Raw genomic sequence first — 56094 nt, 5'->3', positions numbered from 1 at the left:
GGCCCAGCTCGCCGAGGGGGACCACCTCGAAGCCGGTCACGCGCCGCGACGCCTCGTCCCACACCGGACGGCAGCCCAGCAGCGCCAGGATCTCGGCGATGTCGTCGCCCTGCGTGCGCATCGCCGACGTGCCCCACACCGTCAGGCCGACGGACTTCGGGTACTCGCCCGTGTCCTGGAGGTACCGCTGCACCAGCGAGTCCGCGAGCGACTGGCCGACCTCCCAGCTCAGCCGGGACGGGATGGCCTTGGGGTCGACCGAGTAGAAGTTCCGGCCGGTGGGGAGGACGTTGACCAGGCCGCGGGTGGGGGAGCCGGACGGGCCGGCCGGGACGTAACCGCCGTCCAGGGCCTTGAGGATGTGCCCGATCTCGTCCGTGGTCCGGGCGAGACGCGGCACGACCTCGGTGCACGCGAACTCCAGTACCGCCACGCCGTCCGGGAGTTCGGTGCCGAGCACCTCCCGTACGAGAGCCCGGCTCTCGGCGACGGCCCAGTCCCGCTGCTCCATGCCCTCCGCGACCCGGCGGCACAGCTGTTCCAGCAGGTCGATCGCGTCGGCCGCGGTACGCGACGGGCCCTCGACGAGATCCGTCAGCTCCACCGGCACCTTCACCGGCGCGCCCGGCTCGGCCAGCAACTCCTTCTCCACCAGCCCGAAATGGGCCGCGAAGCAGGCCCTGAGCCCCGGCAGCGCGTTGGCCTGCCCGCCCCACACCTGCGAGGCGCGCAGCACCGCCAGCACCAGGTTCACGCGCGGCTCGCCGACCGGACCGCCACCCAGAATGTGCAGGCCGTCGCGGATCTGCACGTCCTTGATCTCGCACAGATAGCCGTCGATGTGCATGACGAACGAGTCGAAGTCGTCTTCCTCCGGCTGCTCGTCCACGTGCAGGTCGTGGTGGAGCTCGGCCGCCTTCACCAGCGTCCAGATCTGCGCCCGCACGGCCGGTGCCTTCGTCGGGTCCAGGTCGGAGACCAGCGCGTACTCGTCGAGCAGCTGCTCCAGTTTGGCCAGGTCGCCGTAGGTGTCGGCACGGGCCATCGGCGGCACCAGGTGGTCGACGACCGTGGCGTGCCCGCGCCGCTTGGCCTGGGTGCCCTCACCGGGGTCGTTGACGATGAACGGGTAGACCAGCGGCAGTTCCCCGAGTACGGCGTCCGGCGCGCACCCGCCGCTGAGGCCGAGGCCCTTGCCGGGCAGCCACTCCAGGGTGCCGTGCTTGCCCATGTGGACGATCGCGTCGGCGCCGAAGGAGTTGTCGAGCCACCGGTACGCCGCCATGTAGTGGTGGGACGGCGGCATGTCGGGGTCGTGGTAGATCGCGATCGGGTTCTCGCCGAAGCCGCGCGGCGGCTGGATCATGACGACGACGTTCCCGAACTGGAGGGAGGCCAGCACGATGTCCTCGCCGTCGACGTACAGCGAGCCCGGCGGCTCACCCCACGCCTCCGTCATCGCGTCCCCGAGCTGCGGGTCGAGCTTCTCGAACCACGCCCGGTAGTCCGCGAGCGGCACCCGCGCGGGCGCTGCGGCCAGCTGCTCCTCGGTGAGCCATTCGACGTCGTGGCCACCGGCGTTGATGAGCCGGTGGATCAACTCGTCGCCGTCGTCGGGGTGCCCTTCGACCGCGTACCCGGCATCCCGCAGCGCATCCAGCACCCGCACCGCCGAGGCGGGGGTGTCCAGTCCGACGGCGTTGCCGACGCGCGAGTGCTTGGTCGGGTACGCGGTGAAGACCAGCGCGATCTTCTTCTCCGCGTTCGGCTTGTGCCGCAGCCGCGCGTGCCGTACGGCGATTCCGGCGACGCGTCCGGCCCGCTCGGGGTCGGCGACGTACACCGGAACGTCGGCTCCATCGTCATCGACCCGCTCCTTGAAGGAGAAGGGGACCGTGATCAGCCGTCCGTCGAACTCCGGGATCGCGACCTGCATCGCCGCGTCCATGGGGGAGAGGGCGGCGTCGGACTCGTCCCAGGCCTGCCGGGAGGAGGTCAGGCAGAGGCCCTGCAGCACCGGCACGTCGAGGTCGGCGAGCGCCCCGATGTCCCAGGCCTCCTCGTCGCCGCCGGCCGAGGCCTGCGAGGCGTGCGTGCCGCCGGCCGCCAGGACGGTGGCGACCAGCGCGTCGGCCCCGGCGAGGATCTCGTACAGCCCGGGGTCCGCCCCGCGCAGCGAACCGCAGTACACCGGAAGGGCGTTGGCGCCGCGTGCCTCGATCGCGTCGCACAGGGTGTCCACGAAGCCGGTGTTGCCGCTCAGTTCATGGGCCCGGTAGAAGAGCACCCCGACGGTCGGCCGGCCGCTCTCCCGGGTCCGGGTGCCGTGGACGCCGAACTCGGGCATCTTCTGCGGCTCGACGAACCCCTCGCCGGTCAGCAGCACGGTGTCGGACAGGAACCGGGCCAGCTCGGTGAGGTTGGCGGGGCCGCCCTCGACGAGGTACCTGAGGGCCTCGGCGACCACACCCGCCGGCACCGACGACTCGGCCATCAGCTCGGCGTCCGGCACCGTCTCGCCGCCCAGCAGCACGGTCGGGATACCGGCGGCCCGCAGCGCGGCGAGCCCGTCCTCCCAGGCACGCTTGCCGCCGAGCAGCCGTACGACGGCGATGTCCGCGCCCTCGACGAGCGCGGGCAGCTCCGCCGTGACGTCGACGCGCGTCGGATTGCCGATCCGGTAGTCGGCACCGGAGGCGGCCCGGGCCGCCAGCAGATCGGTGTCTGCGGTCGACAACAACAACACAGTGCTCATGCGGGCGCTCCCGGTGGAATGAAAGGCAGTCCTTGCGGCGCGCCCGACTCGATGAGCCGCCAGAGCGCGTCCGTGTCCGCGTGCTGTTCGATCAGGTCGCCGAGCCGGTCGAGCTGCTCCTCGCGCAGCGCGGCGAACGAGGTGTCGGGGGCCGGCACGAACCGGCGGCCCGCGGCGGCCGCCACCTCGCGCAGGAAGGCCCGGCGGAAACCGTCCGACTCCAGGGAACCGTGCCAGTGCGTGCCCCAGGTCTGCCCGACCCGGCAGCCGTCCAAGAAGGGTTCCCCGCCGGTCACTTCGCCGACCCCGTGATGGATCTCGTACCCCTCGACGCGCTCGCCGAGGGCCTCTCCGACGGGCCGGGTGAGCGTCTTCTCCCGGGCGAACCGGACGCGTACGGGCAGCACACCGAGCCCGTCGACGGCCCCCTTGCGGCTCTCGACCTCGTCCTCGATGTGCTCGCCGAGGATCTGGAAGCCGCCGCAGACGCCGAGCACGGGCCGCCCCTCGGCGGCCCGGCGCCGCAGTGCCTCGGCCAGCCCCCGCTCCCGCAGCCACTCCAGGGCCCGGACCGTTCCCCGGGTCCCCGGAACCACCACGAGATCGGCGTCGGCCAGCTCTTCCGGCCGGTCCACGAACCGCACCACCACGCCCGGTTCGGCGGCCAGCGCGTCCACGTCGGTGAAGTTGGACATCAGCGGGATCGCGCAGACGGCGACCCGGAGCACGTCCTCCCCGACGGGCGGGGCCGTGTTCGACTCCCGGACGGTCCCCCGCAGGGAGACCCGGAGCCCGTCCTCCTCGTCGATCCCGAGCCCGTGCCGGAAGGGCAGGACGCCGTAGGTGTGCCGCCCGGTGAGCCCGTGCAGCATGTCCAGCCCGGGTTCGAGCAGCGAGACGTCCCCCCGGAACTTGTTGACGAGGAACCCGGCGACGAGGGCCTGATCCTCCGGCGACAGCAGTGCCACCGTCCCGAAGAAGGAGGCGAAGACGCCCCCGCGGTCGATGTCCCCGACCACGAGCACGGGCAACCCGGCGTTCCGGGCGATCCCCATGTTCACGATGTCGGTCCGCCGCAGGTTGATCTCCGCCGGACTGCCGGCGCCCTCACAGATCACCGCGTCATACGTGCCCCGCAACTCGGCGAGACAGTCGAGCACGGTGCCGAGCAGCCGCTGCTGCCGCCCACCGTGGTACCCGCGCGCGCTCAGCTCACCGACCGGCCTGCCGAGCAGCACGACCTGACTGCTCTGCTCGCCACCGGGCTTGAGCAGCACGGGGTTCATGAGCGCGGTCGGCTCCACCCGGCAGGCCTGCGCCTGCATGGCCTGTGCCCGCCCGATCTCGGCACCTTCGCGCGTGACAAAGGAGTTGAGGGACATGTTCTGTGCCTTGAACGGCGCGACTTTCACACCCTGCCGCACCAGCCACCGGCAGATACCTGCGGTGACGACGCTCTTACCGGCGTCGGAGGTGGTACCGGCTACGAGGAGGCCTCCGTTGTTCATGACGCCCTCCCCGAGAGCGATTTGCGCAGCAGGGCCCCCGCCGCACTCGCCCCCAACGCCAGCCACCCCACCCGCCGCGACAACCGCACCGCCCGATCGATGTCCGCGACTTCCACGGCCCGCCCCTCCCCGTTCAGCACCGGCCGGTGCTCGACCCGCCCGCCATACGACAACGTCCCCCCGAGCCGCACCCCCAACGCCCCGGCGAACGAAGCCTCCACGGGCCCGGCGTTGGGACTCGGATGCTTCGCCGCGTCGGCCCGCCAGGCCCGCACCGCTCCCTTGGTGTCACTCCCGGCCAGGGCGGCCAGTACGGCGGTGAGCCGCGCTCCCGGCCACCCCGCCACGTCGTCCAGCCGCGCCGAAGCCCACCCGTACCGCCGGTACCGGGCCGACTTGTGCCCGACCATGGCGTCCAGGGTGTTGACGGCCCGGAACCCGAGCAGCCCCGGCACCCCGCCGACGGCTCCCCACACCAGCGCGCCGACGACGGCGTCGCTGGTGTTCTCGGCGACGGACTCCACGACCGCCCGTGCGATCCCGTCGGCGTCCAGGGCCTGCGGGTCCCGTCCGCACAGATGCGGCAGCCGCGCACGGGCCGCCTCGACGTCGCCCGCCTCCAGGGCACGCCCGATGACGCGGGCCTCGCGGGCGAGTGAAGTGCCCCCGACGACGGCCCAGGTGGCGGCCGCGGTGAGCGTGACGGACGAGGCGGTGGACGGTCGTACGACCCGTTGGGCAACGGCACCCAGCGCCATGGCGCCACCGGCGCACACGGCGGTGTGCAGCGCGCCCCACCCGCGGTGGTCCCGCCACAGCACCCGCTCCACGGCCCCGGCCGCCCGCCCGAACACGGCGACCGGATGCCCCCGGCGCGGGTCGCCGAGCAGCAGATCACCGAGAAGGCCGGCGGCGGCGCCGTACGCGAAGACGCGATCGGCACCCATCGGCTCAGCCGGCCGCGGGGTCGGGGACGGGCCGGGTACTGAACCTCGGTCGGCAGCCGCGCATGGCGATATGTCCTCACTCAGGGTGTCCGCGCCCTGGTTCGACGAGACCGGCGGTGAGAGTTCCTGGCTCCCGGGGATTGCTACCCCGGTGACAGTGGCGGGACCGCGCCGGATTCACACCGGCTTCCTCCCTTGCCGCCGTACATGGCTCCGGAAGTCCACCACGCCCTGGAAGACCCGTCAACTTGCCGTTGACCTGGGAGGGGAGTGTGTGGGAAGGCCCACACCGGTTGCCCTGCGGGGCCTGTGGGACATGCCGAAGGCTCCTCTCCGAGCGGACGGGAGAGGAGCCTTCTCGATGCCTGTGAGGTGCTGCCGCGTCAGGCCTTCGCCACGATCAGGTGGATACCCCATGCCACGGCGGCCGCGCAGCCGGCGAAGCAGAGGTAGGCGGCGGTCACGGCCAGGGTCGCGGAGTTGCCCTGAGCGGTGGCGCGTTCGCGGGCGGAGAGGCCCTTGATGCCGAGGGTGAACAGGGCCACCAGACCCACCGTGGCCACGAGGCTGACGCCGAAGACGGAGCCGATGGCTGCCCAGTCGATGTTCATGTCGCTTCTTCCTCGGGGTCAGACGGTGGCGGCCGGGTCGGTCGCGGGAGCAGCCGGGGCGGGGGAAGGGGAGGGGATCGTGGCGGTCAGGTCCTCCGCGACCGGGCCCGCGGGGGGCGGGGTCACGGCGGCGATCGCCGTGGTCACCACGCCGGCCGGCTCCACGGCGTCGGTGACGTTGGCGCTGTCCACGACCTCGCGGCGGGAGAGCTTCCAGATCGCGGCGCTGGCGGCCACGAGGAAGACGGCGACGACCGCCGTGCCCCAGTCGCCGAGGTCCGTCACGGACTCGGCTAGGGCGCCGACCAGCGCGGCGGCCGGGAGCGTGAGCACCCAGGCGACCATCATCCGGGTCGCGGTGGACCAGCGGACCGTGCCGCCCTTGCGGCCGAGGCCCGCGCCCATCACCGAACCGGAGACGACGTGCGTGGTGGAGAGGGAGAAGCCGAGGTGGGAGGAGGCCAGGATGGCGGTGGCCGCGCTGGTCTGGGCGGCGAAGCCCTGCTGCGGCTGGAGGTCGGTCAGGCCCTTGCCCATGGTGCGGATGATCCGCCAGCCGCCGATGTAGGTGCCGAGCGCGATCGCGAGGCCGGCGGAGAGGATGACCCAGGTGGGAGGGTTCGAGCCGGGGGCGATGGAGCCGCCCGCGATCAGCGCGAGGGTGATGATGCCCATCGTCTTCTGCGCGTCGTTGGTGCCGTGCGCGAGCGAGACCAGTCCGGCGGAGGCGATCTGGCCGGCGCGGAAGCCCTTGCGGGTGGCGTTGTCGTCGGCGTTCTTGCCGATCCCGTAGGACAGGCGGGTGGCGAGCATCGCCGCGAGGCCCGCGACCACGGGGGCGGCGACCGCCGGGAGCAGGACCTTGGTGACGAGCACGTCGCCGTGGACCGCGCCGAGGCCGGCGGAGGCGACGGTGGCGCCGATCAGACCACCCATCAGGGCGTGCGAGGAACTGGAGGGCAGGCCCACCAGCCAGGTCACGAGGTTCCAGAGGATGGCGCCGACGAGTGCGGCGAAGATGACCTCGGGACGAATGCCGTTCTCGTCGACGAGACCCTTGGAGATCGTGTTGGCGACCTCCACCGAGAGGAAGGCGCCCACCAGGTTGAGCGCGGCGGACATGGTCACCGCGATCTTGGGCTTGAGCGCACCGGTCGAGATGGTCGTGGCCATCGCGTTGGCGGTGTCGTGGAAACCGTTCGTGAAATCAAACGCGAGTGCGGTTACCACCACAATCGCCAAGATCAGCGAGAAGTTTTCCATTTACCCAGGCAATCTTTCGAGGTCATTGGCTGTTGGACCGTAGGCAACCTGGATGAACGGAAGGTGAACTGGGGCGGTCCTGGTGGTGTCTGGAATCAACTTTGCGATGTCCGGGGGCGGGGTGGACCGAGGCCGCCGTCCCGGTGCCGGTCCGGCGGCCCAGTCCCGCCTTGACTAGAGGCCCATGGCGAACGACTTCAGCCGGCCCGCCGACCCGTTGAAGAGATTCTGGTCACCCGGCAGGCTGCCGCTGTTGTCGTACTGCCAGAAGGTCCAGGACGACCATCCGGCCGGCAGTGCTCCCGCGTCCGCCGAGCCGTGGCGGGCGATCCACAGCGCATGGTCGGCGGCGAACGCGCTGCTGCCACCGGTGCAGAGGTTCCACCAGTTGGTGGTCGTGTAGATCACCGGCCGCCGGCCGGTCTCCCGCTGCAGTTCATCGCTGAAGGACCTGATCCACTTGATCATCCTGGAGTGGCTCAGTCCGTAGCACCTGTGCTTCTTGTCGTACGGGTTGTACTCGACGTCGAGCGCGGGCGGCAGCGTCCAGCCGTCCGCCGTCCAGGTGCCGCCGTGGCTGACGAAGTACGCGGCCTGCCGGGCGCCCGACGACTTGTCCGGCAGGGCGAAGTGGTAGGCGCCCCGCACGATTCCCGCCTGGCGCGAACCGTTGTACTGCTGGCCGAAGTAGGGGTTGAGGTAGGTGGTGGACTCGGTTGCCTTGATGTATACGAACCTGGCGCCTTTCGCCTTGGCGCTCGGCCAGTCGACGCTCTTCTGGTGCGAGGAGACGTCGTGCCCCTTCGGCAGGCTCGCCGCGGCCGCCGGTAGCCCGGCGAGCGCGGCCGTGGTCCCCGCGAGGGCGAGCGCCGCCAAGGACGCCGCCAGGACGCGGACGCGGTGGCGGGACGGTGGAATGCGGTCACGGGCCATGTTTCCCCCCGGAATGGCGACGTGTACGAAAAATCGTCCAGAGATTATTGGAAGATCGGCGTATCCTCGGCGATCTTCGGCCAAGCCGTGAAATGGAACGCTTTGGGGCGATTTGCGCTCTACTGGATTCGGGACGCCCGGTCTAAAGTGCCCTGCCGCGCGGGGCGGTTGGGGCGTCGCCTGGCAGGATCGGGCCATGGCTGAGCAGCGGCGGGACGAGCGTGACGGACGGGACGGACGCGCCGGCGCACAGGGTGTGTCGGAGCCGCGAAGGCGGGATGTACGCGCGGAGGAGGCGAGTGCCTGGCGCGAACTCGTCGCCACAGCCCGGCGCACGGTGTCCGACGGACTGGTCGTCGGCACCTCCGGCAACGTCTCGGTCCGCGTCGGCGACACCGTGCTGGTCACGCCGTCGGGCGTGCCGTACGACAGGCTCACCCCGGACGACGTGACGGGCGTGGACCTCTCCGGCCGCCAGGTCCTCGGCACCCTGGTCCCGACCAGCGAACTGCCGATGCACCTCGCGGTATACGGCAGCACCGACGCCGGGGCGGTCGTCCACACCCACGCCGTCCACGCGACGGCCGTCTCGACGCTCGTCCCCGAGCTGCCGGCGATCCACTACATGTCCGCCGCTCTCGGTGGCGCGGTCCGGGTTGCCCCGTATGCGACGTACGGCTCCGACGAGTTGGCCGAGAACATGCTCCGCGCCCTGACCGACCGCTCCGGCTGCCTCCTCCAGAACCACGGCACGATCACCTACGGCACCACCCTGACCCGGGCCTACGACCGCACCGCCCAGCTGGAGTGGATGTGCCGGCTGTGGCTGACGGCGTCCTCGGTGCCCGGTCTGACCCCGAGCCTGCTGTCCCCGGAACAGGTGGCGGAGGCGGGCGAGCGGCTCCGCGGTTATGGGCAGCGACAGGGCTGAGCCCGCTCGGATCGCCCTCGCTCCTTGCCGGCCGCGACGGCGCTGAGCCGCGACGGCGCTGAGCCGCGACGGACCTTTCCGGAGGTGCCGGACCGTCCGCGCCCGCCCGAAAGCCCGCCCCGCTCGCAGAAGCCCCCTCCGCTCCACTGGCCGCCGTCGATGTCCGCGCCGACACTGGACAGGTGCGCCCAGTCAAAGTCACGGCCGCTGCAGTCGGTGCCGTACTCGCCGCCGGTGCGGCCGGCGTGGCCGCGGGGCGGTTCGCCAGTGACGCCGCGCTGAAGGCACCGCCCGGCCGGCCCCTGCCCACCGAACCCCGGCTCACCGTGCACGGCACCGCGGCCGGCCGCATCACCCTCACCCGGGATCTGGCCTCGCTGCGCCCCGGCACCTACGGCCTGGCCGGCGACGGCTCGCACGCGGTCGTCGGAGCCGTCCTGGAGGCCGCCGCGAACACCGCCGACACCGTCGTACGGCGGCTGGAGCGCGTGACCCACGGCACCTTCGAGACCGGCGACAGGGCCTGGCTCACCGCCAATGTCCACATCGGCAACCCGGGCACCGCCCTGGGCCTGGAGTACGCCGACATCGACCTGCCCGGCGAACTCGGCGCGCTGCCCGCCTGGTTCGTGCCCGGCCACCGGGACACCTGGGTGATCGCGGTGCACGGTCTCGGCACCACCCGCGAGCACCCCATGAACGTCATGGCGTTCCTGCACGCCCGGCGCCTGCCGGTGCTCGCCCTCGCCTACCGCGGCGACCTCGGCGCCCCGCGCCCCCCGGACGGCCTGAACCACCTCGGCGAGAGCGAGTGGCGCGACCTGGACGCGGCGATCCGCTACGCCGTCCGCTACGGCGCCCGCCGTGTCGTCCTGTACGGCTGGTCCACCGGCGCCACCATGGCGCTGCGCGCCGCCGCCCACTCGGCACTGCGCGAACGCGTCTCCGGCCTTGTCCTGGACTCCCCGGTGCTCAGCTGGGAGGCCACCCTGCGCGCCCTCGCCCAGGCCCGGCACACCCCCGAGCCCCTGCTGCCGCTCGCGGTGCGCGCCGCCCAGGGCCGCGCCGGCCTGCACGCCGACCACGTCGGCGACCCCGTCGACCCGGACCACCTCACCGTGCCCACCCTGATCGTGCACGGCCCGGACGACACGGTGGCCCCCTGGATGTACTCCCGCCGGCTCGCCGAGCGGCGCCCCGACCGGGTGGCCCTGCACACCGTCCCGAACGCCCCGCACGGCGCGATGTGGAACGCCGACCCGGAGGAGTACGAGGAACGACTGCGCCGGTTCCTCACACCGCTGATGTGACGCGCCCCCGATGTGATGTGCCCCGGCGCGTGCGCTCCCTGGTGTGCGCGCTGCCGGACTGCCGGATGGGCGCGGTCCCACAGACACGCGCCGCCCGATGCGCGCCCCCTGATGCGTGCGCCCTCCGATGCACGCGCCCCCCGGTTGCGCGCCCCTTCGTCCGATGGCACCCCCGATGTGATTCTTCCCGCACCCGCCGGTCCTTCCCCTCTGCGCCCCGGCCCCATCCCGTCCCAAGCCGGAGACCCCGATTCCAGCCGGTTCCGAAGGTTCCGTTTAAGGCCGTACCACTGGCCTGAACATGTCTCCTCGCCTCCCCTCGCACCCCGTGCGTTGGCCAGCCCCGTCGCCCGCCGTGACATTCCGTTTGGGTTTTCGGACCGTCAACCGGAAGACTGCACCCGTGACGTCCCGTATCCCGCGCGACTCAAGGCTTCGACTCGTCCGAACGCGACCCCTGGCCGCCGCCCCCCGAGCGATGAACCAGCGGCCCGCGCGCCGCCCCGCACCCCGCCCGCCCGAGGGCACCCCGGCCCCCGCCGAGCTGGCCAGAATGGCTCGGTTCGGCCTCGCCGGCGCGGCCCGCGTGGCCCACTGGGCCGACACCGCCCTCGGGCCCGGCAGCGACGGCGCCACCGCCGACGGCAAGGCCACCCTCTCCGACGCGTCCGCCGAACGCGCGTCCGAAGACCTGGGCCTGACCGTCGCTCAGGTCCGCGCCGACTGGGACACCGCCCGCCTCGCCGGTCTGGTCGAGGTGCACGGCGACAGCGCACGACCCGGCTGGCGCCTGCGCGCCTGGGACCGCGACGACAGTGCCGTGCTGCGCGGCTGGGTCGCCCTCTTCGACGCCTGGTCGCTCGCTCACCCGGAGCCCGCGGAGTTCGAGGCCGCCGCCGTCGCCGAGGTCGTCTCGGCCATGCCCCAGGTGCTCTCCTTCCTCCAGCTGTCCGCCGGTCCCGTCCCGGTCGAGCAGCTCCTGGACCTGCTGGGGCAGCGGGTCACCGAACTGCGCACCGAGCGCTGCGAGGTCCCCTACGACACGGAGACCGGGACCGCCGGGCCGCTCGCCGCCGTGCGCTCCGCCGACGCCGACCCGGCGGAGCACACCCCGGCCGAGGACCCGGCCCCCGCCGACGAGGCCGAGCTCGCCCCTCTCCTCGACTGGGCCCTGCACGCCCTCGCCTCCGTCGGCGCGCTGACCTACGGCGACGGCCAGGCCACCCTCACCCCGCTGGGCAGCTGGGCGGTCTGGGTCAAGCTGGAGCAGATCTGCGTCGCCGCGCAGAGCCCCGCCGGGAACATCGAGGTCGCCGCCGAGGAGATGCTGCGCGGCTGTGCCCAGCTGCGCCCCAACGCGGCCCGGGCCGAGTACCGCGCCTGGCTCGCCGCCCGCCCCGTCGGCGGTGCCGTCACCGAACTCGTGGACGCCGCCCGTGGCGAGGACGCCCTGCTGCGCGGCCTCGCCTTCGAGGCGCTGCGCGTCGTCGGCGCCCCCGCCGAACCGGACGTCCGCGCGGTCGCCGACGAGCCGACCCTGCGGCCGTACGCCCTGCTGTGGCTGGCCGAGCACGACGGGGTCGACCCCGAGGACGCCCACGAGGTGCTCACCAGGGAAGAGGCGACCTGGCTCTGGGTGGACACGGCCGCCGCGGTCGCCGACCACGGCGAGGCGCCGCTGCTGGTCCGCCACCTGGAGTCGGCGCTGCAGCCCACCGTCCCCGTACTGCTCGACGAGGTGCGCGCGGTCGGTCACCCACGCACCGTGCAGGTCCTGGTCGCGCTCGCCGCCGCCCACCCCGACCCGGCGCTGGCCAAAGCCGTCCGCAGGGCCGCCTTCCAGGTGCACACCGGCGGTTAGGGGCAGGGACGGACCGGACCGGGCCGGCCGGACGGGTCGGGCCGAGGCGGATCAGACCCCTATCTCCGGGGCGTACGTGCCGAAGCTCCAGATGTTGCCCTCGACGTCCCGGGCCATGTAGTCCCGCGAACCGTAGTCCTGGTCCGTCGGGGGCATCAGGATCTCGGCGCCGTGGTCCACGGCGCGCTGGTGGTGTGCGTCGACGTCGTCCACGACGAGGTACACCCCGGTCGGGCCCGCGCTCTCCATCGCCGCGTCGAACCGGCCGCCGCGGCCCTTGGAGCCCAGCATGATCGCGCCGTTGCCCTGCACCAGCTCGGCGTGGAGCACCATGCCGTCCTCGCCCTCGTACACCGACAGTTCGGTGAAGCCGAAGGCCTCCGTCAGCTGCTTGATCGCCGCCTTCGCGTCCGCGTACAGCAGCGACGGATAGATACTCGGCCGCCCGCCACTCGTGCCTGCCATCCCGATCACTCCCTCGTGTACCGGTCCCCCCGAAAGCCGTCGTTCCGGCCTGGTCCCCAGTCTTGCACCCGGCACTGACAACGTCCCCGGTCCGCACCGTCGTTGCAGGTCGGACGCTCAGCGGAAGGTGTTGCAGCGCGCCATGTCCCCGCTCCGGTACCCCTGGTAGAACCACTGCTGCCGCTGCTGCGCCGACCCGTGCGTCCACGTCTCCGGCGTCACCCGCCCCTGGAACCGCTCCTGGATCCGGTCGTCGCCCACGGCCGCCGCCGCGTCCAGCCCGTCCTGGATGTCCGCGGCCGTCAGACTGGTGATCAGCGGCCGGCCGGTCGACTCGTTCTTCGTGGTCGTGGCGTGGTGCGCCCACACCCCGGCGTAGCAGTCGGCCTGCAGCTCCACCCGCACCGAATTGCTGTTCACGCCGGTCAGGTTGGACTGCGACCTGCTCAACGTGCCCATCAGGTCCTGCACATGGTGCCCGTACTCGTGCGCCACGACGTACGCCTGGGCGAACGGCCCGCCGCTCGCCCCGAACTTGGACCGCAGCTCGTCGAAGAAGCCGAGGTCCAGATAGACCTTCCGGTCGCCCGGGCAGTAGAACGGCCCCACCGCCGCGGTCGCCGTCCCGCACGCGGTGCCGACCCGCCCGCTGAAGAAGACCGTGGGGGAGGCCGTGTAGGTGCCGTGGCGCTGCCGGAACTCCTGCGTCCAGAAGTCCTGCACGCTGTTGACCACGGCCACGATCCGGCAGTCCTCCTTGCTGTTCGCGTCCTGTCCGGTACGGCAGCTCTGCTGCACCTGCGCCAGCGAGGAGGAGGCGGGCGCGGGCGAGCTGTCCCCGGAGGAGAGCCCCAGCTGGTCCGGGCCGACACCGAGGAACAGGCCGAGAAGCAGCGCGATCAGGCCGACCAGGCCGCCGCCCACGGTCGCCTTCCCGCCCGGGATCCGGCTGCCCCGCACATCCTGCACCTCGGAGGTGTCCAGGTTCGCGTCGTCGTCGAACTGCATGGGGCACCGCCTTCTGCTCGCACCGTCCCCTGCAACCACCTTGCGCCATCCGTGCCGCCACTTCGCGCCGATGACCGGACGAACGCCCGAACGGGCGACGTCCCGCCCCGCCCCCGCGTCACGCCCGCCCGCCCGTCCAAGGCATGGCTACGCTCTGCGCCTGACTCATGGCACAGGGGCGCCCGCCCGGGCGCCGAAGGGGAGAAGGGGTGGCGGTTCTGCACCACGGGAGGACCGAGCCACCCGACACCGAGGCCTGCCCTGAGCAGTCTGCGAGCGCCCGCCGCGACCAGTCTCCGACAGCCCGCCGCGAGCAGTCCCTGACCGCCCGTCCCGAGCCGTATGCGGTGGTCCTCCCCGAGCAGTCCCTGACCGCCCGCCCCCAGCCGTATGCGACCGCCCACCCCAAGCAGCCCCGGGCCACCGTTCCGGAGCAGTCTTCGGCGGACCTCCCACAGCGGCCTCCGGCCGCCCTCCCGGGAGCACCCCCCGCCCGCAGACCCCTCAAGCGCCCACTCGTCCTCGCCCTTCTCCTCGCGGCCGCGCTCCTCTCCGTCGTCCACCAGATCCGTCCCGTCCCCTACGGCGACCGCCTCACCCCCGGCCCGCCCGCGCACACCGCACGCGCGCGTGGCGACGTCGTCGAGGCCTACGACGGGCGGACCCTGCGCTGGCGCTACGCGCGCGTGGGGCGCCGCCCGCTCAGCGTGCTGCCCGCGCGCGGGCACACGTTCACCGTCTGGGACGACGGACTCGTCACCGACACCGACGGCCGCTCCGTGCGCTGGCACCGCGCCCTGCCCGCGGCGACCGGCTGGCTGCGCACCAGGGGCGGCGCCGGCGTCCTGCGCCCCCTGGGCCGCAGCATCCTCGCGATTGTGACCCCGGCCCGCATCGCCGCGTACCGCACCGCCGACGGCGACCTGCGCTGGGTGCTGCCCGCACGCGCGGGCTGCGCGTTCCGCCCCGAACGTGCCGTACGTCACGGCCCCGCCCTGCTCGTCGCCCAGCCCTGCGCGCACGGCGCCTGGACCGCGCAGCTCGTCGCCGTGGACGACCTGGGCGGAATCGCTCCGCACCGCACACCGCTGGGCAACGAGAGGCCCGGCGTGGGCCGCCCCGAACACCCGCGCACCGAAAAAGCGCTTGCGCCGCCCCGTTAGACTTGGCCCATGGCCATTCTCCTCGCGCATTAGACGGCGGGAACGTCCTCAGCCGCCCACCCGTCACTATCCGTACGCTCTGGAGTCTGTCCGTGATCTCCGCCTCCGGTATCGAGCTGCGCGCCGGTGCGCGCATCCTCATCGAGAACGCCACCTTCCGCGTCGCCAAGGGCGACCGTATCGGCCTGGTCGGCCGCAACGGCGCAGGCAAGACCACCCTCACCAAGGTCCTGGCCGGTGACGGCATCCCCGCCGCGGGCACCGTCACCCGCTCCGGCGAGGTCGGCTACCTTCCGCAGGACCCCCGCACCGGCGACCTCGACGTGCTCGCCCGCGACCGCGTCCTCTCCGCGCGCGGCCTGGACGTACTGATCCGCAAGATGCGCGAGAACGAACAGCGCATCGCCAACGGCCAGGGCGCCACCCGCGAGAAGGCGCTCAGGCAGTACGAGCGCCAGGAGACCGAGTTCCTCACCAAGGGCGGGTACGCCGCCGAGGCCGAGGCCGCCACCATCGCCGCCGCGCTCAACCTGCCCGACCGGGTGCTCGGCCAGCCCCTGCACACGCTCTCCGGCGGTCAGCGCCGCCGTATCGAGCTGGCCCGCATCCTGTTCTCCGACGCGGACACGCTCCTGCTCGACGAGCCGACCAACCACCTCGACGCCGACTCGATCGTCTGGCTGCGCGACTACCTGAAGACCTACCGCGGCGGCTTCATCGTGATCTCCCACGACGTCGACCTGGTCGAGACGGTCGTCAACAAGGTCTTCTACCTGGACGCCAACCGCTCCCAGATCGACGTCTACAACATGGGCTGGAAGCTCTACCAGCAGCAGCGCGAGGCCGACGAGAAGCGCCGCAAGCGCGAGCGTGCCAACGCCGAGAAGAAGGCCGCCGCACTGCACTCGCAGGCCGACAAGATGCGCGCCAAGGCCACCAAGACGGTCGCCGCGCAGAACATGGCCCGCCGCGCCGACAAGCTGCTGTCCGGCCTGGACGCCGTCCGCGTCTCCGACAAGGTCGCCAAGCTGCGCTTCCCGGAACCCTCGCCCTGCGGCAAGACCCCGCTGACCGCAGAGGGCCTGTCGAAGTCGTACGGCTCGCTGGAGATCTTCACCGACGTCGACCTGGCCATCGACAAGGGCTCCCGGGTCGTCATCCTGGGTCTCAACGGCGCCGGCAAGACCACCCTGCTGCGGCTGCTCGGCGGCGTCGAGCAGCCCGACACCGGCGAGGTCATCGAGGGGCACGGCCTCAAGCTCGGCTACTACGCCCAGGAGCACGAGACCCTGGACCCGGAGCGCACGGTCCTGGAGAACATGCGCTCGGCGGCCCCCGACCTGGACCTCGTCGAGGTCCGCAAGACGCTCGGCTCGTTCCTGTTCTCCGGCGACGACGTCGACAAGCCGGCCGGTGTCCTCTCCGGCGGCGAGAAGACCCGTCTCGCCCTCGCCACCCTGGTCGTCTCCTCCGCGAACGTCCTGCTCCTGGACGAGCCGACCAACAACCTCGACCCCGCCAGCCGCGAGGAGATCCTCGGCGCCCTGCGCACCTACAAGGGCGCGGTCGTCCTCGTCACCCACGACGAGGGCGCCGTGGAGGCGCTCCAGCCCGAGCGGATCATCCTGCTGCCCGACGGCGTCGAGGACCTGTGGGGCGCCGACTACGCGGACCTGGTCGCCCTCGCCTGAAATCCGAAGATCCGAAGATCCGATCGCGTCGCCCGCGTTTGATCGAATGCCTGATCCACTGGCTATGGATCATTCGGCCTATCGGTGATCCATCATCTGTGTGAGATCTCCTCGTATCGAGGTGTGTCCTACATCGATTTTGCGGCCGATCCCTTTGTCGACAAGGGATCGGCCGCTTTCCGCTTCTGACCTGGTACTTCGCGGATGAACCCGTTCGGCCCTGTGGACGGCCCTCGGCGGAATCACAGATTCCGTATGTGGGGATGCGCTCCTGTCGTCACAACGATGTCTCACGGACCTTGCCGAATGGGTGGCCATCGCGCCCCGGAGGGGTGATCATGAGGGGACCAGAGCGCACTTCCCATGAGGAGGCACGGGTGGCCGAGACTCTGAAGAAGGGCAGCCGGGTGACCGGCGCCGCGCGCGACAAGCTCGCGGCAGACCTGAAGAAGAAGTACGACTCCGGTGCGAGCATTCGGGCACTGGCCGAGGAAACCGGCCGCTCGTATGGCTTCGTCCACCGGATGCTCAGTGAGTCGGGGGTCACGCTGCGTGGGCGTGGCGGGGCGACGCGGGGCAAGAAAGCCGCGTCCTGACCCCGGGCGGCCCATCGGCTTCGATGGTGGCCACCCGGTCGGTCGGGTGATCGGCCGGGTGGTTACTGTGCAGTCACTTAGCATGCCGTAAGGCAATGCGTGATGACCGCACACATCGGAGGCGCCCCATGGCTTCGCCCGACCAGGACCTCGCTCCTGTTCTCGACAAGGACGGCGTACGGCTCACCGTCGACGACGCGCTCGCCACGGTGACGCTGACCAATCCGGCCAAGCGCAACGCCCAGAGTCCCGCACTCTGGCGGGCGTTGACCGAGGCCGGGCGGTCGCTGCCGGGGTCGGTCCGGGTCGTCGTGCTGCGCGGTGAGGGCCAGTCCTTCTCCGCGGGCCTCGACCGGCAGATGTTCACGCCGGAGGGGATCCCGGGCGAGCCGACCTTCGTCGAGCTCGCGCGCCGTGACGACGCCGGACTCGACGCGGCCATCGCCGAATTCCAGGAGGCGTTCACCTGGTGGCGGCAGAGCGACATCGTGTCGATCGCCGCCGTGCAGGGACACGCCATCGGGGCCGGCTTCCAGCTGGCCCTCGCGTGTGACCTGCGCGTCGTCGCGGACGACGTGCAGTTCGCCATGCGCGAGACCAGCCTCGGACTGGTGCCCGACCTGACCGGCACGTACCCGCTCGTCTCGCTGGTGGGCTACGCCCGCGCGCTGGAGATCTGCGCGACCGGACGGTACGTCCAGGCCGCGGAGGCGGTGGCCTCCGGGCTGGCCAGCGTTGCCGTGCCGGTGGGCGAACTCGACGCGGCTGTACGCGACCTGGCCGGCGCGCTGCTGGCCGCGCCGCGGGACGCCGTCGTGGAGACGAAGGCGTTGCTGCGGGGTGCCGCCGACCGTACCTACGACGAGCAGCGGGCTGCCGAGCGGCAGTCCCAGGCCCGGAGGCTTCGGGACCTTGCAGGGGTAGGCGAGTAGCGCCCCGTCAGGGGCGCGGGGCTGCATTCGATATCCGGCTACCGCCGGGTGGGCGCGACCAGCCCCCACCGGCCCGCACGTCTCGCACGGTCGGCAGTCACTCGACAGCTGTCACCACCAGCGCAACCGTCGGCCGATCCGCCAACGCCTCGCCGACCGCCGCACGGACCCGTCGGGCCACCTCCACGGCCCGCGGGCCGTCGGTCAGCGCCACCTCCACCCGCACATGCCGACGTGGCAGCGCAGCGTCGACGTGGATCTCCCGGCTCAGTGCCCCCGTCACCCGTGCCACCCCCGGCACCGCCAGCGCCGCCGCCGTCACCCGGGCGCCCTCGGGATCCGCCCCCTCCCGGACCGACGGCGGCCGGGGCGCCCGTACCGCCTCTTGGGCCGCGGGCTCCTCCTCCAGCAGGTCGGTCACCCGCAGGTCCACCTCCGTGACCGCCAGCCCGAGCCTTACCGTGGCCGCGGCCAGCGCCCGCCGCAGCCGGGCCGCCGTCGCCGGCAGGGGCTCGGCGGCCGTCGCCGCGAAGTCCGCCGAAAGACGCAGCGCCCCCGGCGGTACCGCACCGGGCGGTGACGGTACGCCCGCCTCCGCCACGTCCGCCGGATCCGCCAGGGCGATCCGCACCGCACCCAGCCGCACCCCCGCCACCTCGGCCGCCGCCCGCCGCAGCACCGCGTCCGCCGCCGTCTCCGCGAGCCACGCCCCGTCCCGCGGGCCGCCCAGCGGAAGCAGCCTGCCGAAGCCCAGGGGGTGTCGTACCGTGTGTGTCCGTCGGTCCGCCGTCATTGCTCCAGCCTGCCGCATCTCCGGGGCACGACAGAACATCCGCACGTACCGTGGTCGCAGGACGACGACGGGAAGGGACGCACGGCGATGACCGAGATGGCGGCGGAGCCCGAGAAGGACCCGACGGTACAGACCCGGAAGACCGTCAGGCGCGGCGGCGGCGACCCGGCGACCCGGGGGCGGACGACGATCGCCGACGGAGTCGTGGAGAAGATCGCCGGACTGGCGGCCCGGGACGTGGTCGGCGTACACGCGATGGGCAGCGGCCTCGCCCGCACCTTCGGCGTCGTGCGCGACCGGGTGCCCGGTGGCTCCAAGTCCGTGAGCCGGGGCGTGAAGGCCGAGGTCGGCGAGGTGCAGACCGCGCTCGACCTGGAGATCGTCGTGGACTACGGCGTGTCGATCGCGGATGTGGCCCGCGCGGTCCGGGAGAACGTGATCGCGGCCGTGGAGCGCATGACAGGGCTCGAAGTGGTCGAGGTCAACATCGCGGTGAGTGATGTGAAGCTTCCGGAGGAAGAGGAAGAAGAGCCGGAGTCCCGGCTCCAGTGACCGCTGAGGGGAGCGCACCATGAGCATGGCCGTTGTCGGCATGATCGCCGGCATGGCGCTGGGCTTCGCCGGGTACTTCGGCGGGTTCGGCGCCTTTCTGCTGGTGGCGGCGCTCGGAGCCATCGGGTTCGTCGTCGGCCGGTTCGCGGAGGGGGACATCGAACTCGGCGACTTCTTCCGCACCCGCGACGACCGGCGTGACCGCCGGCGATGAGCTCCGCGAGCGGTGAGACGCACGGTGCCCCGACGGTCGTGGCGCCCGGCGAGCGCGGCGCCATCCGGATCGCCGACCGGGTCGTGGCGAAGATCGCCGCACAGGCGGCCCGCGAGGCGCTCGGCCCCCTCCCGAAGGACGTCGTACCCCCGCACGCCACCGTGGTCACCCACCATGACACGGCCCGCGTCCGGGTCCACCTCGAACTGGACTACCCCTCCGACATCGGCGCCCGATGCGCGGCCGTGCGTCGGCATGTGGTCGAGCGGGTAGGCGCGTTGGTGGACATGGAGGTACCGGAGGTCGCCGTCCACGTGGAACGGCTGCACCCGGCCCAGACCCAGGGGAGGGCGTGATGAGCACCGAGCAGGCACCGGCCATCGAGAAGCCACCACCACCACCGGCCGCACCCCAGGCCGGCCACGAGTCCCGCTTCTGGTCCCCGCGCCGGATCCCCGCGGCCCTGGTCGCGGTGGTCGTCCTGGTGACCGCGGGCGCCTTCCTGTACGACATCGCGGCCGTACGGGCCCACCACCCCGCCATGCACTGGCGCCGCGCACTGGCCCACCGTCTCGCGGAGCAGCCCCTCGACGGCACCTGGGTCCTGGTGGGCGCGGGCATCGCCGCAGCTCTCGGCCTGTGGCTGCTGATCCTGGCCGTCACGCCCGGCCTGCGGGACCTCCTGCCCATGCGCCGCACCCACCCCGACGTCCGCGCCGGGCTGCGCCGTGACGCGGCCGCCCTGCTGCTGCGCGACCGGGCCATGGAGATCTCGGGCGTGCGCCGGGTGCGGGTACGGCTGAGCCGCTCCCGTGCCCACGTCCTCGCCGTGTCCCACTTCCGCGAACTCGACGAGGTGCGGGGCGACCTGGAGGCGTCCCTGACCGACGCGATCCGCGCGATGGGGCTGGCCCGTCCACCCGCCCTGACCCTCCACGTGATCCGCCCCGGCCGGAAGGGGTGACGCCGTGCTCGGTACCGTCAACCGCGTACTGATCGCCCTCGCGGGCCTCCTGCTCCTCGCCCTCGGCGGCTCGGTCCTGGCCGTCGGCCTCGGCGCCCCGTCCCCGTCCTGGTGGATCCACAACGGCCGCCACGACGTCCTGCTCACCACGGCCGAGCGCACCCACTGGCGTGACGCGGGCTGGTGGTGGCCGACGGTCCTGGCCGCACTGGCCGTCCTGGTCCTGCTCGCCCTCTGGTGGCTGACCGCGCAACTGCGCCGACGCCGCCTGACCGAGGTCCTGGTGGACACGGGAGACGGCGAGAGCGCGTTGCTGCGCGGCAGGGCCCTGGAGACGGTCCTGGCCACGGACGCGGCCCACCAGCAGGGCGTGTCCCACGCCCAGGCGGTCCTACGGGGCACACGTACGGCACCGCAGGTACGGGTGTGGCTCCAACTGGAGCCGGACGTGGCCCCGGGGGAGGCTCTGGACGACTTGACGGCCCAGGCCCTGACACATGCCAGGGACTCGGCGGCCTTGAAAAAACTCCCCGCAGAAGTCCGACTGACGTCAGTCAAACACCGCGCGGAGAGGGTCACTTGAAATCGCCGTCCACGGAGGCGCCCCTTTAGGGGCGCGGGGCTGTGTCGATTTGCGGCTGCCGCCGCGTGGGCGCGACCAGCCCCCACCCACCCGCACTGACAACTCAACCGTCAGAACCCATGCCTCATCCCCCCGTCCACAGGCACCATGACCCCCGTCAGATAGGACGCGGCCGGCGACATCAGGAACGCCGCCACCCGCCCGAACTCCTCCGGCGCCCCGTACCGCCGCAACGGAATCCGGGACTCGTGCTCGGCCCGCGTCGCCTCCGGGTCCGCGGACATGGTGTCCAACTCCCGCACCCGGTCCGTGTCGATCCGGGACGGCAGCAACCCCACCACCCGGATCCCGCGCGGCCCCAGCTCGTCCGCCAGCGACTTGGCGAACCCGGCCAGCCCCGGCCGCAGCCCGTTGGAGATCGTCAGCCCCGGAATCGGCTCGTACACCGACGCGGACAGCACGAACCCGATGACCCCGCCGTCCCCCAACTCGGCCGCGGCCGCGCGGGCGAGCCGTACGGCCCCCAGGAACACCGACTCGAACGCGTTCTGCCACTGCTCGTCCGTGTTGTCCGCGACGAACCCGGCCGCGGGCCCGCCCACGCTCACGAGGATGCCGTCGAACCCTCCGAAACGCTCGCGCGCGACCGCGATCAGCCGCTCCGGCGCCGACGGATCCGCGTTGTCGACGCCCACGCCCACGGCGTTCGGCCCCAGCTCGGCCGCCACATCGGCGGCCCGCTTCTCGTCCCGTCCGGTCACGACGACCTTCGCCCCGTCCGCGACCAGCTCGCGCGCGGCCGCGTAGCCCAGCCCGCGGGTGGCTCCGGTGACGACGTACACCCGGTCCTTCAGTCCAAGATCCATGGCCCCTATCCTGCATGCTCGCCGTCGAAGAGCGTGAGGGCGGTGTTCACCAGCCCGATGTGACTGAACGCCTGCGGGAAGTTGCCCAGCTGACGCCCGGTCTCCGGGTCGTACTCCTCGGACAGCAGCCCCACGTCGTTGACGAGGCCGACCAGCCGTTCGAACAGTTCCTTCGCCTCGTCGGTGCGGCCCGTCATGTGCAGGGCGTCGGCGAGCCAGAACGAGCAGGCCAGGAAGGAACCCTCGCCGCCCGGCATCCCGTCGACGCCGATCGCGTCGGTGTCGTAGCGGCGCAGGAACCCGCTGTGGCCCAGGTCGTCGCGGATCGCGTCCACCGTGCCGATCACCCGGGGGTCGTCCGGCGGCAGGAAGCCGACGCGCGGGATCAGCAGCAGGGAGGCGTCGAGTTCGCGCGAGCCGTAGTACTGCGTGAAGGTGTTCCGCTTCGGGTCGAACCCCTTCTCGCACACCTCCCGGTGCACCTCGTCGCGCAGCGCGCGCCAGCCCTGCAGATCGCCCTTCAGCTCCGCGTAGTCCTCCATGGTCCGGACCGCGCGGTCCGCGGCCACCCACACGAGCACCTTGGAGTGCACGAAGTGCCGGCGGCCGCCGCGTACCTCCCACAGGCCCTCGTCCGGCTGTCGCCAGGCCTTCTCCAGGAACTTCATCAGCGCGCACTGGATGGCCCACATGTGCGGCTTGGTGGGCAGGCCGGCGGTGCGGGCCAGCGACAGCGAGTCCATGACCTCGCCGTACACGTCCAGCTGGAGCTGGTCGACGGCGCCGTTGCCGACGCGCACCGGCCTGGAGTCGGCGAAGCCGGGCAGCCAGGGCAGTTCGAACTCGGGCAGCCGGCGCTCGCCCGCGAGGCCGTACATGATCTGCAGGTCCGCCGGGTCGCCGGCGACCGCCCGGACCAGCCAGTCGCGCCAGCGCTCGGCCTCCTTGTGGTAGCCGGCGGCGAGCAGGGCGCCGAGGGTGAGGGTGGAGTCGCGCAGCCAGCAGAAGCGGTAGTCCCAGTTGCGCACCCCGCCCAGCTCCTCGGGCAGCGAGCTGGTGGCCGCGGCGACGATGCCGCCGGTCGGTGCGTAGCTGAGCGCCTTGAGCGTGATCAGGGAGCGCACCACCGTGTCCCGGTGCGGGCCGTCGTAGGTGCAGCGGGCGGTCCAGCGCCGCCAGTCGGTGACGCTGGTGCGCAGCGCGTCGTACGGGTCCACGAGCGGCGGGCGCGGCTCGTGCGAGGGGTGCCAGGTGAGCACGAAAGCGACCCGCTCGCCCTCGGCGACGGTGAACTCCGAGTGCGTGCCGAAGTCCTCGCCCCAGGTGCGCACGGACGGATCGCTGCGCAGCCACACCGAGTCGGGTCCGGCGACGGCGACCCGGTGTCCGCCGGAGCGGCGCATCCACGGGATGACCGAGCCGTAGTCGAAACGCAGGCGGAGCGTGCTGTGCACGGTGACGCGGCCGCTGACGCCCTCGACGATGCGGACGACGTCGGGTGCGCGGTCGCGCTGGGGCATCAGGTCGGTGACGCGGACCGTGCCCTCGGCGGTCTCCCACTCGGTGTCCAGGACCAGGGTGTCGGGCCGGTAGCCACGCCGGGTGCACGTCGTGGCGCCGTTGGGGGCGATCCGCCAGTGGCCGTGGTCCTCGTCGCCCAGGAGCCTGGCGAAACAGGCGGCCGAGTCGAAGCGGGGCAGGCACAGCCAGTCGATGGAGCCGTCCCGGCCGACCAGGGCCGCGGTCTGCTCGTCGCCGATGAGCGCGTAGTCCTCGATGCGTCGGTCCACGGGACCCGGTTTCCCGTCCGGCCGGGGCGCGAACCAGGGGGTGGGCCGGGGGAGTGACGCGGCACGGCGCTCAGACGGCGGCCGGTTCCGCTTCCTCGGCCGTCTCCTGCTCCGCCGCCGCCTCCGCACGCGTGCGTGCCTCACGGCGGACCAGCACGAAGAAGCCGTACGGGACACCCGCGGCGAACAGCCACCACTGGATCATGTACGCGTAGTTCAGCGGGGCGTCTTCCTTGCCCGGGTCGGAGATCTGTTCCGGGGTGTCGCCCTTGGGCTCGGGCGCCGTCTGCTCGACGTAGCCGCCGAGCACCTGCTTGCCGAGCCGGCGCGCCTGCTCCTCGCTGTTGATCAGCATGATCTGCCGGTCGGGCAGCCCCTTGAGGTCCTTGATGCCGCTCGCCGCGGTGGTCTCGTCGGGCATCAGCCGGCCCTGGATGGTGACCTTGCCGGCCGGCGGGGCCGGGATCTTCGGGAAGGCGGTCTGGCTCGGGCCGTCCGACGGGATCCAGCCCCGGTTGACCAGCAGCACCTTGCCGTCGGTCAGGACGAGGGGGGTGAGGACGTGATAGCCGACCTCGTCGTCGGAGTTGGTACGGCGGCGGACCACGACCTCGTGGGCGGTGTCGAAGGTGCCGGTCGCGGTGACGGTGTGGTACCGCTCCTTGCGGGTCACGGCGTGCCCCGGCTCGGTCACCTGCTCGACCGGCACCGGCCTGGCGCCGAGCGCCTCGGCGACCAGCTGGTTGCGGGCGCTGCGCTCCTCGTACCGGTGCTTCTGCCAGAACCCCAGGCGGATCATCGTGGGGATGAGAAGCAGCGAGATGAGGGTGAGGATCACCCACTGCCGGGTGAACAGGAAGCGGTACACCCCACGACCGTACAACTCGGTCGTGGGGCGCGATCGGGCGGGTACCGGGTCACACCCGGTCGACGATGCCCGCCTTCCCGGCCTCGCGGGCGCAGTGGGCGCCGCAGAACCACTCGTTGTCGGCCTCGACACCCTGCCCGATGATCGAGACCTTGCAGTGCTCGCAGAGCGGGGCCATGCGGTGGATCGCACAGGAGAAGCAGTCGAAGACATGGACCGCACCCTGCGCGTGCACCTCGAAGGTCATTCCGTAGTCATTGCCGCAGACTTCACATTTCGCCATGCGCCACAGGGTGGGCGGTCGGCCGCGCGGGGGCGAGCGGGCGCCGGGCGAGTCGTACGGCAATCACCCGTCCGTACGGCCTGTGCGGACGGGTGTACGGCCCGCCGCCGCGGTCATTTCCCGGTGGCCGGCGCCACGTCCCGCAGCAGCTGCCCGAAGGCCGCCTCGTCGACGACCGGCGTCCCGAACTGACGGGCCTTGAGGACCTTCGACGTGCCCGAGTCGGGGTCGTTGGTGACGAGCAGGCTCGTGAGCCGCGAGATGCTCGTGGAGACGTGCAGACCGGCCTCGGCCGCCCGGTCCTCCAGCAGCTCCCGGTCGATCGAGGTGTCCCCGGAGAACGCCACCCGCATGCCCTGCCGCAGCGGTTTGCCGTCCTCGTACCGTCCCGGGTTCGGGTAGGGGCACGCCGGCCGCTTGCGGGACGGCCGCCAGCCGGTCGGCCGGTAGCCGCCGGAGCCCCCGCTCGCCTGCTGTCCGATGCGGGGCGTGTCCGACCACTCCGTGAGCGGCCGGCACTCCAGCAGCGGCAGCCGTACGTTGCCCGCCGCCGCGGCCCGCAGACTGGGCCGGAACGCCTCCGCGAGCACCCGCGCGTCGTCCAGCGCGTGGTGCGCCCGCCGCTGTACGACACCGAAGTGTGCGGCCAGGGTCTCCAGTTTGTGGTTGGGCAGCGGCAGGCCCAGCTCCTTGGAGAGCGCGATCGTGCACAGCCGCTGCCGCACCGGGGCCTCGGCCTTCGCCCGCGCGTACTCCCGCGCGATCATCTGCCAGTCGAAGACCGCGTTGTGCGCGACCAGCACCCGGCCGTCCAGCCGGGCCGAGAACTCCTCGGCGACGTCGGTGAAGAGCGGCGCGCCTTCGAGTACCTCGCTCGTCAGGCCGTGGATCCACACGGGACCCGGATCGCGCTCGGGGTTGACCAGCGTGTACCAGTGGTCCTCGACCTCGCCGCGCTCGTCCAGCCGGTAGACGGCCGCGCTGATTATCCGGTCGTCCCGGGCCAGTCCGGTGGTCTCCACGTCGACGACGGCGTACCCCTTGGGATACGCGGCGGGCCACGGGGTGCCGGGGGACACTGTGGTCGTACGGTCTTCGAGCATGGTCATTGAGGATACGGGCCCGGACCGACAGCCCTGTCCGTCAGGTCGCCTGCCGCAGCCGCCCGTTCGAATGTCCTGATTCCTCGTCTGCCGCGATTGTCCGTCTGTCCTGATTGCCCTTCGCGTGGCTATGGACCTTTTCGCCGCCCGGTGCAAGCGTGCACCCCGCCCGGCGCGCAGACGGCCGACGGAAGGGCGGTACGGCGGATGGCACGCGTACGGTACGGCGCTCGGACCGAGGCGGAGATCGCGGCCGCGCGCACCACGAGACTTCCCGACGTCTGGTCCACCGGGGTGGTGGCCGTCTGGGAGACCGACCCGGACGCGGTCGCGGCGGTCCTGCCGCCGCCGCTCAAGCCGGCCGGCCGGCCCCTGGCCCGCGTCAACATCAGCAAGGTCGAACTGCCCGGATACCCGCTCGGTGCGGGCTCGTTCGCGGTCGCCGCCGCGCACGGCACGGTCGAGGGCTGGTACCCGCTGGTCATGCCGATGACCCACGAGCGTGCCCTCACCGGCGGCCGCGAGGTCTTCGGCGAGCCCAAGAAAATCGGCGAGGTGACCGTCGAACGCGACGGCGACCGCGTCCGCGCGGCCCTCGCCCGGCACGGCGTCGCCTTCGTCGAGGTGCGCGGCACGGTCGACGGCCCGCTGCCGCTGCCCGAGCCCGCCCCGAAGACGGACTTCTACTTCAAGTTCCTCCCCGCGGTGGACGGTTCGGGCTTCGACGGCGACCCGCTGCTGGTGCACTGCGTACGCCAGGAGAAGGTCCGCCGGCTGGAGCGCGTCACCGGGGAGGTGATCCTCCGCGAGTCGGCGTACGACCCGGTCGCCGACCTGCCGGTACTGCGCCTGCTGGACCTCACCCTCGGCGAGAAGACCAGCGACCAGCGCGGCCGGGTCGTCGAACGGGTCGACGCCCAGGCCCTGTTGCCGTACGTCCACCAGCGCTACGACGACCCGCGCCAGATCCACGACGCGCCCCCGGAGGACAGCGAAGGGAACGGGGCCTGATGGAGCTGTACGAAGGACAGGTCGCCGTCGTCACCGGCGCGGCGAGCGGGATCGGGCTCGCGATGGCCCGGCGGTTCGCCGCCGAGGGGCTGAGGGTGGTCCTCGCCGACGTGGAGCCGGCCGCCCTGGAGAAGGCCGCCGACGGACTGCGCGCGGAGGGCGCCGACGTGCACGCGCGCGTGGTCGACGTCGGAGTCCGCGAACAGGTCCTGGAGCTGGCCGAGTCGGCCTACGACACCTTCGGCGCGGTGCACGTCCTGTGCAACAACGCCGGGGTCGGCTCCGGCGCCGAGGGCCGGATGTGGGAGCACGAACCGAACGACTGGAAGTGGGCGTTCGAGGTCAATGTGTGGGGCGTCTTCCACGGCGTCCAGGCTTTCGTACCGAGGATGATCAAGTCGGGTCAACCCGGTCATGTGGTCAATACATCCTCCGGTGACGGCGGCATCGCGCCGCTGCCCACGGCCTCCGTGTACGCGGTCACGAAAGCGGCCGTCGTCACGCTCACCGAGTCCCTGTACGCGCATCTCAGGGCGGAGCACGCGCGCGTGGGCGCCTCGGTGCTCTTCCCGGGGCCGCACATGCTGCGCACGGGCCTGTGGGAGTCGCACCGCAACCGCCCCGACCGCTATGCCAAGGAACGGCCGCGCAGGACGCCGTACCGCAGCCTCGACCAGTGGGAGGCGGCGATGCGCGAGGCGGGCAAGGAGGTCCGCTTCACGCCCGTCGAGGAGGTCGCCGAGTTCGTCGTGGCGGGCATCCGCGCGGACCGCTTCTGGCTGCTGCCGGCCGGCGAGCACAGCGACGCCCAGATCAGGGCGCGGGCACGGTCGATGCTGGACCGGGCGAACCCGTCGTACCTCGAAAGCTTCATCCTGGACTGAACAGGGGGCAGTGGTGACCGCGTACGACGACCCATACCTGATCATCTCCTCCGACTGCCACGCCGGGCTGCCCACCGAGGAGTACCGGCCCTATCTGGAGGCCCGGTTCCACCGGGACTTCGACGAGTTCCTCGCCGGGCGCGACCGCCGCCGGGAGGAGATGACCCGGCTCGGCATCCGCAACGAGGCGTTCGCGGCCAAGTGGTTCCAGGACAACGAGGAGGGGCTGCGCGGCGGCTGGGACGGCGCGCAGCGCCTGAAGGAGCTGGACGGTGACGGGGTGGCCGCCGAGGTGGTCTTCCCGGACGCCGACGCGGTCGACAGCCGGACCGCGGCGCCGTTCGGGGTCGGCCTCGGCCTGTCCGGGGACCAGGACCCGGAGCTGGGCATGGCGGGGGCGCGGGCCCACAACCGCTGGCTGGCGGACTTCGTGTCGGAGCACCCCGAACGGCACTGCGGGGTGGCCCTGCTGCCGGTCACGGCCCCGACGGACCGGGTCGTCGCCGAGGTGCACCGCGCGAAGGAGTCCGGCCTCGGCGCCCTGATGATCCCCTCCATGTGGGTCGACAAGGAGCCCTACCACGACCGCCGTTACGACCCCGTCTGGGCGGCCGCCGCCGAGTGCGGGATGCCGGTCCTCACCCACTCCGGCGCGGCCCCGCGCCACGAGTACGGCGACCATCTCGGCATCTACGTCAGCGAGGTGACGTGGTGGCCGGCCCGCCCGCTGTGGTTCCTGCTCTGGTCCGGCGTCTTCGAACGCCATCCCGGACTGCGCTTCGGCGTCGCCGAGTCGGGCTGCTGGTGGCTGCCGAACCTGCTGTGGTTCATGGACCGCCTCTACCTCGGCGCGCACGGCGGCAAGAAACTCTCCCCGTTCGAGGAACTGCGGCGCCCGCCGCACGAGTACCTGGACCGCCAGGTGTTCGTCTGCGCCACCAACACCAAGCGCCGGGAACTCGCCCAGCGCTACGAGATCGGCGTCGACAACATCCTCTGGGGCAGCGACTTCCCGCACCCCGAGGGCACCTGGCCCGACACGCGCGCGTGGCTGCGCCGCACCTTCCACGACATCCCGGTGACCGAGACCCGCCGGATGCTCGGCCTGGCGGCGGCGGAGGTCTTCGGCTTCGACGTGGAGCGCCTGACGCCGCTGGCCCACCGCATCGGCCCCACCCCCTCCGACCTGGGCCAGCCGGCCGACCAGGCGGCCGTGCAGGCCTCCTGGGCCCGCTCGCGAGAGGTGGGCCGCCACTGGCTGACCGGCAACGACTTCCCGACCCTGGGGGTGACGTCGTGAGCGACGACCGCTACACGGTGATCTCGGCCGACTGCCATGCGGGGGCGGACCTCCTCGACTACCGCCCCTACCTGGAGAAGCGCTACCACGACGACTTCGACGTGTGGGCGGCGACGTACGTCAACCCGTACGAGGACCTGCTCGCCGACTCGGCGGACCGGAACTGGAACTCCGCGCGGCGGCTCGCGGAACTGGAGGAGGACGGGATCGTCGCGGAGGTGATCTTCCCGAACACCATCCCGCCGTTCTTCCCGTCCGGCTCGCTCATGGCCCCCGCGCCGACGGCGGCGGAGTTCGAGCGGCGCTGGGCGGGCCTGCGCGCCCACAACCGCTGGCTGGCGGACTTCTGCGCCGCCGCTCCGGGCCGCCGGGCGGGCGTCTTCCAGATCCTCCTCAACGACGTCGAGGAGGCCGTGAAGGAGATCCGCCGGGCGGCCGGGGCAGGCCTGAAAGGCGGTCTGATGCTCCCCGGCACCCCACCCGGCTCCGGCCTGCCCGAACTGCACGCGCGCGTGTACGACCCGATCTGGGCCGTCTGCGCGGAACTCGGCGTCCCCGTCAACCACCACGCGGGCTCGGCCTCCCCGCCGCTCGGCGACGAACCGGCCGCCCGCGCGGTCTTCATGGTCGAGACGACCTGGTTCTCGCACCGCGCGCTGTGGCACCTGGTCTTCGGCGGCGCCTTCCGCCGCCACCCGGACCTGAGACTGGTCCTGACCGAACAGGGCTCCGGCTGGATCCCCGGGGTCCTGGCCATGCTGGACTACTACCACGGCCGCCTGCTGGCGGCGGCGAAGGCGACGACCGCCGAGGCGAAGTTCGGCGTGGGGCTGGCGGAGTCGATGGGTGAGCCCCCGTCGGCGGTCTGGCACGCGAACTGCTTCGTCGGCGCCAGCTTCATGCGCCCGCACGAGGTGCCGCTGCGCGACCGCATCGGTGTGGACAAGATCATGTGGGGCAGCGACTACCCGCACGACGAGGGGACCTACCCGTACACCAGGGAGGGCCTGCGCTTCGCCTTCGCCGGCGTCCCGCGCGACGAGCTCGCCGCGATGCTCGGCGGCAACGCGGCCCGCGTGTACGGCTTCGACCTGGACCTCCTGGACCCGATCGCGGCGAAGGTGGGACCGACGGTCGCGGAGGTCGCCGAGCCGCTGCCGGACCCGCCGGAGGACGCGACGAGCCCGGTGTTCGCACGCGGGGCGTCGGTGCGGGTCTGGTGACGTCGGTACGGGTCCGGTGAGGTCAGTACGGCACGTACCGGCCCCGGGGTGCGATCCTCCCTGCTGTGACCGAACCTACGCACGACAACGAGGCCCACGGGGGAGCGCTCGGCTCCCGGCTGAACTGGCTGCGGGCGGCCGTACTGGGCGCCAACGACGGCATCGTGTCGACGGCGGGCATCGTCGTCGGCGTCGCGGGCGCCACCGCCGACCGGGGCGCCCTGCTGACGGCGGGCCTGGCGGGGCTGCTCGCCGGGTCGATGTCGATGGCGGCCGGGGAGTACGTGTCGGTCTCCACCCAGCGCGACTCGGAACTGGCCGCACTGGCGCAGGAGAAACGGGAACTGAAGGAGCAGCCCGAGGCCGAGCTGGACGAGCTGACCGAGCTGCTGGAGCGGCGCGGCCTGTCGCGGGACGTGGCTCGTGAGGCGGCCGTCCAGCTGACGGAACGGGACGCGCTGAAGGCCCACGCGAGCGTCGAGCTGGGCATCGACCCGGACGAACTGACCAACCCGTGGAACGCGGCGCTCGCCAGCTTCCTGGCGTTCACGGTCGGGGCGCTGCTGCCGCTGCTGGCGATCGTCCTGCCACCGGCGGACTGGCGGCTGCCGGTGACGGTGGGATCGGTCCTCGCGGCCCTGGTCCTGACGGGGTGGAGCAGCGCACGGCTGGGGGCGGCGGCGGTGGGACCGGCGATGGTGCGGAACGTGATCGGCGGGGCGCTGGCCATGGGGGTCACCTACGGGGCGGGGAGCCTGCTGGGGGCGGTGGGGGTCTAGCGGCCGCCCGCCCGTTGGCGGAGATCGCCAACAAGCAAGCGCATACCGCAGGTAATACTTGTGGGTAACAACGTCTAGCCGCGGCCGACCGGCGGTTCTACGGTGCCCCCATGCCGAACCTGCCCGATGTCGTGCTGTGGTCGATACCCGCCTTCGTGCTGCTCACCGTGATCGAGGTGATCAGCTACCGCATCCATCCCGACGACGATGCCGCCGGGTACCAGGCCAAGGACGCGGCCACCAGCATCGGCATGGGGCTCGGGTCGCTCGTCTTCGACTTCGTGTGGAAGATCCCGATCGTCGCGATCTACACCGCGATATACGAACTGACCCCGCTGCGCGTTCCCGTCCTGTGGTGGACGGTCCCGCTGATGCTGCTCGCGCAGGACTTCTTCTACTACTGGTCCCACCGCGGCCACCACGTCATCCGCATCCTGTGGGCCTGCCACGTCGTCCACCACTCCAGCAAGAACTTCAACCTCTCCACCGCGCTGCGCCAGCCCTGGACCTCGCTGACCGTCTGGCCGTTCTACGTCCCGCTCGTGGCCGTGGGCGTGCACCCCGCCGCGCTCGCCTTCTGCTCCTCCGCCAACCTCGTCTACCAGTTCTGGATCCACACCGAACGCATCGACAAGATGCCCCGCTGGTTCGAGTTCGTGTTCAACACGCCGTCCCACCACCGGGTGCACCACGCCTCCCAGGGCGGCTACCTGGACCGCAACTTCGGCGGGATCCTGATCATCTGGGACCGGCTGTTCGGGTCCTGGGTACCGGAGACCGAGCGGCCCGTGTACGGGTTGACCAAGAACATCAACACGTTCAACCCCGTCAAGGTGGCCACCCACGAGTACGTCGCCATCGCCAAGGACATCAGGGCCGCGCGCAGCTGGCGGGAGCGGGCCGGGCGGGTGTTCCGGGGACCGGGCTGGGCGCCGGCACCCGCCGTGGAGCAGGCCGAGGAGTCCGTGGCCGCGTGAGAGCGTCCCGGGCGCTGCTCGCCGCCTTCGCCCTCGCCGTCGTCCTCGACCTCGCCTGCCTGGCCGTCGGCTTCCGCACCGGGCATGCCGCCGCCAAGGTGCTCCTGATGCCCCTGCTCGCCGCGTCCGCCGCCCGCGCGGGCGCCCCACGGCTCCTCGTCGCCGCCCTGCTGTGCGGCTGGGGCGGCGACGTCCTGCTCCTCTCCGACGCCGACCCCGCCTTCATGGCGGGCATGGCCTCCTTCGCCGCCGGACACGTCTGCTACCTCGTCCTCTTCCGCCGCCAGGGCCCGCCACGCGCGCGTGCGCGCCCCCTCGCCCTCGCCTACGCGGCCGCCCTCTTCACCCTGGTCGCCCTGCTGTGGCCGGACCTGCCCGCCGGCCTGCGCGTCCCCGTGGCCGGCTACAGCACCCTGCTCACCGCCATGGCTTACACGGCCGGCACCCGGCTCGGCCCGGTCGCCGGGCTCGGCGGCGCGCTCTTCATGCTCTCCGACACGCTGATCGCGACCGGCGTCGCCGGCTGGCCGCAGCTGCCGCGACCCGACTTCTGGATCATGCTCACCTATGCGGTGGCACAGTTCCTGCTGGTCCGGGGCACCCTCGACGCGCGGCCCGCACCGGCCACGGCGTACCGTGAAGTGCGCTCGACCACCCCCTGAGCGCACCCACGACACCGCACGAGAAGGACCCTCGCCATGCGCGCCACCACCATCCACGCCCCGTTCGACATGCGCGTGGAGGACGTGCCCGAGCCCGTGGTGCAGCTGCCCACCGACGCCGTCGTACGGGTGCTGCGGTCCTGCATCTGCGGCAGCGACCTGTGGGCGTACCGGGGCGAGGCGGCCCGGCAGCCGGGGCAGCGCATCGGGCACGAGTTCCTCGGCGTGGTCGAGGAGACCGGCTCCGAGGTGGGCACCGTGCGGCGCGGCGACCTCGTGGTGGCGCCCTTCATGTGGTCCGACGGCGTCTGCGACTACTGCCGCGAGGGCCTGACCACGTCCTGCGAGCACGGCGGCTTCTGGGGCGCCGTGGGGTACGACGGCGGCCAGGGCGAGGCCGTGCGCGTCCCGTTCGCCGACGGCACCCTGGTCCAGCTGCCCAAGGACGCGGCCTCCGACGACCATCTGCTGTCCGCCCTGCTGACCCTCTCCGACGTGCTCGGCACCGGCCACCACGCGGCCCTCGGCGCGGGCGCCCGGCCCGGTGCCACGGTCGCCGTCGTCGGCGACGGCGCGGTCGGCCTGTGCGCCGTACTGGCCGCCAAGCGACTGGGCGCCGAGCGGATCATCGCGCTCGGCCGGCACGAGGTCCGCACCGACATCGCGCGCCGCTTCGGCGCCACCGACGTCGTCGCCGAGCGCGGGGACGCGGCCGTGGAGGCCGTCCGTGAACTCACCCGGGGCCAGGGCGCGCACGCGGTCGTCGAGGCCGTCGGCACCGAGCAGTCCATGCGGACGGCCGTCAACATCACCAGGGACGGCGGTGCGATCGGCTTCGTCGGCGTCCCGCACGGCAGCGGCACCGGCCTTGACCTCGGCGTCATGTTCGACCGGAACATCGCCCTGCGCGGCGGTGTCGCCCCGGTCCGTGCCTACATCCCCGACCTGCTGCCCGACGTCCTCGACGGCACGATCGACCCGTCGCCGGTCTTCGACCTGACCGTCGGCATCGAGGGCGTGCCCGACGGCTACAAGGCGATGGACGAGCGCACCGCCCTGAAGGTGCTCGTCACCAACGGCTGAGCCGGGTCAGGTCCACCTGATCGGCAGCGGCAGCGCCGTCAGCACCCCCGACACCGCGACCACCGTCCCCAGCACGGCCACCTCGGCCCGCGCGGGGACGTACGCGGTCAGCGGGTCGGCCGCCCGGCGCAGCCGGAACCGGGCCCACAGCGCGAGCCCGGCGACGGCGGCGACGAGGATCACCTTGGCCAGCAGGGTGCGCCCGTACGCCGTCGTCGTCAGCTGGTCCAGGACCGTACCCGCGGGCATCCGCCGCAGCGAACTCCACACGCCCGTCGCGGTGATGGCCGCGAGCAGTACGCCCGCCACGCGCGCGTAGAGCCCGAGCAGCGCCGCCCCGGCCGCCCGGCCGTGCCACCGGCGCAGCATGCGCAGCGCGTGCAGCAGACCGCCCGTCCACAGCGTCGCGCACGTCAGGTGCACCAGCGTCAGCGCGGAGCCGAGCAACGGATGGTGTTCGGGCGCGGGATGGGCGCGCAGCGCCTCGGCGACGGCCACCGCCGCCAGCGGCCACGCCTGGGCCGCCGGGCGGCGCGAGCGGGCGCACAGAGCGGCCAGCAGAAAGGCGTTGACCTCGATCAGCGCCAACTCGCCGTCGCGCGACTGGTACAGGCCGCCCACGTCGATGTCGGCGAGAGAGCGCGGCACCAGGTTGCCCGTCGACACGACCGACGCGAGCCCCAGTGCGGCGACGAAACCGGCGACGGCCGCGAACACCGCCCAGCTGGACGGCCGTTCGGGCGGCGCGTCCGGCAGCCGGCGCGCCAGCCGGTCCACGAACAGCTCACCCGACGGCACGCACAGGGCGGCGAACAGCACCCCGCGCAGCAGGGCGATGCCGCCCACCCCGGGCGCCGCGGCCTCCCCGGTGCCCCGCAGCGCCATGGACGGCCCGAGCAGCGGCACCAGCGCGGCCACCGCCACCAGCACCAGGACGGCGACGGCCCGCCAGGTCCCCGGGCGTCTCGCGGGGCCGCTCGCGGTCACCTCGGCGGTCGGTCGTGTCAACGGCCCCCCTGATCTCCACCGGCCATGACAGAAGCGGGCAAGTACAGGAAAACAGCTGGCGGACCGGCATACCACCCATTCGTACGTTTCCGTCCACCCCGGCCTGCGCGATCGCGCCCGACGAGCCGGATCCGACGTCACCTCCGGTCCGGGCGGCTATGCCCAGCGGGCCGGATCCGACCCCCACGGCACCGGCGGCCGTGCCCAGTCGGCCGGGCCGCCGGCGAAGGACAACGGCGAGCGCGCGTACCGCAGCCGCCCCAGCGCACTGTCCGCCTCGCCGAGCCAGGCGTCCGGCCCCTCGTACGGCTCACCGCACTCCGGCCCCGCCTCCGCCTCCGCCTCCGCCTTCTCGTCCTCCGACTCCTCCATGAGCCACCGCGCGGTCCGCGCCAGAGCCAGCCGTACGAACCTGCTTCCGCCGTCGTAGGACTGCTCGGTCAGCGCCCGCAGCACGCCGGCCGCCAGCAGATAGCCGGTGCCGTGGTCCAGCGCCTGCGCGGGCAGCGCGCCCGGCCGGTCCGCGGAGCCCTCGATCTCCGCGATGCCCGTGGCGACCTGGACCAGGCTGTCGAAGCCGCGCCGCCCGCCCCACGGCCCGTACGCGCCCCACGCCGACACCTGGGCCACGACCAGCCCGGGCCGCCGCTCGGCCAGTGCCTCGGGGGAGAGCCCGAAGCGGTCCAGGGCGCCCGGCCGGTAGCCGGTGACCACGACGTCCGCCGAGGCCAGCAACTCCTCGAAGGCCGCCCGGTCCGTCGTCAGGCCGAGCGTCGCCGAGCGCTTCCCGAAGCCCGTGTCGGCGTGCTGGTCGGCGAGTTCGGGCAGCCATGGCGCGTCCAGCCGCAGGACGTCGGCGCCCAGCAGCCCGAGGGTGCGGGTGGCGACCGGGCCGGCGAGGACCCGGGTCAGGTCCAGGACGCGCAGGCCGGCGGCGGGCAGCAGAGGAGCGGCGCCGGCGTCGAGCGGCGGGAGCACGCGCGCGTGCGCCGTGTCCGGGCGGCCGTGCTCGACCAGGGGGCGCGCGGCCACCGCGACCGCCTGCTCGTGTGCGGCCCACTCCCCGGGCGACCGCAGCGCCACGGCGAGTCCGCCGGCGGCGTAGACGGCCTCCTCCACCTCCAGCGCGGGCCGCCCGGCGATCCGGGCCGCGACGTCCTCCGGGGAGGCGTCCGCCGGAAGGCCCAGCGCGCTCAGCAACCGGGCTCTGTGATGCGGGTAGTTGGCGTGGGTGCGCACCCACCCGTCGGCCGCGCGCCAGAACCGGGACAGCGGGGCGAACTGCACGGGCGCCCGCCCGTCGACCAGCAGCTGCCGCTCACTGGTGAACGCCGTCGCCACGGCCCCGTCGTCCACCCGGACCCCGGGCACCTCCGCGGCTCCGGTCCGCCGTGCTCCCAGCTCGGCGGCGGCCAGCGCGCACACTCCGACGCAGGCGCGGGCGAGCCGGTGTACCGGAAGGCGGGCCGGAAGCGTGCCCGTGCGCGTCACGGTCGTGACCCGCGCGGGCAGCGACGGATCGCCGCCCAGCGCGGACCATGCGTACTTGATTCCAGTCATGACTGCACTATGCATTATTGACTGGATCAATATATGTACCTACCTGGTCACCGCAGCCAGTGCGTCGGCGGTGCCCCAGCCGTAGAAGCCGTTGCGGTTCCTGGAGCCCTCGCACACCGCGTCGATCTTGCCGTCGCCGTTGATGTCGTACGGGTCGGTGCACGGCGTGGCGGTCGCCTCGGCGTACAGCAGGGCCTTCACCAGTGCGGCGGAGGCGTGCGGATGGGTTGACTTGATCAATGCGGCGACACCGACGACATGGGGGGTCGCCATCGACGTACCCGCCATGTAGCCCCACCTGCCGCCCGGCAGCGGGCCCAGGATCAGGCCGCTGGTGGCGGGGGGCTCCGGTGCCTGGTAGGCCGTCGCGTCGCCGCCGGGCGCGGCGATGTCGACGACTCCGAGGCCGTAGTTGGAGAACGACGACTTGAGGCCCTTCGCGCCGGTCGCCGCGACCGTGACGACACCCGGCAGCTGGGTCGGTATGTCGAAGCACGTGTGCGGGTCGATCACCCGGTCGGTGGGTGTGCCGTCGTTCGGCGAGACCGGGTCGGTGATCGAGTGGGAGGCCAGGTCGTAGCTCTCGTTGCCGGCCGCCGCCACATTGACCGTGCCCCTGCGCTCCGCGAACTGCGAGGCCCGGGTGATGGCGTCGACGAGCGCCTTCTGGTCCGGGTCGTCGGTGCAGTTGAAGTACCAGGGGTCGGTGTAATAGCTGTTGTTGGTGACGTCGATGTGGTGCTCGGCCGCCCACACGAAGCCGCAGACCACGGCCTCCGTGTAGAAGTACCCGGCGGTGGTGGCGACCTTGATGCCGGCCACCTTGACGCCCGGCGCCACGCCGGTGATGCCGATCCCGTTCTTGGCACCCGCGATCTCGCCCGCCACGTGCGTGCCGTGCGGGCTCTCGGCCGCGGTGGGCCGCCAGGCGCCGTACGTCGTGTCCGGCTTGCCCGTGACGCAGTTGGTGGACTGCGCGGCGGAGAAGTTCGGGGCGATGTCCGGGTGGGTGTCGTCGACGCCGGTGTCGATGACGGCGACGGTGACCTTCGAGCTGCCCAGGGTCTTCTCGTGCGCCTTGTCCGCCTTGATGGCGGGCAGGTCCCACTGCAGCGGCTCCAGGGGGTCCTGACCGTCGGTCGCCTGGGCGTCCGCCTCCGAGACCTGCTCGGAGCTGAGCACCTCCGGTGTGCCGACGTCGGTGGTCGACTGGGCGGGCAGCGGCGCGTTGCGGGTGTTCCCGGCGGAGTCCACGCCGGGCACCTTGCGGATGATCTTGGCGAAGTCGGCGTTCGACGAGTGGACGACGATCACACCGATCTCGTCGTACGCGATCACCACCGAACCGCCGGCCCGCTCGATCGCCCTCTGGACGCGTTCGGAAGTGCCGTGTCCGGGACGGACGTTGACGACATAGCTGAGGGACGTCGTGCCATCGGTGGCGGCCGCGGATGCGGACGCGCCGGTGTCGGCGGCGGACGCCGAGACGTTGGGCAGGAAGGCGAGGGCCGTGGCCATGGCCATACCGAGCGGGAGGGCGAGGACGCGACGGTAGCGCGGCTTGGGCGCGGTCATCTGAGGTCTCCAGTTCGTTCGCGGAACGGGCATGCCGTGCGGGAAGTCCTGCTCTGCGGTGACTACTTGACCGCGCGGAGCGCGTCGACGACACCGGAGCCGTAGAAGCCGTTGACGTGCTTGCCGCCCACGCAGGTGGCGTCGACGACGCCGTCGCCGTCCCCGTCGTACGGTCCTGCCGGGCAGCCCGGGTTGTCCGCCTCGGCCTTCAGCAGGGCCAGCAGCCGGGCCGGAGTGGCGTGCGGGTGGGTCGACTTCAGCAGCGCGGCCACGGCGGCCACGTGCGGGGACGCCATCGAGGTGCCCTGGAGGAAGCCGTACTGGTCGTTCGGCAGGGTGGACAGGATGCGGCCGTTCTTCGACGGCGTGTCCGGGATCTGGTACTTGTCGCCGCCCGGGCCCGCCACGTCGATGACGCCCTGGCCGTAGCTGGAGTAGTACGACTTCGTGTTGTCGACGCCGACCGCGCTCACGGTGACCACACCGGGCAGCTGGGTAGGCACGTCGAAGCACTCGTGCGGGTCGACCGTCCGGGGCGTGGCCGTCGAGTCGTCGGGGCTGGAGTCGTCGACGAGGGCGTGCGAGTCGAGGTCGTCGTTCGAGTTGCCCGCCGAGGCCACATTGAGCGTGCCCTTGCGCTGGGCGTACAGCTGCGCCCTGTTGACCGCGTCAACGATGGCACGTTGATCGGGGTCGTCCATGCAGTTGTACAGCCATGGATCAACGTAGTAGCTGTTGTTGGTGATCTCGATGCCGTGGTCGGCGGCGAAGACGAAGGCGCAGACGACGCTCTCCGGGTAGAACAGCTGCGTGGCGTCGGGCTGGGCCACCGTGATGCTCGCGACCTTCACGCCGGGGGCCACGCCCGACACGCCGATCCCGTTGCGGGCGGCGGCTATCTCGCCGGCGACATGGGTGCCGTGATAGTGGCCGGCGTCCACCGGCCGCCAGGCGCCGTACGTCGTGTCCGCCTTGCCGCTCACGCAGTTGGCGGACTGCGAGGCGGAGAAGTTCGGGGCGATGTCCGGGTGGGTGTCGTCGACGCCGGTGTCGATGATGCCGACCGTGACCGAGCGGCTCCCCGGGTTGATCGCTGCGGCCTTGTCGGCGCCGATCGTCCGCAGATCCCACTGGTCGGCCTCGAGAGGCTCCTGGCCCGCCGTCGCCCGCTGCTCGGCCTTCGCGGCCTCCGCCTTCGACAGGACCTGCACGGCGCCCTCGTCCGTGGTCCCCGCGGCGCTCAGCGGAGCGGTCCGGGTGGCGCCCGCCGACCGCACCCCGCGCACCGCGCGCATGGCCGCGCCGAAGTCCGGGTCCGCCGAGTGCACGACGATCACACCGATCTTGTCGTACGTCGCGATGATCGTGCCGCCGTTGCGGGCGATCGCCCGCTGCACCGACTCGATCGTGTCGTGGTCCGTCCTGGTGTTGACGACGTAGGCCAGGTTCGGCCCGTCCGCTGCCGACGTCGCCCGGGCGGTCAGCGGGACCGCGGAAGCCGCCGCCGGCACGAGGCCGAGCGAGGCGGTCAGCGACAGGACGACCGGGACGGCGAGCGCCAGCCCGCGTCTGGAACGCAGATGAGCCATGGGGTCTCCACATCATCCGGAACATCAACCGAAAAACATCGACCGAAAGACATCGACCGAAAGACATCGACCGAGGGACATCGACCGAAAACGGGACCGCCCAAGACGCGAGTGGCGCTTGGGCAGGTACATGACGGGTGGTGCAGGGCCGAAGTTATCTCCCGCACTCACCGGCCAGCAATGACCGGAGGTGACTTGCGCCGACGACTTCCGAAAGAACCCGGGTGAGTTGAACCCGTCCACGCGTGGCGCCGTGACCTTGAGGAGGGAGCCGCAGCAGGATCGAGGCCCCCCGTCGGAATCACTCACCGGAGTCGCCGTGTCACTCCGGGTGGGTGGTCCAAATGTCTGTGAGGTCAGAATCCGCATGTCCGTATCGCGAGGAGACTCCGTGGCCACCGAGACACCACCGCCCTCGAAAACGCAGACCCGGCTTCCCTCCAGCGAGGAGTTCGCCGAGACGCAGCAGAGTCCGGAGTTCGCCGAACTGCGGCACTCCTACCGCTCCTTCGCCTTCCCGCTGACCTTCGGCTTCATCGCCTGGTACCTGCTGTACGTCCTGCTCTCCAGCTACGCGGACGACTTCATGGGCACCAAGGTCGTCGGCAACATCAACGTGGCCCTGGTCCTCGGCCTCGCCCAGTTCCTCACCACGTTCCTCATCGCCTGGTGGTACGCCCGGCACGCCGCCGCCAAGCTCGACCCCAAGGCCGAGGCCATCAAGTCCCGGATGGAGGGCGGCGCATGAGCCCCGCGATCACGCTGGCGGCCGGTGAGGCCAGCGAGCACCGGACCCTGATCGTCACCCTGTTCGCGGTGTTCGTCGCCGCGACCCTCGTCATCACCATCTGGGCGGGCCGCCAGACCAAGGACGCCGCCGACTTCTACGCGGGCGGCCGCCAGTTCACCGGCTTCCAGAACGGCCTCGCCGTCTCCGGCGACTACATGTCCGCCGCGTCCTTCCTCGGCATCGCCGGCGCCATCGCCCTCTTCGGCTACGACGGCTTCCTGTACTCCATCGGCTTCCTGGTCGCCTGGCTCGTCGCCCTGCTCCTGGTCGCCGAGCCGCTGCGCAACTCCGGCCGCTACACCATGGGCGACGTGCTGGCCTACCGCATGCGCCAGCGTCCGGTCCGGACCGCCGCCGGCACCTCCACCATCGTCGTCTCGATCTTCTACCTGCTGGCCCAGATGGCGGGAGCGGGCGTCCTCGTCTCCCTCCTCCTCGGCATCACCAGCGACGGCGGCAAGATCGGGATCGTCGCCCTGGTCGGCGTCCTGATGATCGTCTACGTCACCATCGGCGGCATGAAGGGCACCACCTGGGTCCAGATGGTCAAGGCCGTGCTGCTCATCGCGGGCGCCCTGCTGCTGACCTTCATGGTCCTGGCCAAGTTCCACTTCAACGTCTCCGACCTGCTCGGCAAGGCCGCCGACAACAGCGGCAAGGGCGCCGCCTTCCTGGAGCCCGGCCTCAAGTACGGCGCCACCGGCACCAGCAAGCTGGACTTCCTCTCCCTCGGCATCGCCCTGGTCCTCGGCACCGCCGGCCTGCCGCACATCCTGATCCGCTTCTACACCGTGCCCACCGCCAAGGCGGCCCGGAAGTCGGTCCTCTGGGCGATCGGCCTCATCGGCGCCTTCTACCTGATGACCCTCGCCCTCGGCTTCGGCGCGGCCGCGCTGATCAAACCGGACGAGATCATCGCCTCCAACAAGTCCGGCAACACCGCGGCCCCCCTCCTCGCCCTCCACCTGGGCGGCGTCGACTCCAACTGGGGCGCGATCCTGCTGGCCACGATCTCGGCGGTGGCCTTCGCGACGATCCTCGCGGTGGTCGCGGGCCTCACTCTGGCTTCCTCGTCGTCCTTCGCGCACGACATCTACGCCAACGTCATCAAGAAGGGCCAGGCCACCGAGAAGCAGGAGATCAACGCCGCCCGGTACGCCACGGTCGGCATCGGCGCCGTCTCCATCCTTCTCGGCGCCCTCGCCCGCGACCTGAACGTCGCCGGCCTGGTCGCCCTCGCCTTCGCGGTCGCCGCCTCCGCCAACCTGCCGACCATCCTCTACAGCCTCTTCTGGAAGCGGTTCACCACCGCCGGAGCCCTCTGGTCGATCTACGGCGGCCTCGTCACCGCGGTCGGCCTGGTGCTGTTCTCGCCGGTGGTGTCCGGCAAGGAGACGTCGATGTTCCCGAGCGTCGACTTCCACTGGTTCCCGCTGGAGAACCCGGGCATCATCTCGATCCCGGTCGGATTCCTCCTCGGCGTCGTGGGCACTCTGCTGTCCAAGGAGGCCCCGGACGCCGAGAAGTACGCGGAGCTGGAGGTGCGGTCCCTGACAGGTACCGGAGCGCACTGAGCTTCGTACGACTGGCCGCGTCGACGGGATCGTAGAGTCCTACGACGCGGCCGCGTCGTACCTCGTGGCATCGGGCCCCTCGCGATGTCGGTGGTGTCACGTAGGCTCGCAGGTGACGGGAAAGAACTGGTTCGGACGCGGGAGGGGGCCCACGTGCTCATCGACACCTATGGCCGGGTGGCCACCGACCTGAGAGTCTCGCTGACGGACCGGTGCAATCTGCGCTGTACGTACTGCATGCCCGAGGAGGGGCTGCAGTGGCTGGCCAAGCCCGATCTGCTCACGGACGACGAGATCGTCCGGCTGATCGACATCGCCGTGCGCCTGCTGGGCGTCGAGGAGGTCCGCTTCACCGGCGGCGAGCCGCTGCTGCGTCCGGGTCTGGTCGGCATAGTGGAGCGGGTGGCGGCCCTGGCACCCCGCCCCCGGATGTCCCTGACGACCAACGGCATCGGTCTGCGCCGTACCGCGACGGCTCTGAAGGCCGCCGGCCTGGACCGGGTCAACGTCTCCCTGGACACCCTCCGCCCGGACGTCTTCAAGACCCTCACCCGCCGTGACCGCCACCAGGACGTCCTGGACGGCCTCCGGGCCGCCCACGACGCCGGCCTCACCCCGGTCAAGGTCAACACGGTCCTGATGCCGGGGCTGAACGAGGACGAGGCCCCCGACCTGCTCGCCTGGGCGGTGGCCCACGGCTACGAGCTGCGCTTCATCGAGCAGATGCCCCTGGACGCCCAGCACGGCTGGAAGCGCGACAGCATGGTGACGGCCGGGGACATCCTCGCCTCGCTGCGCACCCGCTTCGACCTCACCCCCGAGGGTGCGGACGACCGCGGCTCGGCCCCGGCGGAGCGCTGGCTGGTCGACGGCGGCCCGCACCGCGTCGGCGTCATCGCCTCGGTCACCCGCCCGTTCTGCGCGGCCTGCGACCGCACCCGCCTCACGGCCGACGGCCAGATACGGACCTGCCTGTTCGCGCGGGAGGAGACGGACCTGCGCGGTGCGCTCCGCTCGGGCGCGCCGGACGAGGAGATCGCCCGCAGCTGGCGGCTGGCGATGTGGGGGAAGAAGGCGGGGGCGGGACTGGACGATCCGGCGTTCGTGCAGCCGGACCGGCCGATGTCCGCGATCGGCGGCTAGCCCGGCCGGCCCCGCCTACTCGGGCGACTCCCACTCCCGCAACAGCACGACGTCCTTCAAGAACCCCCGCACCCCCAGGAACTGCGAGAGATGCTCCCGGTGCTCCTCACAGGCGAGCCAGGTCTTGCGCCGCTCCGGCGTGTGAATCTTCGGGTTGTTCCACGCCAGCACCCACACCGCGTCGGCGCGACAGCCCTTCGCTGAGCAAATAACGTCACTCACTGCTTCGTCCCGCACTGCTTCGTCTCGGAAAAGAGCCCCGCAAACAAGGCGACGCCGAGCAGCCACGGGGGGAGCTGCCCGGCGTCGGTCCGTCGCTCCGACGGGGGATGCGGAGCGCGTACGCAGTATGTCATGGGTCACCCTTGGCCCGGCACTGGAACAGCACGATAGATCTGAGCATTTCTTGAGCTTCGCGCGGAGTCGCCGCCTGTCCGCGACGCGTCCCGATCCTCAGACCGACTCCGGACGATCGCCGCTCACCGCCCCCGCCGCCGGGTCCGCCACCACGTCCTCCGGGACGGATTCCGCATGCGTCGCCTCCGCCCGCGGCGGCGCGATCATCGGCCGGGTCGGCGCGACCCCGAAGGTCGACGGAAGCGACGGCGGCCGTTCCCGTCCGGCGTTGGCGATCACGACGGCGACATAGGGGAGCAGCGCCCCGAGCACCAAAGCCACGACGGCGACGTACCGTTCGACGTTCCACAATGTCACCGCGAGGATCACCGACATGGTCCGGATGGTCATCGAGATGATGTACCGTCGCTGCCGGCCGCGTACGTCCTCCGCCAGGCCGGTGCGGGCTCCGGTGATCCGGAACACCTGGACGTTGCCGTCGCCGCGCTGCTTCCGCATCACATTCCACCATTCGCCCGCATCGGACTCTCACCGGCCCGTACCCGGTCCGCACCCGCTCGGGGAACCGGGTCAGGACGCTTCCCACGTTACGCCGCGCCTGCGCCGCCTTCGAGACCGGGTCGCCCTCCCGCCTGCGTGAACGCCCTGCGCCGTAGCGCGTACGGCCGTACCGACATGCGCCGTACGGCGTACGGTCCCAGACTTGGCGTAATGCTCACGTCGAGCCGTACGAGGAGGCAGTCATGGGCTGGTTGTGGGCGATCATCGTGGGTTTCGTGCTGGGGCTGATCGCGAAGGCGGTCATCCCGGGCAAGCAGCACAGCCCCCTCTGGCTGACGACCATCTTCGGCATCCTGGGCGCCATCGCCGGCAACGCGATCGCCCGCGCGGTGGGCGTGGCGGAGACGAGAGGCATCGACTGGACCCGTCACCTGTTTCAGCTGGTGGCGGCGATCATCATCGTCTTCCTGGGCGACATGGCGTACACGGCGACACTGGGGAAGCGAAAGCAGCACATCTGAGAGCGCCCCTGGCTGGAGCGCCCCTTTAGGGGCGCGGGGAACTGCGCGACCAGCCACGACGCACGCGCGGCCCGCAGAACACCCGCACCCCTATGGCGCTCAAGACCCGACGACCTCCACCGCCGCCAGGTTCTTCTTCCCCCGCCGCAGCACCAGCCACCGCCCGTGCAGCAGCTCCGCAGGATCCGGCACCGCGTCCTCGGCGGTCACCTTCACGTTGTTCACGTAGGCCCCGCCCTCCTTCACGGTCCGCCGCGCAGCGGACTTGCTGGCCACCAGCCCGACCTCGGCGAACAGGTCGACCACCGGACCAAGCTCGGCGACCCGGACATGCGGCACCTCGGACAGCGCCGCGGCCAGAGTCCGATCGTCCAGCTCCGCCAGCTCGCCCTGCCCGAAGAGGGCACGGGACGCGGCCATCACGGCGGCCGTCTGGTCGGCGCCGTGCACCAGCGTGGTCAGCTCCTCGGCCAGCGCCCGCTGAGCGGCCCGCGCCTGCGGACGCTCCTCGGTCTGCTTCTCCAGCTCCTCAAGCTCCGCAGGGGACTTGAAGGACAGGATCCGCATGTACGTCGAGATGTCCCGGTCATCCACGTTCAGCCAGAACTGGTAGAACGCGTACGGCGTCGTCATCTCGGCGTCGAGCCAGATGGCTCCGCCCTCGGTCTTGCCGAACTTCGTGCCGTCCGCCTTGGTCATCAGCGGCGTCGCCAGCGCGTGCACACTGGCGTGCGGCTCCAGGCGGTGGATCAGGTCCAGACCCGCCGTGAGGTTGCCCCACTGGTCGCTGCCGCCCTGCTGGAGCGTGCAGCCGTACCGCCGGAACAGCTGGAGGAAGTCCATGCCCTGGAGGATCTGGTAGCTGAACTCCGTGTAGCTGATGCCCTGGTCGGACTCCAGGCGGCGCGCCACGGAGTCCTTGGTCAGCATCTTGTTGACGCGGAAGTGCTTGCCGATGTCCCGCAGGAACTCGATCGCGGACAGGCCCTCGGTCCAGTCGAGGTTGTTGACCATGACGGCCGCGTTCTCGCCCTCGAAGGACAGGAACGGCTCGATCTGGGCGCGCAGCCTGTCGACCCAGCCTGCGACCGTCTCGGGGTCGTTGAGCGTGCGCTCGGCCGTGGGGCGCGGGTCGCCGATCAGACCCGTCGCACCGCCCACCAGAGCCAGCGGCCGGTGACCGGCCTGCTGGAGCCGGCGCACGGTGAGCACCTGCACCAGGTGCCCGACGTGCAGGGACGGCGCGGTCGGGTCGAAACCGCAATAGAACGTGACGGGACCGTCCGCGAGCGCCTTGCGCAAAGCGTCCTCGTCAGTGGACAGGGCGAACAGCCCCCGCCACTTCAGCTCGTCGACGATGTCCGTCACGGTTCTCGTATCTCCTTGAGCGATCTTCGGCAGATCTCTGGATGATCTTCGGGCGGTCGTGCGACCACCGGCTACGAGGTTATACGCCCTGACTGACAGAGCTCATATTGAAGTCGGGCACGCGCAGCGCGGGCATCGCAGCCCTAGTGAACCAGTCGCTCCACTCCCTCGGCAGCGTCTTTTCCGTGCGTCCGGCCTCGGCGGCCCGCCCCAGCAGGTCCACCGGCGACTCGTTGAACCGGAAGTTGTTCACCTGCCCGGTGACCTGGCCGTTCTCCACCAGGTAGACGCCGTCCCGGGTCAGGCCCGTGAGCAGCAGCGTCGCCGGGTCGACCTCGCGGATGTACCAGAGGCAGGTCAGCAGCAGCCCGCGCTCGGTCGACGCGACCATGTCCTCCAGGGAGCGGTCCTGGCCGCCGTCGAGGATCAGGTTGCCGCCGGCCGGGGCGACCGGCAGCCCGGTGAGGCCCGCGCTGTGCCTGGTGGTCGTCAGGTGCTTCAGCTTGCCGCCCGCGACCCACTCGGTGGGGGCGACCGGCAGCCCGTTGTCGAAGACCGACTGGTCCCCGCCGGAGGAGTGCGCGACGACGAACGGTGCCGACTCCAGACCCGGCTCGTTCGGGTCGCTGCGCAGGGTCAGCGGCAGGTCGGTCAGCTTCTCGCCGACCCGGGTGCCGCCGCCCGGCTTGGAGAACACCGTCCGGCCCTCGGCCGCGTCCCGCCCGGACGCCGACCACAGCTGGTAGATCAGCAGGTCGGCGACGGCGGTCGGCGGCAGCAGCGTCTCGTACCGGCCGGCCGGGAGGTCCACGCGCCGCTCGGCCCAGCCCAGCCGTACGGCGAGCTCGGCGTCGAGCGCGCCGGGGTCGACGTCCTTGAAGTCCCGCGTGGGCCGCCCGGCCCAGGCGGAGCGCGTACGGTCCGGTGACTTGGCGTTCAGCTCCAGCGTGCCGGTGGGCTGGTCGTGCCGCAGCCGCAGCCCGGTCGAGGTGCCCAGGTACGTCGACACCAGCTCGTGGTTGGCGAAGCCGTACAGCTCGCGGCCACCGGCACGCGCGCGTGCGAAGGCCTCGCCGAGCGCCGGGGCGAAGTCGGCGAACACGGCGGAGGAGGTCTCGGCGGGCGCGTCCGTGAAGTCCGGAGCCTCGGGTACGCCGGTGACCAGCGGCTGGGCGTCCTCGGCGGGCCCGGCAGCGCGCGCGGCGGCCTCTGCGGCCCGCACCAGCGGCTCCAGGTCGTCCGCGGTCACGGCCGCCCGGGACACCACGCCCGAGGCGGTGCCCTCCTTGCCGTCGACCGTCGCGACGACGGTGAGCGAACGGCCGCGCGTGACGCCGTTCGTGGTGAGCGCGTTGCCGGCCCAGCGCAGGTTGGCGGTGGAGTGCTCGTCGGCGATGACCACACAGCCGTCGGCCCGCGACAGTTCCAGAGCGCGCTCGACGATCTCGTGCGGCTTGTTGCTACGGGCGCTCATCGACCGGCCTCCTGCGTGGTGTTGAGACTGTGCTTTCCCGGGGGGTAACCCCCGGACCCCCAGCCGAGCCCTGCACTGACGCTCATCGACCGGCCTCCTGCGTGGTGTTGAGGATGTTGACGCCCTTGAAGAGGGCCGAGGGGCAGCCGTGCGACACGGCGGCGACCTGTCCCGGCTGGGCCTTGCCGCAGTTGAAGGCGCCGCCGAGGACGTACGTCTGGGGGCCGCCGACGGCCGCCATGGAGCCCCAGAAGTCGGTGGTCGTCGCCTGGTAGGCGACGTCGCGCAGCTGCCCGGTGATCCGGCCGTTCTCGATCCTGAAGAACCGCTGTCCGGTGAACTGGAAGTTGTACCTCTGCATGTCGATGGACCAGGAGCGGTCGCCGACCACGTAGATCCCGCGGTCGACCCCGCCGATCAGGTCCTCCGTCGCCAGCCCGGCCGGGTCCGGCCGCAGGGACACGTTGGCCATGCGCTGCACGGGGACGTGTCCGGGGGAGTCGGCGTAAGCGCACCCGTTGGAGCGGTCGAAGCCGGTCAGCCGCGCGATCCTGCGGTCCAGCTGGTAGCCGACGAGCGTGCCGTCCTTCACCAGGTCCCAGGACTGGCCCGCGACGCCCTCGTCGTCGTAGCCGATGGTCGCGAGGCCGTGCTCGGCGGTGCGGTCGCCGGTGACGTTCATCAGCTCGGAGCCGTACTTGAGCTTGCCGAGCTGGTCGAAGGTGGCGAAGGAGGTGCCGGCGTAGGCGGCCTCGTAGCCGAGTGCGCGGTCCAGCTCGGTGGCGTGGCCGATGGACTCGTGGATGGTCAGCCACAGGTTGGAGGGATCGACCACCAGGTCGTACAGACCGGCCTCGACGCTCGGCGCCCGCATCTTCTCGGCCAGCAGCTCCGGGATCTGCTCCAGCTCGGTGTCCCAGTCCCAGCCGGTGCCGGTGAGGTACTCCCAGCCGCGGCCGACCGGCGGTGCGATGGTCCGCATCGAGTCGAACTCACCGCTGGAATCGTCGACCGACACCGCCGTCAGCTGCGGATGCAGCCGTACCCGCTGCTGGGTCGTCACGGTCCCGGCCGTGTCCGCGTAGAACTTGTTCTCGTGCACGGTGAGCAGCGAGGCGTCGACGTGGTTGACGCCGTTCGCCGCCAGCAGCCGCGCGCTCCACTCCGCGAGCAGCGCCGCCTTCTCCTCGTCCGGCACGGAGAACGGATCGATCTCGTACGACGAGATCCACGTCTTCTCCGCGTGCACCGGCTCGTCGGCCAGCTCCACCCGCTCGTCGGACCCGGCGGCCTTGATGACCTGCGCCGAGAGCTTCGCCATCGCCACCGCCTGCGAGGCGACCTTGGCGGCTGCGTCGAGGGTCAGGTCCACCCCCGACGCGAAGCCCCAGGTACCGCCGTGCACGACCCGGACCGCGTACCCCAGGTCGGTGGTGTCCGACGATCCGGCGGGCTTGGCGTCCCTGAGCCGCCAGGACGCGCTGCGCACCCGCTCGAAGCGGAAGTCCGCGTGTTCGGCCCCCAGCGCACGCGCGCGTGCCAGCGCGGCGTCGGCCAGGGCCCGTAGCGGCAGCGCCGTGAAGGCTTCGTCGATGGAATGAGGCACGGAGGTCTCCCTGCTGTCGTGGCCTGTCCGTCCGATCATGTCGCGCCCGCGGGCGTGCGGACCACAGGTTTCGGCCCGGCGTCGGGCCTTTCTGTAGGGATCCGACAGTGACACTCCCGAGCCACTGTCGGTGCCCGCTTGCCCGCGGCGATGGCGGGACCGATAGGTTTTCGATGAAGCCGCCTGTCGTGCCAGCTGTTCAGGCGGGTGGTCAGACCGAACGAAAGGGTGATCCGTTGAGCCGCTCGGTTCTCGTCACTGGAGGCAACCGGGGCATCGGCCTCGCCATCGCCCGCGCTTTCGCCGACAACGGCGACAAGGTTGCCATCACGTACCGCTCCGGTGAGCCGCCGGCCGTCATCAAGGAACTGGGCGTCCTGGCGGTCAAGTGCGACATCACCGACTCCGAGCAGGTGGAGCAGGCCTACAAGGAGATCGAGGACGCGCACGGCCCGGTCGAGGTCCTGATCGCCAACGCCGGCATCACCAAGGACACGCTTCTGATGCGGATGTCCGAGGAGGACTTCACCTCGGTCGTCGACACCAACCTCACCGGCACCTTCCGGGTCGTCAAGCGCGCCAACCGCGGCATGCTGCGCGCCAAGAAGGGCCGCGTCGTCCTCATCTCCTCGGTCGTCGGCCTCTACGGCGGCCCCGGCCAGGCCAACTACGCCGCCTCCAAGGCCGCCCTGGTCGGCTTCGCGCGCTCCCTCGCCCGTGAGCTGGGCTCGCGCAACATCACCTTCAACGTCGTCGCGCCCGGCTTCGTCGACACCGACATGACCAAGGTGCTCACCGACGAGCAGCGCGCCACCATCGTGTCGCAGGTGCCGCTCGGCCGGTACGCGGAGCCCGAGGAGGTCGCCGCGACGGTGCGGTTCCTCGCCTCGGACGACGCCTCGTACATCACTGGAGCCGTCATCCCCGTTGACGGCGGACTGGGAATGGGTCACTGATCACCATGAGTGGAATCCTCGAGGGCAAGCGCATCCTGATCACGGGTGTGCTGATGGAGTCCTCCATCGCCTTCCACGCGGCCAAGCTGGCCCAGGAGCAGGGTGCCGAGATCATCCTCACCGCGTTCCCGCGGCCCACGCTGACCGAGCGCATCGCCAAGAAGCTGCCGAAGCCCACCAAGGTCATCGAGCTCGACGTCACCAACGACGAGCACCTCGGCCGCCTTGCCGACCTCGTCGGCGAGGAGCTCGGCGGCCTCGACGGCGTCGTCCATTCCATCGGCTTCGCCCCGCAGGACGCGCTCGGCGGCAACTTCCTCAACACGCCGTTCGAGTCCGTCGCGACCGCCATGCACGTCTCGGCGTACTCCCTGAAGTCGCTGACCATGGCCTGCCTGCCGCTGATGCAGAACGGCGGCTCGGTCGTCGGCCTCACCTTCGACGCCCAGTACGCCTGGCCGCAGTACGACTGGATGGGCCCGGCCAAGGCCGCCCTCGAGGCCACCAGCCGCTACATCGCGCGCGACCTGGGCAAGCAGAACATCCGCTGCAACCTCATCTCGGCCGGCCCGATCGGCTCCATGGCCGCCAAGTCCATCCCGGGCTTCAGCGACCTGGCCGCCGTCTGGGACCACCGCTCCCCGCTGGAGTGGGACCTCAAGGACCCGGAGCCGGCCGGCAAGGGCATCGTCGCCCTGCTGAGCGACTGGTTCCCGAAGACCACCGGCGAGATCATCCACGTGGACGGCGGTCTGCACGCCATCGGCGCCTGACCCGCACGGACTCCCGAGGCCCGCATCCCGTAAGGGTGCGGGCCTCACCCGTTCGGCCCACCGGCCGGGCCGTCGCCGCTCCGGCGGCGCACCCTGGATTACGCGTGGAGCAAGCGTTCACCGCGCGATGTCCCTCCCCAGCCCGGCCGAGGAGGTCCCCTTGTGCGCCTGTCCCGCAGCCTGGCCCCGGTGACCCTGGCCCTCGCCCTCGTGCTGACGCTGCCCTACGACGCGGAGTCCCACGCGCGCGTGCCCAGCGGGCACAAGCCGGCCCCGCAGCTGTTCGGCGCGTCCTGCCGGACCACCGTCCGCGGCTCCCAGGTGGTGGTCTACTGCCACAACCCCTATGTCGACACCGACCGGGTCCGGCTGCACATCGAGTGCGCCCAGTGGTGGGACATCGACACCGACGGCTCCCCGGTCGACACCGGCCCGGCGATGACCGTACGGCTCTCCGGCCGCTGCTGGAAGGACGTCGGCGCGGTGTGGATCAGCCACCAGAAGGTGAGCTGAACCGGTCCGGACGGCACAGGAACGGGTAGCTCGCCGCCTCCTTCGCGGCCGCGTCCGCGTCGCCCGCGCGGATCGCCTCGACCAGCCGGGTGTGGTCCATGTACGACTGCGGCGTCAGCTCGGCGCCGACGTCCGCGCGCAGCCACTCCCGCAGCACCTCGCCCAGGTCGGCGTACATCGCCGTCAGCACGTCGTTGTGCGAGGCGGCCACCACGGCCAGGTGCAGGGTCGCGTCCGCCGTCACGAAGGCCTCCGCGTCCCCCGACCGCCAGGCCTGCTCGCGGCGCGCCAGGAGGGCGTCGAGCTGCCTGAGGTCCTTCTCGGTGCGACGGACCGCGGCCAGCCGGGCGGCCGACGACTCCAGGGTGGAGCGCAGCTCGGCGATGTGCCGGGGATCGGCCTCGGCGAACCGGCGGTGCATCACACCGGCCAGCTCACTGGTCGCCGCCACGTACGTCCCCGAGCCCTGGCGGATGTCCAGCAGGCCGTTGTGCGCCAGCGCCCGGACGGCCTCCCGGACGGTGTTGCGGGCCACCCCGAGCTGCTCGACCAGCTCCGGCTCGGTGGGGATGCGCGAGCCCACCGGCCACTCGCCCGAGGTGATCTGGTTCCGCAGCTCGGCGATGACCTGCTCGGACAGCGCCGAGCGGCGCGGATGGCTCAGAGGCATGACACACCTTCGCACGCGAGGGCCCGGCGGGAGCGATCGGGCCTGCCCGGGGATGGACAACCAATCATCCCATGATTCTATGATGGGCCTCATGGCAGGCAAGGAAACCGAGACCGCGACCGCTACGACAGCACGGACGACGGCACCCGAAGGGAGCCCCGCGACCGCCACGCGCGCGTGGACGACACGGCTGGTCGTCATCGGCATCGTGCTGTCCGCGGTCAACCTCCGGCCCGCCATCACCAGCCTGGGCGCGCTCCTGGAGGAGGTCCGGGACGGCCTCGGCATGAGCGGCAGCGTGGCCGGGCTGCTCACCTCCGTGCCCCCGCTCTGCTTCGCCGTCTTCGGCGTCATGGCCCCCCGTCTCGCCCGCCGCTTCGGCCCGGTGGCCGTGGTCTGCGCCGGCATGGTGGCCGTCGCGGCCGGCCTGCTGATACGGCCGTACGCCGGGAGTACGGCCGGGTTCCTGGCCGGCAGCGCGCTCGCGCTCATGGGCATCGCGGTCAGCAACGTGCTGATGCCGGTCATCGTCAAGCGCTGGTTCCCCGACCGGGTCGGCTCCATGACCGGCCTGTACTCGATGGCCCTCGCCGCCGGCACCTCGGTGGCCGCCGCGGTGACCGTGCCCATGACCGACGCGCTGGGCGGCGGCTGGCAGACCGGGCTGGCCGTGTGGGCCGGGCTCGCGGCGGCCGCGGTGCTGCCGTGGGTTCCGCTGGTACGGGACCGGGGAACGGCACCGGTCCCCGAGGCAGAGACCGAGGCACGCGTGCGTGCGGAGCGGCAGCCGCCCGCCCTGCGGATCACCCGCAGCCGTACCGCCTGGGCGCTCGCCGTGTTCTTCGGGCTCCAGGCCACCGCCGCCTACATCACGATGGGCTGGATGGCGCAGATCTTCCGGGACGCGGGCGTCTCCGCGAGCACGGCGGGGCTGCTGCTGGCCGTCACCATGGCGATGGGTGTACCGCTGGCCTTCGTCATCCCGCGCGTGGCCACCCGGCTGCCGCACCAGGGCCCGATCGTGATCGCGCTCGGCGTCTGCGGCCTCGCCGGATACACCGGCCTGTACCTCGCGCCCGCCGGCGGCGCCTGGGCCTGGGCCGTCCTGCTCGGCATCTCGAACTGCGCCTTCCCGCTGGCCCTCACCATGGTCGGGATGCGGGCCAGGACCGGCACGGGTGTCGCCCAGCTCTCCGCCTTCGCCCAGAGCGCCGGATACCTGATTTCCATCCCCGGCCCGCTGCTGGTGGGCGTGCTCTACCAGCACGGCGGCGGCTGGGGGCTGCCGATCGCCCTCATGATCGGCCTGATGATCCCGCAGATGGCGGTAGGCGTCCTGGCGGGCCGCGACCGCACGGTGGAGGACGAGGCGGCAGCGACCGCGTGACGTCGAGCCGGCCGGGGCCGCCCGACGCCGCACCGGCCCCCTCGGCCCTCGCCGGCCCCGTCGACCCGTGTCGCGGCCACCCCGCCCGGTCCGTCCCCTTCCTGGGGTGCCAGACTGGCCCCATGCCAGTGCTCGACCCGAACCCCCAGAACGGTCAGAAGAAGATGCTGATCGTCTTCGGCTCGTTCTTCGCCATCTTCATCGTCATCGCCGTCATCGCGACCCTCGCGTCCCCCTGACCACGCCGACCACCGCCCCCGCGGCCGATGGTGGGGCTAGCCCCACCATCCCCTAGGGGGTGAGGGTCAGGGTCAAGTGGGTGGATCACCGGATGGGTTGGCGACCGCGGATTCCGTAATTTCGAGGTGTGGCCGCGAGGACGGCCGACGGATCTCGGAGACCAGCGGAGGCGATCATGCCGGCCCTAACGCACACCCGGCCCCACCCGGCGACCCCGGGCAGCGTCGACATCCGGCTCCCCTGGTGGGCGCTCGCCCTTCCCGCGCTCGCCTTCGTCGCCCTGCTGATTCTCATACTGAACCCGGCGGACGCCCACGCGGCCACCGGCGACCCTGCCGTCACCCACCTCTTCGAGCGCGTACAGCAGCTCGTCACCCGCTAGCCGCCGTACCCCCGGACAGGGCGAAGCCGCATGTCAACTCCCTGCGCCCGATGGCCTGTTTCATGCGAAGCTGGGTGCCATGAGCGTCGCAGAACCCCGCAGGATTGTCCTCTTCCGCCATGCGAAAGCCGACTGGCCACAGGTGACCGACCACGAGCGACCGCTCGCTGACCGGGGCCGAATGGAGGCCGCCGTCGCCGGACGCAAGCTGGCGGACAGCGGCATCACCTTCGACCTGGCCCTGTGCTCCACCTCCTTGCGTACCCGGGAGACCTGGAAGCTCGCCGTCCATGAGCTCGCGCACCGGCCGAAAACCGTCTATGAGGAGCGGGTGTACGAGGCCTCGCCGGGCGAGCTGATCGCCGTGCTCAACGAGGTGCCCGACGACGTACAGAACGTGATCCTCATCGGTCACAACCCCGGCGTGCACGGTGTGACCGAGATCCTCGCCGGCACCGCCGAGGCCGACGCCCGCGAGCGGATGAACCGCCGGGGCTTTCCCGCCGCCGCCTTCGCCGTCATGACGCACGAGGGCTCCTGGAAGGCCCTGGAGCCCGGCGTGGCCACACTCGCGGACTACTGGGAACCTTCGGAGTGAGACCACCGCACCACCACTGACCTGGTACGTCGAGGGGCCCGGCACCGTGCAGAACGGTGCCGGGCCCCTCGGGTCCGGATCGGCGTGTCCGGATTCGGCGGGTCGGATCGGCCGGACGGGTCAGCTCTCGTCGTGGGTGTCCGCCGCCTCGACCTCTTCGCGGGTGACGCCGAGCAGATACAGGACCGTGTCCAGGAACGGGAAGTTCACCGCCGTGTGCGCGGCCTCGCGGACCACCGGCTTGGCGTTGAAGGCGACACCGAGACCGGCCGCGTTCAGCATGTCCAGGTCGTTGGCCCCGTCACCGATGGCCACCGTCTGTACCAGCGGCACACCCGCCTCGGCGGCGAACCGGCGCAGCAGCCGAGCCTTGCCCGCCCGGTCCACGATCTCGCCGGTCACCCGGCCGGTCAGCTTCCCGTCGACGATCTCCAGCGTGTTGGCCTGGGCGAAGTCCAGCCCCAGCCGCTCCTTCAGATCATCGGTGACCTGGGTGAAACCGCCCGAGACGACGCCGACTTGGTAGCCGAGCCGCTTCAGCGTACGGATCAGGGTCCGTGCGCCCGGCGTCAGCCGCACCTGGGCGCGCACCTTCTGCACGACCGACTCGTCCAGCCCCTTGAGCAGCGCCACACGCGCGTGCAGCGACTGCTCGAAGTCCAGCTCGCCGCGCATCGCGGCCGCCGTCACCTCGGCGACCTGGTCCTCGCAGCCGGCGTGCGCGGCGAAGAGCTCGATCACCTCGTCCTGGATGAGCGTCGAGTCCACGTCCATGACGACCAGCCGCTGGGCCCGCCGGTGCAGACCCGCCGCCACGACCGCGATGTCCACGCCGAGCTCGGCTGCGTCGGAGGCCAGGGCGGTGCGCAGCGGCTCGGTCTCCACGCCGGACACCGCGAACTCGACGGCTGTCACCGGGTACTTGGCGAGCCGGAAGATACGGTCGATGTTGCCGCCGGTCTTGGCGATCCGGGCGGCGATGGCGGCCGTCGACTCGGCGGTCAGGGGGTGGCCGAGGACGGTGACCAGGGAGCGGCCGAGACCGCGCGGGCGGTTGTCGCCGCGGCCGGAGATGATCTCCGCCTGCATCTTCATCGACTCGGCCCAGCTGTGCACGGTCGCCCGGAGGTCGCCCTCCAGCCCCGCCGGGGGCTGGGTCACGAGCGCGCACAGCACCAGGCGGCCTCGCGTGACGACCTGCTCGATGTCGACCACGTCGACCATGTAGGCGGCAAGAGTGTCGAAGAGGCCGGCCGTGATGCCCGGCCTGTCCTTGCCGAAAATCTTGACGAGGAGAGTGGGGACCTCGGAGGTCTGCGGATCGCTCATGGTGTAACCACCGTAACCGGCACGCAGTGCCTGCGGCGCAGGTGGTCCGCCTGACGGACACGGAACAATAGGTGTCGGGCCGGTGTCGGATGCTTTGATTCCGGACTACGGGCGAACGTGCGTGCGATGTCCATGGCCGGGTCGGGAGTGCACCCGGCCGTGTCTTCACGCACGGTTCGGCTGCGGCTGCGGCTACGGCTCGGCGCCGGGACACGCGCACGGCGGACGCCACGATCCGCGCAGCCGCAGCCGCAGCCGCAGCCGCAGCCGC

56 protein-coding genes and 1 riboswitch (1 of these 57 only partly in view) are annotated in these 56094 nt (G+C 71.8%); of the genes, 31 read left to right on the top strand and 25 right to left on the bottom strand.

Features of this window, described 5'->3' with window-relative positions:
• The 6 genes from cobN to KVT45_RS00250 all read right to left on the bottom strand — a co-directional run.
• Positions 1 to 2755: the 5' portion of a cobaltochelatase subunit CobN gene (gene cobN / locus KVT45_RS00275; RefSeq protein WP_217544090.1), read on the bottom strand. The gene continues 911 nt to the left of window position 1, outside the view; the window shows 2755 of its 3666 coding nt (coding positions 1-2755); it begins with the start codon at positions 2753 to 2755; its stop codon lies beyond the left edge, outside the window.
• Positions 2752 to 4263 carry a cobyric acid synthase gene (locus KVT45_RS00270; protein WP_217544088.1) on the bottom strand — a complete coding sequence of 504 codons (1512 nt, stop codon included), beginning with the start codon at positions 4261 to 4263 and terminating at the stop codon, positions 2752 to 2754. Before KVT45_RS00270 ends, cobN begins: the two co-directional genes overlap by 4 nt.
• A complete protein-coding gene (locus KVT45_RS00265; RefSeq protein ID WP_217544086.1) occupies positions 4260 to 5210 on the bottom strand; it encodes a cobalamin biosynthesis protein in 951 nt (316 codons plus the stop codon). The genes KVT45_RS00270 and KVT45_RS00265 overlap by 4 nt, the downstream gene beginning before the upstream one ends.
• 99 nt (positions 5211 to 5309) lie before the next feature.
• A riboswitch (cobalamin riboswitch) is annotated at positions 5310 to 5452 on the bottom strand.
• 141 nt (positions 5453 to 5593) lie between these two features.
• Positions 5594 to 5821 (bottom strand): hypothetical protein, encoded by a 228-nt coding sequence (locus KVT45_RS00260; RefSeq protein ID WP_089100818.1) that lies wholly within the window; start codon positions 5819 to 5821, stop codon positions 5594 to 5596.
• A gap of 18 nt (positions 5822 to 5839) precedes the next feature.
• The gene (locus KVT45_RS00255; RefSeq protein ID WP_217544084.1) at positions 5840 to 7084 is read right to left on the bottom strand and encodes an inorganic phosphate transporter; all 1245 of its coding nucleotides are present in this window, start codon (positions 7082 to 7084) and stop codon (positions 5840 to 5842) included.
• Positions 7085 to 7258: 174 nt separating this feature from the next.
• Positions 7259 to 8017 (bottom strand): lysozyme, encoded by a 759-nt coding sequence (locus KVT45_RS00250; RefSeq protein WP_217544082.1) that lies wholly within the window; start codon positions 8015 to 8017, stop codon positions 7259 to 7261.
• A gap of 196 nt (positions 8018 to 8213) precedes the next feature.
• Here KVT45_RS00250 and KVT45_RS00245 point away from each other — a divergent pair, with 196 nt between their 5' ends.
• The 3 genes from KVT45_RS00245 (at position 8214) to KVT45_RS00235 (ending at position 12119) form a co-directional block, all read left to right on the top strand.
• Complete coding sequence (locus KVT45_RS00245; RefSeq protein ID WP_217544080.1) at positions 8214 to 8948, top strand: class II aldolase/adducin family protein; 735 nt, start codon at positions 8214 to 8216, stop codon at positions 8946 to 8948.
• Between the two features lie 182 nt (positions 8949 to 9130).
• Complete coding sequence (locus tag KVT45_RS00240; protein WP_217544078.1) at positions 9131 to 10258, top strand: alpha/beta fold hydrolase; 1128 nt, start codon at positions 9131 to 9133, stop codon at positions 10256 to 10258.
• 478 nt (positions 10259 to 10736) lie between these two features.
• The gene (locus KVT45_RS00235) at positions 10737 to 12119 is read left to right on the top strand and encodes a hypothetical protein (protein ID WP_254646119.1); all 1383 of its coding nucleotides are present in this window, start codon (positions 10737 to 10739) and stop codon (positions 12117 to 12119) included.
• 51 nt (positions 12120 to 12170) lie between these two features.
• Here the strand turns inward: KVT45_RS00235 and KVT45_RS00230 are convergent, their stop codons facing one another.
• Positions 12171 to 12584: a VOC family protein gene (locus KVT45_RS00230; protein ID WP_217544075.1), complete on the bottom strand. Its 414-nt coding sequence runs from the start codon at positions 12582 to 12584 to the stop codon at positions 12171 to 12173.
• A 117-nt stretch (positions 12585 to 12701) separates the two neighbouring features.
• Entirely contained in the window at positions 12702 to 13592 is an 891-nt protein-coding gene (locus KVT45_RS00225) for a neutral zinc metallopeptidase (RefSeq protein ID WP_217544073.1), read from the bottom strand.
• Between the two features lie 209 nt (positions 13593 to 13801).
• On the opposite strand from KVT45_RS00225, the gene KVT45_RS56025 reads away from it, so the two are divergent.
• The 4 genes from KVT45_RS56025 (at position 13802) to KVT45_RS00205 (ending at position 17974) form a co-directional block, all read left to right on the top strand.
• Complete coding sequence (locus KVT45_RS56025; protein WP_308310606.1) at positions 13802 to 14755, top strand: hypothetical protein; 954 nt, start codon at positions 13802 to 13804, stop codon at positions 14753 to 14755.
• A gap of 92 nt (positions 14756 to 14847) precedes the next feature.
• Entirely contained in the window at positions 14848 to 16446 is a 1599-nt protein-coding gene (locus KVT45_RS00215) for an ABC-F family ATP-binding cassette domain-containing protein (RefSeq protein WP_089100810.1), read from the top strand.
• Between the two features lie 377 nt (positions 16447 to 16823).
• Positions 16824 to 17042, top strand: coding sequence for a helix-turn-helix domain-containing protein (locus KVT45_RS00210; protein ID WP_046727957.1), 219 nt, complete (start codon positions 16824 to 16826; stop codon positions 17040 to 17042).
• Between the two features lie 128 nt (positions 17043 to 17170).
• Entirely contained in the window at positions 17171 to 17974 is an 804-nt protein-coding gene (locus tag KVT45_RS00205; RefSeq protein WP_217544068.1) for an enoyl-CoA hydratase/isomerase family protein, read from the top strand.
• A gap of 97 nt (positions 17975 to 18071) precedes the next feature.
• Here KVT45_RS00205 and KVT45_RS00200 read toward each other — a convergent pair whose 3' ends face one another.
• Entirely contained in the window at positions 18072 to 18767 is a 696-nt protein-coding gene (locus KVT45_RS00200) for a nucleopolyhedrovirus P10 family protein (protein WP_217544067.1), read from the bottom strand.
• Positions 18768 to 18854: 87 nt separating this feature from the next.
• On the opposite strand from KVT45_RS00200, the gene KVT45_RS00195 reads away from it, so the two are divergent.
• The 5 genes from KVT45_RS00195 to amaP are packed head-to-tail and all read left to right on the top strand — an operon-like array spanning position 18855 to position 21080.
• The gene (locus KVT45_RS00195; RefSeq protein WP_089101589.1) at positions 18855 to 19319 is read left to right on the top strand and encodes an Asp23/Gls24 family envelope stress response protein; all 465 of its coding nucleotides are present in this window, start codon (positions 18855 to 18857) and stop codon (positions 19317 to 19319) included.
• A gap of 19 nt (positions 19320 to 19338) precedes the next feature.
• Positions 19339 to 19533 carry a hypothetical protein gene (locus tag KVT45_RS00190; RefSeq protein ID WP_217544065.1) on the top strand — a complete coding sequence of 65 codons (195 nt, stop codon included), beginning with the start codon at positions 19339 to 19341 and terminating at the stop codon, positions 19531 to 19533.
• Entirely contained in the window at positions 19530 to 19889 is a 360-nt protein-coding gene (locus KVT45_RS00185) for an Asp23/Gls24 family envelope stress response protein (RefSeq protein ID WP_217544063.1), read from the top strand. The genes KVT45_RS00190 and KVT45_RS00185 overlap by 4 nt, the downstream gene beginning before the upstream one ends.
• Positions 19889 to 20497: a DUF6286 domain-containing protein gene (locus tag KVT45_RS00180; RefSeq protein ID WP_217544061.1), complete on the top strand. Its 609-nt coding sequence runs from the start codon at positions 19889 to 19891 to the stop codon at positions 20495 to 20497. Before KVT45_RS00185 ends, KVT45_RS00180 begins: the two co-directional genes overlap by 1 nt.
• Before the next feature lie 4 nt (positions 20498 to 20501).
• Positions 20502 to 21080 (top strand): alkaline shock response membrane anchor protein AmaP, encoded by a 579-nt coding sequence (gene amaP / locus KVT45_RS00175; RefSeq protein WP_217544059.1) that lies wholly within the window; start codon positions 20502 to 20504, stop codon positions 21078 to 21080.
• Between the two features lie 110 nt (positions 21081 to 21190).
• Here the strand turns inward: amaP and KVT45_RS00170 are convergent, their stop codons facing one another.
• The 5 genes from KVT45_RS00170 to KVT45_RS00150 form a co-directional block, all read right to left on the bottom strand.
• Positions 21191 to 21946 (bottom strand): SDR family oxidoreductase, encoded by a 756-nt coding sequence (locus KVT45_RS00170; protein WP_217544057.1) that lies wholly within the window; start codon positions 21944 to 21946, stop codon positions 21191 to 21193.
• Between the two features lie 5 nt (positions 21947 to 21951).
• Positions 21952 to 23736, bottom strand: coding sequence for a glycoside hydrolase family 15 protein (locus KVT45_RS00165; protein WP_217544055.1), 1785 nt, complete (start codon positions 23734 to 23736; stop codon positions 21952 to 21954).
• Positions 23737 to 23806: 70 nt separating this feature from the next.
• Positions 23807 to 24604: an SURF1 family protein gene (locus KVT45_RS00160; protein ID WP_217544052.1), complete on the bottom strand. Its 798-nt coding sequence runs from the start codon at positions 24602 to 24604 to the stop codon at positions 23807 to 23809.
• A 49-nt stretch (positions 24605 to 24653) separates the two neighbouring features.
• Positions 24654 to 24887 carry a hypothetical protein gene (locus KVT45_RS00155; protein WP_217544050.1) on the bottom strand — a complete coding sequence of 78 codons (234 nt, stop codon included), beginning with the start codon at positions 24885 to 24887 and terminating at the stop codon, positions 24654 to 24656.
• A gap of 113 nt (positions 24888 to 25000) precedes the next feature.
• Entirely contained in the window at positions 25001 to 25990 is a 990-nt protein-coding gene (locus tag KVT45_RS00150; RefSeq protein ID WP_217544842.1) for a DEDDh family exonuclease, read from the bottom strand.
• Between the two features lie 207 nt (positions 25991 to 26197).
• Here KVT45_RS00150 and KVT45_RS00145 point away from each other — a divergent pair, with 207 nt between their 5' ends.
• The 8 genes from KVT45_RS00145 (at position 26198) to KVT45_RS00110 (ending at position 33909) form a co-directional block, all read left to right on the top strand.
• Positions 26198 to 27001 carry an acetoacetate decarboxylase family protein gene (locus KVT45_RS00145; protein ID WP_217544048.1) on the top strand — a complete coding sequence of 268 codons (804 nt, stop codon included), beginning with the start codon at positions 26198 to 26200 and terminating at the stop codon, positions 26999 to 27001.
• A complete protein-coding gene (locus KVT45_RS00140) occupies positions 27001 to 27885 on the top strand; it encodes an SDR family NAD(P)-dependent oxidoreductase (RefSeq protein WP_217544046.1) in 885 nt (294 codons plus the stop codon). Before KVT45_RS00145 ends, KVT45_RS00140 begins: the two co-directional genes overlap by 1 nt.
• Positions 27886 to 27898: 13 nt before the next feature.
• Positions 27899 to 29185, top strand: a complete 1287-nt coding sequence (locus KVT45_RS00135) for an amidohydrolase family protein (RefSeq protein ID WP_217544044.1) — start codon at positions 27899 to 27901, stop codon at positions 29183 to 29185.
• Entirely contained in the window at positions 29182 to 30408 is a 1227-nt protein-coding gene (locus tag KVT45_RS00130) for an amidohydrolase family protein (RefSeq protein WP_217544042.1), read from the top strand. The genes KVT45_RS00135 and KVT45_RS00130 overlap by 4 nt, the downstream gene beginning before the upstream one ends.
• A 65-nt stretch (positions 30409 to 30473) precedes the next feature.
• Positions 30474 to 31187, top strand: coding sequence for a VIT family protein (locus KVT45_RS00125; RefSeq protein ID WP_217544040.1), 714 nt, complete (start codon positions 30474 to 30476; stop codon positions 31185 to 31187).
• Between the two features lie 110 nt (positions 31188 to 31297).
• Positions 31298 to 32164: a sterol desaturase family protein gene (locus KVT45_RS00120; protein ID WP_217544038.1), complete on the top strand. Its 867-nt coding sequence runs from the start codon at positions 31298 to 31300 to the stop codon at positions 32162 to 32164.
• On the top strand, positions 32161 to 32826 hold the full coding sequence (locus tag KVT45_RS00115) for a lysoplasmalogenase (protein ID WP_217544036.1): 666 nt from the start codon (positions 32161 to 32163) through the stop codon (positions 32824 to 32826). Before KVT45_RS00120 ends, KVT45_RS00115 begins: the two co-directional genes overlap by 4 nt.
• 36 nt (positions 32827 to 32862) lie before the next feature.
• Positions 32863 to 33909: a zinc-dependent alcohol dehydrogenase family protein gene (locus KVT45_RS00110; RefSeq protein ID WP_217544035.1), complete on the top strand. Its 1047-nt coding sequence runs from the start codon at positions 32863 to 32865 to the stop codon at positions 33907 to 33909.
• Between the two features lie 6 nt (positions 33910 to 33915).
• Here KVT45_RS00110 and KVT45_RS00105 read toward each other — a convergent pair whose 3' ends face one another.
• The 4 genes from KVT45_RS00105 to KVT45_RS00090 all read right to left on the bottom strand — a co-directional run bounded on the left by KVT45_RS00105 (position 33916) and on the right by KVT45_RS00090 (position 39641).
• Complete coding sequence (locus KVT45_RS00105; RefSeq protein ID WP_217544033.1) at positions 33916 to 34917, bottom strand: copper resistance D family protein; 1002 nt, start codon at positions 34915 to 34917, stop codon at positions 33916 to 33918.
• A 156-nt stretch (positions 34918 to 35073) separates the two neighbouring features.
• Positions 35074 to 36477: a CoA transferase gene (locus KVT45_RS00100; protein ID WP_217544031.1), complete on the bottom strand. Its 1404-nt coding sequence runs from the start codon at positions 36475 to 36477 to the stop codon at positions 35074 to 35076.
• A gap of 39 nt (positions 36478 to 36516) precedes the next feature.
• Positions 36517 to 38052: a S8 family serine peptidase gene (locus tag KVT45_RS00095; RefSeq protein ID WP_217544029.1), complete on the bottom strand. Its 1536-nt coding sequence runs from the start codon at positions 38050 to 38052 to the stop codon at positions 36517 to 36519.
• A 62-nt stretch (positions 38053 to 38114) separates the two neighbouring features.
• Entirely contained in the window at positions 38115 to 39641 is a 1527-nt protein-coding gene (locus KVT45_RS00090) for a S8 family serine peptidase (RefSeq protein WP_217544027.1), read from the bottom strand.
• Between the two features lie 391 nt (positions 39642 to 40032).
• Between KVT45_RS00090 and KVT45_RS00085 the strand changes: the two genes are divergently transcribed.
• The 3 genes from KVT45_RS00085 to moaA all read left to right on the top strand — a co-directional run bounded on the left by KVT45_RS00085 (position 40033) and on the right by moaA (position 43148).
• A complete protein-coding gene (locus KVT45_RS00085; protein WP_217544025.1) occupies positions 40033 to 40389 on the top strand; it encodes a DUF485 domain-containing protein in 357 nt (118 codons plus the stop codon).
• Positions 40386 to 42005 carry a cation acetate symporter gene (locus KVT45_RS00080; RefSeq protein WP_217544024.1) on the top strand — a complete coding sequence of 540 codons (1620 nt, stop codon included), beginning with the start codon at positions 40386 to 40388 and terminating at the stop codon, positions 42003 to 42005. Before KVT45_RS00085 ends, KVT45_RS00080 begins: the two co-directional genes overlap by 4 nt.
• A 153-nt stretch (positions 42006 to 42158) precedes the next feature.
• Complete coding sequence (moaA, locus tag KVT45_RS00075; protein ID WP_217544023.1) at positions 42159 to 43148, top strand: GTP 3',8-cyclase MoaA; 990 nt, start codon at positions 42159 to 42161, stop codon at positions 43146 to 43148.
• A 15-nt stretch (positions 43149 to 43163) separates the two neighbouring features.
• On the opposite strand, the gene KVT45_RS00070 is transcribed toward moaA, so the two are convergent.
• Together KVT45_RS00070 and KVT45_RS00065 are read right to left on the bottom strand one after the other, a co-directional pair.
• Positions 43164 to 43370, bottom strand: a complete 207-nt coding sequence (locus KVT45_RS00070) for a hypothetical protein (RefSeq protein WP_217544022.1) — start codon at positions 43368 to 43370, stop codon at positions 43164 to 43166.
• Positions 43371 to 43601: 231 nt separating this feature from the next.
• Entirely contained in the window at positions 43602 to 44003 is a 402-nt protein-coding gene (locus KVT45_RS00065; protein ID WP_217544021.1) for a DUF3099 domain-containing protein, read from the bottom strand.
• Between the two features lie 245 nt (positions 44004 to 44248).
• Here KVT45_RS00065 and KVT45_RS00060 point away from each other — a divergent pair, with 245 nt between their 5' ends.
• On the top strand, positions 44249 to 44527 hold the full coding sequence (locus KVT45_RS00060; RefSeq protein WP_217544019.1) for a GlsB/YeaQ/YmgE family stress response membrane protein: 279 nt from the start codon (positions 44249 to 44251) through the stop codon (positions 44525 to 44527).
• A gap of 99 nt (positions 44528 to 44626) precedes the next feature.
• On the opposite strand, the gene tyrS is transcribed toward KVT45_RS00060, so the two are convergent.
• The 3 genes from tyrS to KVT45_RS00045 all read right to left on the bottom strand — a co-directional run bounded on the left by tyrS (position 44627) and on the right by KVT45_RS00045 (position 48975).
• Positions 44627 to 45895 (bottom strand): tyrosine--tRNA ligase, encoded by a 1269-nt coding sequence (tyrS, locus tag KVT45_RS00055; RefSeq protein WP_217544017.1) that lies wholly within the window; start codon positions 45893 to 45895, stop codon positions 44627 to 44629.
• Between the two features lie 79 nt (positions 45896 to 45974).
• Entirely contained in the window at positions 45975 to 47369 is a 1395-nt protein-coding gene (locus KVT45_RS00050) for a metallopeptidase TldD-related protein (RefSeq protein WP_217544015.1), read from the bottom strand.
• A gap of 82 nt (positions 47370 to 47451) precedes the next feature.
• Positions 47452 to 48975, bottom strand: coding sequence for a TldD/PmbA family protein (locus tag KVT45_RS00045; protein ID WP_217544013.1), 1524 nt, complete (start codon positions 48973 to 48975; stop codon positions 47452 to 47454).
• A 236-nt stretch (positions 48976 to 49211) separates the two neighbouring features.
• Here KVT45_RS00045 and fabG point away from each other — a divergent pair, with 236 nt between their 5' ends.
• The 3 genes from fabG to KVT45_RS00030 all read left to right on the top strand — a co-directional run bounded on the left by fabG (position 49212) and on the right by KVT45_RS00030 (position 51217).
• Positions 49212 to 49931, top strand: a complete 720-nt coding sequence (gene fabG, locus KVT45_RS00040; RefSeq protein ID WP_217544011.1) for a 3-oxoacyl-[acyl-carrier-protein] reductase — start codon at positions 49212 to 49214, stop codon at positions 49929 to 49931.
• Positions 49932 to 49936: 5 nt separating this feature from the next.
• Positions 49937 to 50704, top strand: a complete 768-nt coding sequence (gene fabI, locus KVT45_RS00035) for an enoyl-ACP reductase FabI (protein WP_046727988.1) — start codon at positions 49937 to 49939, stop codon at positions 50702 to 50704.
• A 162-nt stretch (positions 50705 to 50866) separates the two neighbouring features.
• Positions 50867 to 51217 carry a hypothetical protein gene (locus KVT45_RS00030; RefSeq protein ID WP_217544009.1) on the top strand — a complete coding sequence of 117 codons (351 nt, stop codon included), beginning with the start codon at positions 50867 to 50869 and terminating at the stop codon, positions 51215 to 51217.
• On the opposite strand, the gene KVT45_RS00025 is transcribed toward KVT45_RS00030, so the two are convergent.
• On the bottom strand, positions 51195 to 51887 hold the full coding sequence (locus KVT45_RS00025) for a FadR/GntR family transcriptional regulator (protein WP_217544008.1): 693 nt from the start codon (positions 51885 to 51887) through the stop codon (positions 51195 to 51197). The genes KVT45_RS00030 and KVT45_RS00025 overlap by 23 nt on opposite strands.
• A 79-nt stretch (positions 51888 to 51966) precedes the next feature.
• Here KVT45_RS00025 and KVT45_RS00020 point away from each other — a divergent pair, with 79 nt between their 5' ends.
• The 4 genes from KVT45_RS00020 to KVT45_RS00010 all read left to right on the top strand — a co-directional run bounded on the left by KVT45_RS00020 (position 51967) and on the right by KVT45_RS00010 (position 54494).
• Complete coding sequence (locus KVT45_RS00020) at positions 51967 to 53274, top strand: CynX/NimT family MFS transporter (protein ID WP_217544006.1); 1308 nt, start codon at positions 51967 to 51969, stop codon at positions 53272 to 53274.
• Positions 53275 to 53396: 122 nt separating this feature from the next.
• Positions 53397 to 53513, top strand: coding sequence for an SGM_5486 family transporter-associated protein (locus KVT45_RS56020; protein ID WP_089107830.1), 117 nt, complete (start codon positions 53397 to 53399; stop codon positions 53511 to 53513).
• A gap of 176 nt (positions 53514 to 53689) precedes the next feature.
• Positions 53690 to 53896, top strand: a complete 207-nt coding sequence (locus KVT45_RS00015; RefSeq protein ID WP_189261052.1) for a hypothetical protein — start codon at positions 53690 to 53692, stop codon at positions 53894 to 53896.
• Positions 53897 to 53975: 79 nt separating this feature from the next.
• Positions 53976 to 54494 (top strand): histidine phosphatase family protein, encoded by a 519-nt coding sequence (locus KVT45_RS00010; protein WP_217544004.1) that lies wholly within the window; start codon positions 53976 to 53978, stop codon positions 54492 to 54494.
• A gap of 120 nt (positions 54495 to 54614) precedes the next feature.
• Here KVT45_RS00010 and serB read toward each other — a convergent pair whose 3' ends face one another.
• On the bottom strand, positions 54615 to 55823 hold the full coding sequence (serB, locus tag KVT45_RS00005; RefSeq protein WP_217544002.1) for a phosphoserine phosphatase SerB: 1209 nt from the start codon (positions 55821 to 55823) through the stop codon (positions 54615 to 54617).
• Positions 55824 to 56094: the final 271 nt, after the last annotated feature.

The sequence above is a fragment of the Streptomyces sp. GbtcB6 genome, assembly GCF_019091475.1.
Taxonomy (GTDB): domain Bacteria; phylum Actinomycetota; class Actinomycetes; order Streptomycetales; family Streptomycetaceae; genus Streptomyces; species Streptomyces hyaluromycini.
The sequence above is the reverse complement of the archived record's forward strand: the minus strand, read 5'-3'. Positions and strand labels throughout refer to the sequence as shown.

Excerpts from the sequence above, each read along its gene's own strand:
- KVT45_RS00140 (WP_217544046.1), top strand. The coding sequence starts at position 27,001 with ATGGAGCTGTACGAAGGACAGGTCGCCGTCGTCACCGGCGCGGCGAGC.
- KVT45_RS00155 (WP_217544050.1), bottom strand. The coding sequence starts at position 24,887 with ATGGCGAAATGTGAAGTCTGCGGCAATGACTACGGAATGACCTTCGAG.
- KVT45_RS00255 (WP_217544084.1), bottom strand. The coding sequence starts at position 7,084 with ATGGAAAACTTCTCGCTGATCTTGGCGATTGTGGTGGTAACCGCACTC.
- KVT45_RS00245 (WP_217544080.1), top strand. The coding sequence starts at position 8,214 with ATGGCTGAGCAGCGGCGGGACGAGCGTGACGGACGGGACGGACGCGCC.
- KVT45_RS00120 (WP_217544038.1), top strand. The coding sequence starts at position 31,298 with ATGCCGAACCTGCCCGATGTCGTGCTGTGGTCGATACCCGCCTTCGTG.
- KVT45_RS00095 (WP_217544029.1), bottom strand. The coding sequence starts at position 38,052 with ATGACCGCGCCCAAGCCGCGCTACCGTCGCGTCCTCGCCCTCCCGCTC.
- KVT45_RS56020 (WP_089107830.1), top strand. The coding sequence starts at position 53,397 with ATGCCAGTGCTCGACCCGAACCCCCAGAACGGTCAGAAGAAGATGCTG.
- KVT45_RS00100 (WP_217544031.1), bottom strand. The coding sequence starts at position 36,477 with ATGACTGGAATCAAGTACGCATGGTCCGCGCTGGGCGGCGATCCGTCG.
- KVT45_RS00225 (WP_217544073.1), bottom strand. The coding sequence starts at position 13,592 with ATGCAGTTCGACGACGACGCGAACCTGGACACCTCCGAGGTGCAGGAT.
- KVT45_RS00185 (WP_217544063.1), top strand. The coding sequence starts at position 19,530 with ATGAGCTCCGCGAGCGGTGAGACGCACGGTGCCCCGACGGTCGTGGCG.
- KVT45_RS00260 (WP_089100818.1), bottom strand. The coding sequence starts at position 5,821 with ATGAACATCGACTGGGCAGCCATCGGCTCCGTCTTCGGCGTCAGCCTC.
- KVT45_RS00150 (WP_217544842.1), bottom strand. The coding sequence starts at position 25,990 with ATGCTCGAAGACCGTACGACCACAGTGTCCCCCGGCACCCCGTGGCCC.
- KVT45_RS00265 (WP_217544086.1), bottom strand. The coding sequence starts at position 5,210 with ATGGGTGCCGATCGCGTCTTCGCGTACGGCGCCGCCGCCGGCCTTCTC.
- KVT45_RS00170 (WP_217544057.1), bottom strand. The coding sequence starts at position 21,946 with ATGGATCTTGGACTGAAGGACCGGGTGTACGTCGTCACCGGAGCCACC.
- KVT45_RS00050 (WP_217544015.1), bottom strand. The coding sequence starts at position 47,369 with ATGAGCGCCCGTAGCAACAAGCCGCACGAGATCGTCGAGCGCGCTCTG.
- serB (WP_217544002.1), bottom strand. The coding sequence starts at position 55,823 with ATGAGCGATCCGCAGACCTCCGAGGTCCCCACTCTCCTCGTCAAGATT.
- KVT45_RS00190 (WP_217544065.1), top strand. The coding sequence starts at position 19,339 with ATGAGCATGGCCGTTGTCGGCATGATCGCCGGCATGGCGCTGGGCTTC.
- KVT45_RS00090 (WP_217544027.1), bottom strand. The coding sequence starts at position 39,641 with ATGGCTCATCTGCGTTCCAGACGCGGGCTGGCGCTCGCCGTCCCGGTC.
- KVT45_RS00205 (WP_217544068.1), top strand. The coding sequence starts at position 17,171 with ATGGCTTCGCCCGACCAGGACCTCGCTCCTGTTCTCGACAAGGACGGC.
- KVT45_RS00080 (WP_217544024.1), top strand. The coding sequence starts at position 40,386 with ATGAGCCCCGCGATCACGCTGGCGGCCGGTGAGGCCAGCGAGCACCGG.
- KVT45_RS00195 (WP_089101589.1), top strand. The coding sequence starts at position 18,855 with ATGACCGAGATGGCGGCGGAGCCCGAGAAGGACCCGACGGTACAGACC.
- KVT45_RS00250 (WP_217544082.1), bottom strand. The coding sequence starts at position 8,017 with ATGGCCCGTGACCGCATTCCACCGTCCCGCCACCGCGTCCGCGTCCTG.
- KVT45_RS00015 (WP_189261052.1), top strand. The coding sequence starts at position 53,690 with ATGCCGGCCCTAACGCACACCCGGCCCCACCCGGCGACCCCGGGCAGC.
- KVT45_RS00145 (WP_217544048.1), top strand. The coding sequence starts at position 26,198 with ATGGCACGCGTACGGTACGGCGCTCGGACCGAGGCGGAGATCGCGGCC.
- KVT45_RS00110 (WP_217544035.1), top strand. The coding sequence starts at position 32,863 with ATGCGCGCCACCACCATCCACGCCCCGTTCGACATGCGCGTGGAGGAC.
- KVT45_RS00020 (WP_217544006.1), top strand. The coding sequence starts at position 51,967 with ATGATGGGCCTCATGGCAGGCAAGGAAACCGAGACCGCGACCGCTACG.
- KVT45_RS00270 (WP_217544088.1), bottom strand. The coding sequence starts at position 4,263 with ATGAACAACGGAGGCCTCCTCGTAGCCGGTACCACCTCCGACGCCGGT.
- KVT45_RS00230 (WP_217544075.1), bottom strand. The coding sequence starts at position 12,584 with ATGGCAGGCACGAGTGGCGGGCGGCCGAGTATCTATCCGTCGCTGCTG.
- KVT45_RS00180 (WP_217544061.1), top strand. The coding sequence starts at position 19,889 with ATGAGCACCGAGCAGGCACCGGCCATCGAGAAGCCACCACCACCACCG.
- KVT45_RS00065 (WP_217544021.1), bottom strand. The coding sequence starts at position 44,003 with ATGCGGAAGCAGCGCGGCGACGGCAACGTCCAGGTGTTCCGGATCACC.
- KVT45_RS00235 (WP_254646119.1), top strand. The coding sequence starts at position 10,737 with ATGAACCAGCGGCCCGCGCGCCGCCCCGCACCCCGCCCGCCCGAGGGC.
- KVT45_RS00010 (WP_217544004.1), top strand. The coding sequence starts at position 53,976 with ATGAGCGTCGCAGAACCCCGCAGGATTGTCCTCTTCCGCCATGCGAAA.
- fabI (WP_046727988.1), top strand. The coding sequence starts at position 49,937 with ATGAGTGGAATCCTCGAGGGCAAGCGCATCCTGATCACGGGTGTGCTG.
- KVT45_RS00200 (WP_217544067.1), bottom strand. The coding sequence starts at position 18,767 with ATGACGGCGGACCGACGGACACACACGGTACGACACCCCCTGGGCTTC.
- KVT45_RS00060 (WP_217544019.1), top strand. The coding sequence starts at position 44,249 with ATGGGCTGGTTGTGGGCGATCATCGTGGGTTTCGTGCTGGGGCTGATC.
- KVT45_RS00025 (WP_217544008.1), bottom strand. The coding sequence starts at position 51,887 with ATGCCTCTGAGCCATCCGCGCCGCTCGGCGCTGTCCGAGCAGGTCATC.